At 70.5% G+C, this 48,498-nt stretch carries 47 protein-coding genes and 1 pseudogene; 24 read left to right on the forward strand and 24 right to left on the reverse strand.

What is annotated here, in order from left to right:
• Positions 1–116: 116 nt before the first annotated feature.
• Complete coding sequence (locus AB0O76_RS41900; RefSeq protein ID WP_365502631.1) at positions 117–1,391, reverse strand: ABC transporter substrate-binding protein; 1,275 nt, start codon at positions 1,389–1,391, stop codon at positions 117–119.
• A 117-nt stretch (positions 1,392–1,508) separates the two neighbouring features.
• Between AB0O76_RS41900 and AB0O76_RS41905 the strand changes: the two genes are divergently transcribed.
• Together AB0O76_RS41905 and purU are read left to right on the forward strand one after the other, a co-directional pair.
• Positions 1,509–2,012, forward strand: coding sequence for a hypothetical protein (locus AB0O76_RS41905; RefSeq protein ID WP_365502633.1), 504 nt, complete (start codon positions 1,509–1,511; stop codon positions 2,010–2,012).
• 140 nt (positions 2,013–2,152) lie between these two features.
• The gene (purU, locus tag AB0O76_RS41910; RefSeq protein WP_365502635.1) at positions 2,153–3,025 is read left to right on the forward strand and encodes a formyltetrahydrofolate deformylase; all 873 of its coding nucleotides are present in this window, start codon (positions 2,153–2,155) and stop codon (positions 3,023–3,025) included.
• 38 nt (positions 3,026–3,063) lie between these two features.
• Here the strand turns inward: purU and AB0O76_RS41915 are convergent, their stop codons facing one another.
• Both AB0O76_RS41915 and AB0O76_RS41920 read right to left on the reverse strand, forming a co-directional pair.
• On the reverse strand, positions 3,064–4,422 hold the full coding sequence (locus AB0O76_RS41915; protein ID WP_365502717.1) for a zf-HC2 domain-containing protein: 1,359 nt from the start codon (positions 4,420–4,422) through the stop codon (positions 3,064–3,066).
• A gap of 329 nt (positions 4,423–4,751) precedes the next feature.
• Positions 4,752–5,354 carry a sigma-70 family RNA polymerase sigma factor gene (locus AB0O76_RS41920; RefSeq protein ID WP_365502637.1) on the reverse strand — a complete coding sequence of 201 codons (603 nt, stop codon included), beginning with the start codon at positions 5,352–5,354 and terminating at the stop codon, positions 4,752–4,754.
• A 278-nt stretch (positions 5,355–5,632) separates the two neighbouring features.
• Between AB0O76_RS41920 and AB0O76_RS41925 the strand changes: the two genes are divergently transcribed.
• On the forward strand, positions 5,633–6,007 hold the full coding sequence (locus AB0O76_RS41925) for an STAS domain-containing protein (RefSeq protein ID WP_365502719.1): 375 nt from the start codon (positions 5,633–5,635) through the stop codon (positions 6,005–6,007).
• Positions 6,008–6,166: 159 nt separating this feature from the next.
• Here AB0O76_RS41925 and AB0O76_RS41930 read toward each other — a convergent pair whose 3' ends face one another.
• Entirely contained in the window at positions 6,167–6,505 is a 339-nt protein-coding gene (locus tag AB0O76_RS41930; protein ID WP_365502639.1) for a hypothetical protein, read from the reverse strand.
• Positions 6,506–6,745: 240 nt separating this feature from the next.
• On the opposite strand from AB0O76_RS41930, the gene AB0O76_RS41935 reads away from it, so the two are divergent.
• Positions 6,746–7,258 carry an EF-hand domain-containing protein gene (locus tag AB0O76_RS41935; protein ID WP_365502641.1) on the forward strand — a complete coding sequence of 171 codons (513 nt, stop codon included), beginning with the start codon at positions 6,746–6,748 and terminating at the stop codon, positions 7,256–7,258.
• A 1-nt stretch (position 7,259) separates the two neighbouring features.
• Here AB0O76_RS41935 and AB0O76_RS41940 read toward each other — a convergent pair whose 3' ends face one another.
• On the reverse strand, positions 7,260–8,891 hold the full coding sequence (locus AB0O76_RS41940; protein WP_365502643.1) for an AMP-binding protein: 1,632 nt from the start codon (positions 8,889–8,891) through the stop codon (positions 7,260–7,262).
• Positions 8,892–9,080: 189 nt separating this feature from the next.
• On the opposite strand from AB0O76_RS41940, the gene AB0O76_RS41945 reads away from it, so the two are divergent.
• The 4 genes from AB0O76_RS41945 (at position 9,081) to AB0O76_RS41960 (ending at position 13,359) form a co-directional block, all read left to right on the forward strand.
• The gene (locus tag AB0O76_RS41945; protein WP_365502645.1) at positions 9,081–10,274 is read left to right on the forward strand and encodes an amidohydrolase family protein; all 1,194 of its coding nucleotides are present in this window, start codon (positions 9,081–9,083) and stop codon (positions 10,272–10,274) included.
• An 11-nt stretch (positions 10,275–10,285) separates the two neighbouring features.
• The gene (locus AB0O76_RS41950; protein ID WP_365502647.1) at positions 10,286–11,449 is read left to right on the forward strand and encodes an acyl-CoA dehydrogenase family protein; all 1,164 of its coding nucleotides are present in this window, start codon (positions 10,286–10,288) and stop codon (positions 11,447–11,449) included.
• Between the two features lie 8 nt (positions 11,450–11,457).
• The gene (locus AB0O76_RS41955; protein WP_365502649.1) at positions 11,458–12,369 is read left to right on the forward strand and encodes an acyl-CoA dehydrogenase family protein; all 912 of its coding nucleotides are present in this window, start codon (positions 11,458–11,460) and stop codon (positions 12,367–12,369) included.
• Positions 12,370–12,867: 498 nt separating this feature from the next.
• A complete protein-coding gene (locus AB0O76_RS41960; RefSeq protein ID WP_365502651.1) occupies positions 12,868–13,359 on the forward strand; it encodes an ATP-binding protein in 492 nt (163 codons plus the stop codon).
• A 455-nt stretch (positions 13,360–13,814) separates the two neighbouring features.
• Here AB0O76_RS41960 and AB0O76_RS41965 read toward each other — a convergent pair whose 3' ends face one another.
• Positions 13,815–14,741: a cyclase family protein gene (locus AB0O76_RS41965; protein ID WP_365502653.1), complete on the reverse strand. Its 927-nt coding sequence runs from the start codon at positions 14,739–14,741 to the stop codon at positions 13,815–13,817.
• A gap of 84 nt (positions 14,742–14,825) precedes the next feature.
• Here AB0O76_RS41965 and AB0O76_RS41970 point away from each other — a divergent pair, with 84 nt between their 5' ends.
• The 4 genes from AB0O76_RS41970 to AB0O76_RS41985 all read left to right on the forward strand — a co-directional run bounded on the left by AB0O76_RS41970 (position 14,826) and on the right by AB0O76_RS41985 (position 18,634).
• Positions 14,826–15,785: an SDR family oxidoreductase gene (locus AB0O76_RS41970; RefSeq protein WP_365502655.1), complete on the forward strand. Its 960-nt coding sequence runs from the start codon at positions 14,826–14,828 to the stop codon at positions 15,783–15,785.
• A gap of 13 nt (positions 15,786–15,798) precedes the next feature.
• On the forward strand, positions 15,799–17,013 hold the full coding sequence (locus AB0O76_RS41975; protein WP_365502657.1) for an acyl-CoA dehydrogenase family protein: 1,215 nt from the start codon (positions 15,799–15,801) through the stop codon (positions 17,011–17,013).
• Positions 17,010–18,059: a Zn-dependent alcohol dehydrogenase gene (locus AB0O76_RS41980; protein ID WP_365502659.1), complete on the forward strand. Its 1,050-nt coding sequence runs from the start codon at positions 17,010–17,012 to the stop codon at positions 18,057–18,059. Before AB0O76_RS41975 ends, AB0O76_RS41980 begins: the two co-directional genes overlap by 4 nt.
• A gap of 296 nt (positions 18,060–18,355) precedes the next feature.
• On the forward strand, positions 18,356–18,634 hold the full coding sequence (locus tag AB0O76_RS41985; protein WP_365502661.1) for a hypothetical protein: 279 nt from the start codon (positions 18,356–18,358) through the stop codon (positions 18,632–18,634).
• Here the strand turns inward: AB0O76_RS41985 and AB0O76_RS41990 are convergent.
• On the reverse strand, positions 18,536–19,570 hold the full coding sequence (locus AB0O76_RS41990; RefSeq protein WP_365502663.1) for a helix-turn-helix domain-containing protein: 1,035 nt from the start codon (positions 19,568–19,570) through the stop codon (positions 18,536–18,538). The genes AB0O76_RS41985 and AB0O76_RS41990 overlap by 99 nt on opposite strands.
• Positions 19,571–19,749: 179 nt before the next feature.
• On the opposite strand from AB0O76_RS41990, the gene AB0O76_RS41995 reads away from it, so the two are divergent.
• The gene (locus tag AB0O76_RS41995) at positions 19,750–21,000 is read left to right on the forward strand and encodes an MFS transporter (protein WP_365502721.1); all 1,251 of its coding nucleotides are present in this window, start codon (positions 19,750–19,752) and stop codon (positions 20,998–21,000) included.
• Positions 21,001–21,054: 54 nt separating this feature from the next.
• On the opposite strand, the gene AB0O76_RS42000 is transcribed toward AB0O76_RS41995, so the two are convergent.
• Positions 21,055–21,654, reverse strand: coding sequence for a flavin reductase family protein (locus tag AB0O76_RS42000; RefSeq protein WP_365502665.1), 600 nt, complete (start codon positions 21,652–21,654; stop codon positions 21,055–21,057).
• Between the two features lie 128 nt (positions 21,655–21,782).
• Between AB0O76_RS42000 and AB0O76_RS42005 the strand changes: the two genes are divergently transcribed.
• Positions 21,783–22,727 (forward strand): hypothetical protein, encoded by a 945-nt coding sequence (locus AB0O76_RS42005; RefSeq protein WP_365502667.1) that lies wholly within the window; start codon positions 21,783–21,785, stop codon positions 22,725–22,727.
• 363 nt (positions 22,728–23,090) lie between these two features.
• Here the strand turns inward: AB0O76_RS42005 and AB0O76_RS42010 are convergent, their stop codons facing one another.
• The 3 genes from AB0O76_RS42010 to AB0O76_RS42020 all read right to left on the reverse strand — a co-directional run bounded on the left by AB0O76_RS42010 (position 23,091) and on the right by AB0O76_RS42020 (position 27,723).
• Positions 23,091–23,903 carry an enoyl-CoA hydratase-related protein gene (locus AB0O76_RS42010; protein WP_365502669.1) on the reverse strand — a complete coding sequence of 271 codons (813 nt, stop codon included), beginning with the start codon at positions 23,901–23,903 and terminating at the stop codon, positions 23,091–23,093.
• Between the two features lie 73 nt (positions 23,904–23,976).
• A complete protein-coding gene (locus tag AB0O76_RS42015) occupies positions 23,977–26,202 on the reverse strand; it encodes an acetate--CoA ligase family protein (protein WP_365502671.1) in 2,226 nt (741 codons plus the stop codon).
• A gap of 342 nt (positions 26,203–26,544) precedes the next feature.
• Positions 26,545–27,723 carry an NAD(P)/FAD-dependent oxidoreductase gene (locus AB0O76_RS42020; RefSeq protein WP_365502673.1) on the reverse strand — a complete coding sequence of 393 codons (1,179 nt, stop codon included), beginning with the start codon at positions 27,721–27,723 and terminating at the stop codon, positions 26,545–26,547.
• A 211-nt stretch (positions 27,724–27,934) separates the two neighbouring features.
• Between AB0O76_RS42020 and AB0O76_RS42025 the strand changes: the two genes are divergently transcribed.
• Together AB0O76_RS42025 and AB0O76_RS42030 are read left to right on the forward strand one after the other, a co-directional pair.
• On the forward strand, positions 27,935–28,387 hold the full coding sequence (locus AB0O76_RS42025; protein ID WP_365502675.1) for a DoxX family protein: 453 nt from the start codon (positions 27,935–27,937) through the stop codon (positions 28,385–28,387).
• Positions 28,384–28,845 carry a Zn-ribbon domain-containing OB-fold protein gene (locus AB0O76_RS42030; protein ID WP_365502677.1) on the forward strand — a complete coding sequence of 154 codons (462 nt, stop codon included), beginning with the start codon at positions 28,384–28,386 and terminating at the stop codon, positions 28,843–28,845. The genes AB0O76_RS42025 and AB0O76_RS42030 overlap by 4 nt, the downstream gene beginning before the upstream one ends.
• A gap of 162 nt (positions 28,846–29,007) precedes the next feature.
• Here the strand turns inward: AB0O76_RS42030 and AB0O76_RS42035 are convergent, their stop codons facing one another.
• The 4 genes and pseudogenes from AB0O76_RS42035 to AB0O76_RS42050 all read right to left on the reverse strand — a co-directional run bounded on the left by AB0O76_RS42035 (position 29,008) and on the right by AB0O76_RS42050 (position 32,114).
• A complete protein-coding gene (locus AB0O76_RS42035; protein ID WP_365502679.1) occupies positions 29,008–30,354 on the reverse strand; it encodes a cytochrome P450 in 1,347 nt (448 codons plus the stop codon).
• A gap of 190 nt (positions 30,355–30,544) precedes the next feature.
• Positions 30,545–30,908: pseudogene (locus AB0O76_RS42040) on the reverse strand (hypothetical protein).
• An 82-nt stretch (positions 30,909–30,990) separates the two neighbouring features.
• Positions 30,991–31,683: a pyridoxal 5'-phosphate synthase gene (locus AB0O76_RS42045; protein WP_365502681.1), complete on the reverse strand. Its 693-nt coding sequence runs from the start codon at positions 31,681–31,683 to the stop codon at positions 30,991–30,993.
• A complete protein-coding gene (locus tag AB0O76_RS42050; protein WP_365502683.1) occupies positions 31,680–32,114 on the reverse strand; it encodes a hypothetical protein in 435 nt (144 codons plus the stop codon). Before AB0O76_RS42050 ends, AB0O76_RS42045 begins: the two co-directional genes overlap by 4 nt.
• Positions 32,115–32,189: 75 nt before the next feature.
• Here AB0O76_RS42050 and AB0O76_RS42055 point away from each other — a divergent pair, with 75 nt between their 5' ends.
• Both AB0O76_RS42055 and AB0O76_RS42060 read left to right on the forward strand, forming a co-directional pair.
• The gene (locus AB0O76_RS42055; protein ID WP_365502685.1) at positions 32,190–33,041 is read left to right on the forward strand and encodes a helix-turn-helix transcriptional regulator; all 852 of its coding nucleotides are present in this window, start codon (positions 32,190–32,192) and stop codon (positions 33,039–33,041) included.
• Positions 33,038–33,271: a DUF397 domain-containing protein gene (locus tag AB0O76_RS42060; protein WP_365502686.1), complete on the forward strand. Its 234-nt coding sequence runs from the start codon at positions 33,038–33,040 to the stop codon at positions 33,269–33,271. Before AB0O76_RS42055 ends, AB0O76_RS42060 begins: the two co-directional genes overlap by 4 nt.
• Before the next feature lie 9 nt (positions 33,272–33,280).
• Here AB0O76_RS42060 and AB0O76_RS42065 read toward each other — a convergent pair whose 3' ends face one another.
• The gene (locus tag AB0O76_RS42065; protein WP_365502688.1) at positions 33,281–34,486 is read right to left on the reverse strand and encodes an acetyl-CoA acetyltransferase; all 1,206 of its coding nucleotides are present in this window, start codon (positions 34,484–34,486) and stop codon (positions 33,281–33,283) included.
• 153 nt (positions 34,487–34,639) lie between these two features.
• Between AB0O76_RS42065 and AB0O76_RS42070 the strand changes: the two genes are divergently transcribed.
• Entirely contained in the window at positions 34,640–35,869 is a 1,230-nt protein-coding gene (locus AB0O76_RS42070) for an acyl-CoA dehydrogenase family protein (protein WP_365502690.1), read from the forward strand.
• Positions 35,869–36,345, forward strand: a complete 477-nt coding sequence (locus AB0O76_RS42075) for a nitroreductase family deazaflavin-dependent oxidoreductase (RefSeq protein ID WP_365502692.1) — start codon at positions 35,869–35,871, stop codon at positions 36,343–36,345. Before AB0O76_RS42070 ends, AB0O76_RS42075 begins: the two co-directional genes overlap by 1 nt.
• 150 nt (positions 36,346–36,495) lie before the next feature.
• Here AB0O76_RS42075 and AB0O76_RS42080 read toward each other — a convergent pair whose 3' ends face one another.
• Positions 36,496–37,143: a TetR family transcriptional regulator gene (locus AB0O76_RS42080; protein WP_135335578.1), complete on the reverse strand. Its 648-nt coding sequence runs from the start codon at positions 37,141–37,143 to the stop codon at positions 36,496–36,498.
• A gap of 363 nt (positions 37,144–37,506) precedes the next feature.
• Here AB0O76_RS42080 and AB0O76_RS42085 point away from each other — a divergent pair, with 363 nt between their 5' ends.
• Complete coding sequence (locus AB0O76_RS42085; protein WP_365502695.1) at positions 37,507–39,870, forward strand: serine/threonine-protein kinase; 2,364 nt, start codon at positions 37,507–37,509, stop codon at positions 39,868–39,870.
• Between the two features lie 176 nt (positions 39,871–40,046).
• Here AB0O76_RS42085 and AB0O76_RS42090 read toward each other — a convergent pair whose 3' ends face one another.
• From AB0O76_RS42090 to AB0O76_RS42100, 3 genes are all read right to left on the reverse strand, one after another.
• Positions 40,047–40,826, reverse strand: coding sequence for an enoyl-CoA hydratase/isomerase family protein (locus tag AB0O76_RS42090; protein WP_365502697.1), 780 nt, complete (start codon positions 40,824–40,826; stop codon positions 40,047–40,049).
• Complete coding sequence (locus tag AB0O76_RS42095; protein ID WP_365502699.1) at positions 40,823–41,284, reverse strand: OB-fold domain-containing protein; 462 nt, start codon at positions 41,282–41,284, stop codon at positions 40,823–40,825. The genes AB0O76_RS42090 and AB0O76_RS42095 overlap by 4 nt, the downstream gene beginning before the upstream one ends.
• Positions 41,285–41,354: 70 nt before the next feature.
• Positions 41,355–42,506: a lipid-transfer protein gene (locus AB0O76_RS42100; RefSeq protein ID WP_365502701.1), complete on the reverse strand. Its 1,152-nt coding sequence runs from the start codon at positions 42,504–42,506 to the stop codon at positions 41,355–41,357.
• A gap of 127 nt (positions 42,507–42,633) precedes the next feature.
• On the opposite strand from AB0O76_RS42100, the gene AB0O76_RS42105 reads away from it, so the two are divergent.
• Positions 42,634–44,238, forward strand: a complete 1,605-nt coding sequence (locus tag AB0O76_RS42105; protein ID WP_365502703.1) for a FadD3 family acyl-CoA ligase — start codon at positions 42,634–42,636, stop codon at positions 44,236–44,238.
• Here the strand turns inward: AB0O76_RS42105 and AB0O76_RS42110 are convergent.
• On the reverse strand, positions 44,235–44,615 hold the full coding sequence (locus AB0O76_RS42110; protein ID WP_365502705.1) for a VOC family protein: 381 nt from the start codon (positions 44,613–44,615) through the stop codon (positions 44,235–44,237). The two genes, AB0O76_RS42105 and AB0O76_RS42110, sit on opposite strands and share 4 nt — an antisense overlap.
• A gap of 158 nt (positions 44,616–44,773) precedes the next feature.
• Here AB0O76_RS42110 and AB0O76_RS42115 point away from each other — a divergent pair, with 158 nt between their 5' ends.
• Positions 44,774–45,766 carry an alpha/beta hydrolase gene (locus AB0O76_RS42115; RefSeq protein WP_365502707.1) on the forward strand — a complete coding sequence of 331 codons (993 nt, stop codon included), beginning with the start codon at positions 44,774–44,776 and terminating at the stop codon, positions 45,764–45,766.
• Between the two features lies 1 nt (position 45,767).
• On the opposite strand, the gene AB0O76_RS42120 is transcribed toward AB0O76_RS42115, so the two are convergent.
• The 3 genes from AB0O76_RS42120 to AB0O76_RS42130 all read right to left on the reverse strand — a co-directional run bounded on the left by AB0O76_RS42120 (position 45,768) and on the right by AB0O76_RS42130 (position 47,357).
• Positions 45,768–46,400 carry a hypothetical protein gene (locus AB0O76_RS42120; RefSeq protein ID WP_365502709.1) on the reverse strand — a complete coding sequence of 211 codons (633 nt, stop codon included), beginning with the start codon at positions 46,398–46,400 and terminating at the stop codon, positions 45,768–45,770.
• Positions 46,401–46,441: 41 nt separating this feature from the next.
• Positions 46,442–47,062 (reverse strand): DJ-1/PfpI family protein, encoded by a 621-nt coding sequence (locus AB0O76_RS42125; protein ID WP_365502711.1) that lies wholly within the window; start codon positions 47,060–47,062, stop codon positions 46,442–46,444.
• 139 nt (positions 47,063–47,201) lie between these two features.
• A complete protein-coding gene (locus tag AB0O76_RS42130; protein WP_365502713.1) occupies positions 47,202–47,357 on the reverse strand; it encodes a hypothetical protein in 156 nt (51 codons plus the stop codon).
• On the opposite strand from AB0O76_RS42130, the gene AB0O76_RS42135 reads away from it, so the two are divergent.
• Positions 47,356–47,976, forward strand: coding sequence for a Uma2 family endonuclease (locus AB0O76_RS42135; RefSeq protein WP_365502715.1), 621 nt, complete (start codon positions 47,356–47,358; stop codon positions 47,974–47,976). The genes AB0O76_RS42130 and AB0O76_RS42135 overlap by 2 nt on opposite strands.
• Positions 47,977–48,498 lie beyond the last annotated feature (522 nt).

The following is a 48,498-nucleotide window of genomic DNA, read 5'->3' on the forward strand; positions in this document are numbered from 1 at the left end:
GGAGGGGGTACCTCCCTGCTCGAGCGAAGCCGAGAGCTTGGGGGAGTGCGTGCCAGGGGTCGCGACCCCGGCAGGACCCATCGGACAGGCCCTAGGCGCGCGGGACGGCCACCGGCCTACTGGACCCCCTCCAGGGTCCTGGAGACGTTCACGAAGCCCTTGCGCGCCGGGACCAGACGGCCGTCCCGTACGAGCTGGAACGTGATGTCGGCGTTGACCAGGCGCGGGAAGTCGCTCGCCGCGAGCATGTCCTTGAAGCGCCAGCTCAGGGTGGGCGTCAGACCGCCGGTCTCGACCTTGAGCCCCTTGTCGAGCGCCCGCCGCAGGCTGCGCGACGAGACCTCGCCGCCGTCGAGCGACTCGACGACCTGCTTCAGGACGGTGTAGGCGATCCACGTGGTCTGCACGCCCGCGTCCGCCGGGTCGACCCGGTTGTCGCCGAAGGCCTGCTGCCGGATGACCTCGCGCATCTCGTCCCAGCGCGGGTCGCCGGCCGCCGGGTACCAGCCGGTGACGTAGGCGCCTTCGTACGGTCCTTCAGCGCCGCCCGTACGGTCGATGAGGGACTGGTCGACGCTGCCGAGCACGGAGGAGATCTTCGCGGTCGGGTACGCGTCCTCGGTGCGCCGGTAGGAGTCGTAGAACGTGTCCGTGCGGGCGCCGAGCGCCGCCGTCACACAGCCGCCGGTGCCCGCACGGGTCAGCGCCTGCTCGGCCTGCGAGGTGAAGTCGGTGCCGTCCTCGGGGGCCCGGATGTCCGCTGCGGGCTTGCGGCGGCCCTCGGCGAGGCCCGCGTCGAGGAGCTTGGGGAGGTCGTCGCCGGCGATCGTGTCGGGGCGTACGAGGGAGACGCGCTCGCAGCGGGCGGCGAGCTGCCGGCCGTTGCCCGCCATCAGGGCCGGTTCGCCGCCGTTGACCGGGTACGACAGCGGGCTGCTGAACTCCTCGTCGGTGACGCCGTAGCCGCCTATGTAGGGGATGCCGGCGACTTCGAGGGGGGAGAGGAAGGACTGGCCGTGCTGGCTGTAGGAGCCGACGACGGCGGCCACCTTCTTGCTGACCGCCTCGCGGGCGCAGTCCGCGGCGCCGACCGGGTCGTTGTCGTCGTTGCAGGTGATGACCTTGAGCGTGCGGCCGTCGAGGCCGCCGTGCGCATTGACCCAGCGGGCGTAGGCCTTGGCCATGGCGGGGATGCCGGGCTTGTTGGTCGCCTTGGTGTTCTCGGGGGCCCAGGTCATGACGGTGACGGGTTCGTCCCCGGATCCCCCCGTGGATCCGGGGATGACCCCGCAGCCGGTTGTCAGGGACGCACACGCCACCACCAGGGCGGCCGCGGTGAGCGCTGTGGACTTGGAGGGGCGGGGGAGCAAGGTGCGTCGCGAGACGGGCATGTGCAATCACGATTCCGCCGCTTCGCCAACCAAGGAGTGACGTCTCCCCAACGCATGGTGACAAGAAGGTGAATGACAGGGGCCGATTCGGCCGCCCGAAGGGGGAACGTACGATCGATGACCGTGCAAGGTTCGGAGAAGTCTTCCCGTCGCGGCGGTCGCTCAAGCACCATGGGCGGCATGCCAACGAACGACATGCCGTGGTGGCGCTGGCGCAGCAACGTGCGCTCGGCGCTGCACATGCTCTCCGACCCGGAGTTCCAGCGTGAGTGCTGGCTCGCGGGTCGCGAGGAGTACGGGGACGTGACCGATGCCGTGTACCGGCTGGTCGAGGACACGTGGCTGGACAACTGGTCCGCCGACAAATACGTGGGGACGATCTTCCGGGATGCGGAGGAAGCCGCGTTGGTCGACGCGGCCGTTCTCAGGGTGCTGCGGATCATGCATGAGGTGGGGCCGGATGCGTTGGTCTCCGCCTATCTTGATCACCCCGGGTGGCCGGAGGCCGTACGCGCTGCGCGCGAGGCTCATGTGCGGCTTGCTGTGAGCGACGGGGAGAGCCCTGATGAGGTTCCCCGGACTCTTGAGGTTCTGCGGATCTTGACTCGGTCGGCGGGCTAGTCGGTTTTCTGCGGGTGCGTCTTGGTTGCTCGCGCCCACGCGGCGGAGCCGCACATGTCACGGTCCCGCGCCCCTTCGGGGCGCTCCCCCTCGTGAGACGGCGGGACAGGACGGGTGCCGTTTGTGGGAACCTTGGGCGCATGAACGAGAAGGCCCCCGCCACCGCTGAGCAGTACGTCCTCAATATCTCCTGCCCCGACAAGCAGGGGATCGTGCACGCCGTGTCGAGCTACCTCTTCATGACCGGGTGCAATATCGAGGACAGTCAGCAGTTCGGCGATCACGACACCGGGCTCTTCTTCATGCGCGTCCACTTCTCGGCGGAGGCGCCGGTGACCGTGGAGAAGCTACGGGCCAGCTTCGCCGCGATCGGTGACTCCTTCCAGATGGACTGGCAGCTGAACCGCGCCGACGAGAAGATGCGCGTCGTACTGCTGGTCTCCAAGTTCGGGCACTGCCTGAACGACCTGCTGTTCCGCTCCCGGATCGGCGCGCTGCCCGTGGAGATCGTGGCGGTCGTCTCGAACCACACGGACTTCGCCGAGCTGGTCGCCTCGTACGACATCCCCTTCCACCACATCCCGGTGACGAGGGACAACAAGCCGCAGGCCGAGGCGCAGCTCCTGGAGCTCGTGCGGTCGGAGAACATCGAGCTCGTCGTCCTCGCCCGCTATATGCAGGTGCTCTCGGACGACCTCTGCAAGCAGCTCAGCGGCCGGATCATCAACATCCACCACTCGTTCCTGCCGAGCTTCAAGGGCGCGAAGCCGTACCACCAGGCGCACGCGCGCGGTGTGAAGCTGATCGGTGCCACGGCGCACTATGTGACGGCGGATCTCGACGAGGGCCCGATCATCGAGCAGGAGGTCGAGCGCGTCGGGCACGGCGTGACTCCCGACCAGCTCGTGGCAATCGGCCGTGACGTGGAGTGCCAGGCGCTTGCGCGGGCCGTGAAGTGGCACGCCGAGCGGCGGATTCTGCTCAACGGCCGCCGGACGGTCGTCTTCGCCTGAGGGCTGACGCCTGACGCCTGTTGTTTGTCCCTGATTACTTACATCCGGCTCATCGACGCCGCCGCGAACAGTACGTCCCTGATCGCCTGGCGGTCGCCGTTCTGTCCCGCGGCCGCTTCCTCCGGTGAGACATGGCCCGCTGCCAGGCGGCAGAACTCGACGCCGTCCAGGGCGACGTGGGCCACCTCGTGGTCCGCCGAGGCATCGGCGGCGGGGGAGTCGAGCGGGATGAACCACTCACCGCCGCCCATTCCCTCGACCTCTAGGCGCAGGCTGCGGCCGGGTGCGCCGGCGGCCACCAGACCGCGGGGCGGCGGTGCGAGGCCGGAGCGGCGGCGGTCGGCGAGGGTGCCGGGGAGCAGCCGGGCGGCGAGGTCGATCATGCGGTGCAGATGGCGTGGGGACGGCGGTTCGTAGGGGTAGTCCACCGCGTCCGCGATGTCGCCCGCGTGGATCCAGCACTCGAAGGCGCGGTCCAGCATCGAGTCGCGCAGCGGCAGCTGGGGGTGGCGGCCCGTGGCGTCCGGGGCGCCGTACGCGACGGCGAGGCCGCCCGAGCCGTGCCGCGATCCTGGGCTCCGGGAGGGCCCGGTGGTGAAGGACACCGTGCGGATCAGTTCATGGGTCTGGTCGCGCCAGGGGCCGCGCACCGCGCGCGTGGGCGGGAAATACGAAGCGCGCCAGTACGCCTCCGTGCGCTGGGCCGGGCTTGCCGGTACCGGTGCGCCCGCGCTCAGCGGGTCGTCGAGGCCGAGGGCGGTGGCGACCAGGCCGTCCACGGCGAGGAGGTGCGCGATCACCCCGGCCACCGTCGTCTTGCGGCTGACGGGACTGTCCTCGTCGAACCATCGCAGGCGCACTGGTGCGTGCCACTCCGAGTCGCCGATGTCCCGCAGGAGCGCGTCGAGGCGGGCCGTTTCCGCGTCGTACGGAATGGCCCACTCCGGCACCGGGATGCGCGGCGGGCGCCGGCCGAGGCAGCTTTCGATGACGCGGTTGCGCAGGCCGGGGTCGAGGTCGAGGCTCTCCTCCTGGTGCAGCAGGCCGACCGCGTCGCGCAGCCGCAGCGCCTCCTCGGCGCAGGGGCCGCAGTCACCCAGGTGCTCCTCGACGGCTATCGCTTCCTCGGGGGAGCAGGCGGCGAGCGCCCATGCGCCGAGGAGGGACTTCAGGACGCGGTGGTCGAGGGCGAGGGGAGGGTCGGGCAAGGGGTGCCCGGTGTCCTCTATGGAGGTGCGGGGCAGCGGTATGCGCGGCGGATTTGCGGGCCGCCGGTGACTGCCGCCGTCGCTCCTGCCATCTCCGGGGCCACCGCCGGAGCCTGCGCCGCGGCCGCGGCCGAACCGATCTCCGGACCCGCTTCCGGCCCCGGTGCCTGAGCCGCTTCCGGCTCCGATGCCTGAGCCGCTTCCTGCCCCGATGCCTGAGCCCCGCCCGGACCCGGTGCCTGAGCCACCGCCCGCGCCGATGCCCGCGCCGATGCCGTGTCCGGTCTCGGTGCCTGGGCCCCTCCCGGTCTCGGTGCCTGGGCCCCTTCCGGACCCGGTGCCTGAGCCGCTTCCTGCCTCGGTGCCTGAGCTGCTTCCGGCTCCGATGCCTGGGCCGCTTCCGGCCCCGGTGCCTGGGCCGTCTCCTGCTCCGATGCCCGAGCCGCCGCCCGCGTCGGTGCCGTGTCCGGGCTTGGTGCCGTCCGGCTCCTCGTGCGGTTCCTGCCGGCCCGGCCCGTTCACAGCGCTCTCCCGTAACCGGGAGGCGCCCCTGGCGCGGGGTCCTTGTCGGCGGACTGGGCGCCCGCGTCGTTGGCGGTGGAGAGCAGTTGCAGGCCGAGGCGGAGGCGGCGGCGCGCCTCGTCCTCCGTCACGCCGAGGTCGGCGGCCGTCTGGCGGTAGTCGCGCCGCTGGAAGTAGGCCAGCTCCAGGGCGGCGCGCAGCGGGGCGGGCATGGCCGTGACGATGTAGTCGGCGCGGGCGGCCGCGGAGGCGCGGCGCACCTTGCGCTCCAGGTCCTCCGTGGTGCCCTCGCCGCCGCGGGCGAGGGCGGCGGACTCGGTCTGGCGAAGGCGCCGGACGGCCCGCTGGTGGGTGAGCGTGGCGACCCAGGAGCGCAGGGGGCCCTGCTTGGGGTCGTACGCGTCGGGGTTCTCCCAGATGTGGGCGAAGACCTCGCGGGTGATCCGGTCGGCGGCCTGCTCGTCGCCGAGCACGCGGTGGGCGAGGCCGTGCACGAGCGAGGCGAAGTGGTCGTACAGCTCCCCGAGCGCGGCGGCTTCCCCGTGCGCCAGTCGCTGCTGCATGCGGCGGTCCCAGCGACGCGGCGCGTCCTTCGCCATGCGGCCCCCTCTTGCGCTTGCCTTCCTCTGCCCTCGGCTCGCCGGATTCGTCCCCGTCGAAACCTTCCATCGAATGTAGTCGCCGTCACCGACAACGGGCTCCCCTTTACGGCAAAGTACGCGCCCGCCCGGCCTCGGATGATAGGGACCGGAGTCCCTGGTGTTTCATGGAGGAGAGGTGGGGCAGCCGCGACGTAGGAAGCGTAGGGACAGCTTCCGGATCTTCGGGCGAGCGACGACGAGCAAAGCGCGATCGACGAGCAGCGAGAGGCGTGCGTGTGACGCTGAAGGTGGCCGTGGACGAGCAGGGCGGCTGGGCCGTGTTGCGGGTGTCCGGCGAGATGGACCTGGTGACGTCGCCCGTGCTGCGCCAGCGCGTGCACGACGCGGTCGCCGACGGCCGCCGCAGCCTGGTCCTCGATCTCTCCGAGGTCCTCTTCTGCGACTCCAGCGGCGTCGGCGTACTCATCGCGTCGCGCCGCCTGTTCCGCTCCTGCCAGGGCAGGCTGCGCCTGATACTGCCCGCGCAGGGCGCGGAGGACGGCTCGCACGTGAACCGGGTCCTCGCGGCCCTCGGCGTACGCCGCCTCTTCGAGGTCTTCCCGGACGTGACAGCGGCCGTGGACGACGGAGCGGCGCCACTCTCGGCGTGATGCGGCCGGTCGGCAGCGCCCCGAAGGGGCGCGGGGCTGTGACATGTGCGGCTCCGCCGCGAAGGGGGTCCCCCCTGTTCGAGCGAAGCCGAGAACTTGGGGGAGCGACCAGCCACGACGGACCCGCGGACGAGCACCGCCTGACCCGCGGAGCGCGTCTCAGCAGTCGCCGAGGTCCCCGTCGATCTTGTTGTAGTAGCGAGTGCCGCCGTAGTAGATCTTCAGGCCGCAGACGCCGTGCCACTTGCCGCCGGTGAACTTGTGGCTCTTGTCGCGGGCGATCGGGTAGTAGCCGGAGTCGCTGCCGGCCTGGTGGACGTTGACGCTGATGTTGCCGCTACAGCGGTTGTACACCCTGAGGATCTTGTCGCTGCCACTGATGGTGATCGTGTGCTTGGCGCACCCCAGACGGGTGTCGGCCGCGCCCGCCGAGGGGGCGCTCGCGAGCGTCATCGCCATTCCGGCGGTCAGAGCCCCGACAATCAGTTTCGTACGCATTGCTCTCCATTGGTCGGTGCCGGGCGCCCCGGAGTGTCGGGGCGGCCGTGGGTTCGGTCAATCCCACGGGTCCCAGCGGGAGTTGAGATCACCTTCACAGGGCCGCCCAACATTTCCCCAACGCACCTTCGGCTTCCTGACGCCGGGGGGTTGCCGAAGACGTAGGCTCGCTGCCAGAGACACCCAGGGAACCCCCTGTGCACACGCACCCAACCGCAGAAGTGAGGCGGCCCGAACACCATGGACAGTGCCGAGTACGAGCGTAAGATCGCGGCCCGTTTCGCCACCTTCGACCAGGACGGCAACGGCTACATCTCCCGTGAGGACTTCAGCACGGCGGCCGTCGCCCTGCTCGCCGAGTTCGGCGCGACGGCGCGCTCCGAGAAGGGCCAGGCCCTCTACAACGGGGCCGAGGCCTTCTGGCAGGGCATGGCAGGCATCGCCGACCGTGACGGTGACCAGCGGATCACCAAGCACGAGTTCGTGGGCGGCGCGGTGAAGCGCCTGCGCGACAACCCCGCCCGGTTCGCCGAGATCGCACGGCCGTTCCTCGACGCCATGATCGCCGTGGCGGACGCCGACGCCGACGGCGCGGTCACCCCGCAGGAGGTCGGTCGCGCCCTGAAGGCACTCGGCGTCCAGGTGGACATCGCAGCGGCCGCGGGCACCGCGCTCGACGCGGACGCGGACGGCAAGGTCTCGGAGGCGGAGATCGTGGCGGCGTTCGCGGCGTACTTCACGGTGCCGGAGTAACTCACCCCTCCGCGAACCGCTCGCGCAGCTTGTACTTGAGCACCTTTCGAAGGGTCTCGTTGCGGGGCAGGGCCTCCACCACCTCGAGCTGCTCCGGCAGTTTGTAGGTGGAGAGGCCCTCCCCGCGGAGATACGTGGTCACGGCGCTCAGGGTCAACTCCTCAGAAGCGCCGCGCTGCTCGATCACCGCGCACACCCGCTCGCCCCGTTCTGCGTCCGGAAGGCCGATGACGGCCGCGTCGCTCACGGCCGGATGCCGGTGCAGGAGATCCTCGATCTCCTTGGCGGAGATGTTCTCGCCCTTGCGGATGATGATGTCCTTGGCGCGGCCCGTCAGGACGAGGTGCCCCGTCGGCTTCACATGCCCCAGGTCCCCGGTGATCAGGAAGCCGTCCGCGTCGAAGACCTCCGCGCTCTGCCGCCGGGGGTCTGGGGGGCCACCCCCAGTGGAACGAGTCAAGTAGCCCTGGCAGACGGCCTCCCCGCGCAGCCGCACCTCGCCGTCGACCCCGGCGGGCACCTCCTTGCCCTCGGCGTCCGTGACCCGGATCTGCATCCCCCCCGGGGGGAGTCCCTCCGTCGTGGCGAGGTTCTCCGGAGTGTCGTCAGGAGCGCCCATCGTGATCATCGGTACTTCGGTCATGCCGTAGCCGTGGGTGAGCTGGCACCCCATCTCTCGTACGACCGCGTGGTAGATCTCCGGCGGCTTCGGCGCCCCGCCGCCCGCGAGGAGACGCAGGGTGGGGATGACCTTCTCGCCCGCCGGGAGCTTGCGCTGCTCGGCGAGGAACATCGAGTAGAACGCGGTCGACCCGCCCGCCACCGTCACGCCGTGCCGCCGGTAGCCGTCGAGCGCGTCCGGCAGCGCGAACTGCTCGAACATGACCGCCGGGAAGCCGTACAGCAGGAGCATCACCGTGTAGTCGGGCCCGGCGATGTGCGCGAAGGGGAACGCCATCGAGCCGATGTCCGACACCTTCAGACGCAGGGCGTGGGCCAGGCACGAGCCGCCCGCGATCAGTGAACGGTCGGTGTGCAGCACGCCCTTGGGGTCGGACGTGGTGCCCGATGTCCAGTAGATCCAGCGCACCGATGTGCCGTCGGCGGGCGGGGGCGGCAGTACGGAAGGGTCGGCGTCGGGCAGATCGTCGTACGCGTACGCCTCGAAGACGCCCCGTGCGCCGAGCCGCCCCGCCATCTCCGTGTGGTCGAAGCCCCGCCACACCCCGGGCACGGCGAAGAACTCGGCCTTCGACTCGCGCAGTGCGAAGCCGACCTCGCGGTCGCGGTAGAAGGGGATGACCGGCGACTGCACGGCGCCGATGCGGGCCAGTGCGAAGGACAGCAGGGCGGTCTCGATGCGGGTCGGCAGCTGCCAGGCGACCACGGTGCCGGGGCGTACGCCCATCTCGTACAGGCCTGCGGCCACGCGCTCGCAGCGGGCGTGCAGTTGGCCGAAGGTGAGCGTGCGGTCGTCGGCGGGATCGGCGGCGGCCTGGATGAGGACCGGGGCGTCGGGGGTGAGCGCGGCGCGGCGTTCGATGAGCTCCCAGAGGGTGCGGGATGCGCCGAGCGCGTGGGCGGTCTCGTTCTCTGAAGTGCTCGAGGTGCTCGAGGTGCTCGAAGTACTCATGCGATGCGATCCCCTCGTGGCCGGAACCGAAGCTGCGCCGAACTGACGGGTAGTCAGATCGTGCCGAGAGCGTAAGGCTCACCGCCTTGTCGGTCCAGGGGTGCGGGGCTAGCCTGCTATCTGACGGGTCATCAGATCACCCGGAGTGGCCGGAGAGATGACCGGAGGCGCCTTGAAAGGCAGGACACCATGACCGAGCTTCCCCGGATCGTCAGCGTCGACGACCACGTGATCGAACCCGCGCATCTCTTCGAGACCTGGCTGCCCGCCAAATACCGTGACCGTGGCCCCAAGCCCCTCACCGCGGGCATCGGTGAACTCGCCTACGTGGCGGGCAAGTACCAGATCACGATGGATCCGGACGGGCCGCCCACCGACTGGTGGATCTACGAAGACCTCAAGTTCCCGTACAAGCGGAACATCGCGGCCGTCGGCTTCGACCGCGACGACATGACCCTTGAGGGGATCACGCGGGCCGAGATGCGGCGCGGCTGCTGGGACCCGGCCGAACGCCTCAAGGACATGGACCTCAACCACGTCGAGGCGTCCCTCTGCTTTCCCACCTTCCCGCGGTTCTGCGGCCAGACCTTCGCCGAGGCGCACGACAAGGAAGTCGCCCTGGCCTGCGTGCGCGCGTACAACGACTGGATGGTCGATGAGTGGTGCGGCGACAGCGGCGGCCGCCTCATCCCGCTCTGCATCATCCCCCTCTGGGACATCGACCTCGCCGTCGCCGAGATCAAGCGGAACGCGGCGCGGGGGGTGCGGGCGGTCACCTTCTCCGAGATCCCGACCTATCTGGGCCTGCCCTCCATCCACTCCGGTTACTGGGACCCGTTCTTCGCGATCTGCCAGGAGACCGGCACGGTCGTCAACATGCACATCGGGTCCAGCTCCCAGATGCCCGCCGCGTCGCCCGACGCCCCGCCCGCCGTGCAGGCCGCGCTGTCCTTCAACAACGCGATGGCCTCGATGATGGACTTCCTCTTCAGCGGCGTCCTCGTGAAGTTCCCGCAGCTCAAACTGGCGTACAGCGAGGGCCAGATGGGCTGGATTCCGTACGCCCTCGAACGCGCCGACGACGTATGGGAGGAGCACCGCGCCTGGGGCGGCGTCCGCGACCTGATCCCCGAGCCCCCGTCGACGTACTACTACCGGCAGATGTTCTGCTGCTTCTTCCGCGACAAGCACGGCGTCGCATCGCTCGACGTGGTCGGCCGGGACAACGCGACCTTCGAGACCGACTACCCGCACGTCGACTCGACCTTCCCCAACACCAAGGAAGTCGCCCTCGACCACGTCAAGGGGCTCGACGACGAGACGATCCACAAGCTGATGCGGGGCAACGCGATCCGCATGCTGGGCCTGGACCTGGACAAGTAGGCGGTGTCGGCGTGGATCTCACGTACACGGAGGAAGAGGAGGACTTCCGGGCGCGGCTGCGCGCGTGGCTCATCCGGACGCTCCCCGGACTGCCGCCGCGCCCCGACCCGCTGGACTGGCCGGGGCGGCGCGCGTACGACATGGGGTGGCAGCGCAGGCTGTACGACGCCGGGTACGCCGGGCTGCACTGGCCCGTCGACGCGGGTGGGCAGGGTGCGACCCCGACACAGCATCTGATCTTCCTGGAGGAGACGGAGAAGGCGGGCGCGCCCTACGTAGGCGCGAATTTCGTCGGGCTGCTGCACGCGGGGCCGACGATCGCCTCCGAGGGGACCCCGGAACAGCGGGCGCGGTGGCTGCCACCGGTCCTGCGCGGCGACGAGGTGTGGTGCCAGGGGTTCAGCGAGCCGGACGCCGGATCGGACCTCGCGTCACTGCGCACGCGCGCGTGGCGGGACGGCGATGACTACGTAGTGAGCGGGTCCAAAATCTGGACCTCCCATGCGGAGGTCGCCGACTGGTGCGAGCTCCTTGTGCGTACGACACCGGTGAGCGAGGCCGTACCGAAGCACCGCGGCATCTCGTGGCTCGCGATGCCGATGGACGCCCCCGGGATCACGGTCCGCCCGCTGCGCACGCTCACGGGCTCCACGGAGTTCGCCGAGATGTTCCTCGACGAGGTGCGGGTGCCGGTCGCCAACCGGGTCGGCGCGGAGAACGACGGCTGGCGCGTGACGATGGTGACGCTGTCCTACGAGCGGGGGACGGCCTTCGTGGGGGAGGTCGTCGCCTGCCGCCGTGTCCTGGCCGAGCTGGCCCGCGAGGCCCGCAAGAACGGGCGCTGGGACGACGTGGTGCTTCGGCGCAGGCTGGGGCGGCTGAGCGCCGAGTTCGGGGCGCTGTGGCGGCTGACCCAGTGGAACGTGAGCGAGTCGCAGCGGTCGGGGGGTGTGCCGGGGGTGGGGGGTTCGGTTTTCAAACTGCGGTACTCGCATGCGCGGCAGGAGCTTTACGAGGCGGCGGGGGAAGTGCTGGGGGCGGGTGCCTTGGACCTGGATCACGAGTGGACCCTGGACCGGCTCTCGTCCCTGTCGTACACGATCGCCGCCGGGACCTCGCAGATCCAGCAGAACATCGTGGCCGAGCGGATACTCGGCCTCCCCAAGGGGCGGTGAGAGAGCGTATGGATTTCCAACTCACTGAGGATCAGAGGGCGTTGCGGGGTGGGGTGCGGGAGCTGCTTGAGGGGCGGTTCGATGTGCGGGCCGCCTTGGACGCGGGCTCTTCTCTGGACCGGGGGCTGTGGAAGGAGCTGGGGGATGCCGGGTTCTTCTCGCTGATGCTGCCGGAGGCGGAGGGCGGGGTCGGACTGGGGCTTCCTGAGGCGGTGTTGGCCTTTGAGGAGGCGGGGCGGGTGTTGCTGCCGGGGCCTCTGGTGGGGACGTTTCTCGCTGCGGGGGCCTTGCAGGGGGCTGCGTCGGGGGAGGCGGTGGTCACTTGCCCCTTTGGAGCGCTGGTCCCGTGGCTGGACGAAGCGGATGCTGTCCTGGGCGGCGGCATGGAAGGTGCTGTTCCGTTTCGGTCGCTGGATCCCCTTACGCCGCTTCATCGGTTGCCCGGCGGTGGGGGTCTTGCCCACCTGTCCCGCCCTGCGGGACGCCTGCCCAAGACGGGGGCGGGGCCGGTCGATGGGGATTTGGCGGATTTGCTCGTCGCCGCCGAGCAGCTCGGGTCCGCTGGGAAGACGCTGGAGATGGCTGTCCAGTACGCCCGGGAACGTACGCAATTCGGGCAGGCCATCGGGGGGTTCCAGGCCGTGAAGCACCTGTGTGCGCAGATGCTCGTCCGGGTCGAGGTCGCGCGCGGTGCCGTGTACGCCGCGGCCGTCACCGGTGACGTACTGGAGATCGCTGGGGCCAAGCTGCTCGCCGACGAGGCCGCGGTGCACAACGCGCGGGACTGTCTGCAGGTGCACGGCGGGATGGGGTTCACCTGGGAGGCGGACGTGCATCTGCATCTCAAGCGGGCCTGGGTGCGGGCAGGCCTCGGCCGGTCGGCGGCTCAGGCGGAGGAGGAGCTGGCCGCGGCGCTGTGACGGGGCGGGCTCCTCCTGCCCAATGTGACGCTGTGCGTTCGATGTGACGCCACGTGTGAACTGTGAACTATGGTGCCGCCGTGCGGAGGGTGATCGACTTGTGAAGCCTGTGAAGCGGGAGGAAGCTACAGAGCGTCGATATCGGGTTGTGTCCTAGGCGTGACTCGTCACGGCACGGAGTCGGGCTTCCGCTCCGGTACCTTGTGTGGGATGCGAATGGTTCTGAGGCCGAGCCATGCCGGTGTTGCCCTTGAGGCGGCTCCGGGCCCGGCGTTGCGCGCCGCTCGCAGCGCAGGAAGGCGCATCGCGCCCGCCTGTTCGACCCCCGACAGCACGCGTCGCACAGTATGCCGCACGCGTACTCCTTCGCGCTGGAATATGCCCGAAGCGCTTGTTGGGGTGACTGAACGTCAACCATGCTGTCTCTCAAGGGGATCACGTTCCGTGACCCTGTGGAGTCGCGAGGCGATGTGTCCGCCGGTTCGGATGGTGTGAGCGGTGCAGGTGCTTCAAGTTCAGCTGGAGGTCAGGCCCGACCCCGCGGAGGTGGGGCGGGCCCGCAGGTGGGCGCGTTCGCGGCTCGCCGGTTCCGGCATAGGAGTCGATGAGCCGCTGGCCGAGACGCTGATCCTGCTGATCTCTGAGCTCGTCACCAACGCCGTTGTGCACACGGGCTGTCCGGCCGTGCTGCGCATGGTGCTCCCCGACACCCCGGACGTCGCCGAAGAGGCCGCGGGGCAGGGTGCGGGGACCGTCAGGGTCGAGGTCGCCGACGCCAGCGCCCGCCCGCCGCGGCCGCGCCACGCGGACGGCGAGGAGACCAACGGCCGGGGCCTGGAACTCGTCGACGGTCTCGCGGACCGCTGGGGCTGGCAGCCCGAAGGCGCCGGCAAGAGCATCTGGTGCGAGGTGGACCGGTGTGAGCAGGGAGTCGACGCGGTGACGTTCGACGGCACGACCTATGACGACGTGGCGTACGAGGCCGTCTGAGCCGTTGCGTACGCGGCAGTCCGAGCCGTTGTGTACGCGGCCGTCCGAGCTTCCGGCGGGCGCCCCTGGCCCCGCGCCGGCCCCCGCATGCGCCGTCGCGTGCCACGATGCGCGGCCGTGCGCGGTCGGTACAAAAGCGGCATAATTCATTAATCACCGGACGGGTGTTGACGTACCGTGTCCGATTGATCACGCTTATGTGCAGCGATTCGCCGCGAGGGGACGCCGAGGGACGGTGGTGTGTGTGGCCCGGACCTTGGCGAGACGCGGGTCGCCATTCGGCGTCAGTCCCTTCGGGGCCGAAAGTGACAGGGCTTGTTCGCCGGAGCCGGATGGCGGCGCGTGCGGCAACGCGCTCGGGGCGGGAGCCGGGGCGCCGCCATCCGAAGGCTTACCGCAGGGCTCGCGGCGCGGCCGCCCCCGCGGACCTCACGGCGCGGCCGCCCCCATGGACCTCACAACACTGCCACCGGCGCCACCGGCGACCCCGTACCGCCGATGAACGGCTCGGGCATCGCGGAGAGCAGGAAGCTGTAGCGGGAAACTTCTGCACAGGCTGTGGACAACTTTTCGAGGTTCCAGTTCTGGCCCTGGAGCATCCCCATCTCGACGAGGTCGAGCGCGTGCACCGGCAGCCACAGATTCTCGATCTCGGGCGGGAAGATCTCGAAGGTGAGGGTGTCGTTGGCGACCGCCGCGACATCGCGCGCGTGGAACCACTCCGGGGTGCGGACCGAGAGCCCCGGCGACGGATAGCCGTACGCGTGCTTGTCGCCCGCCAGGTAGACCTGGATCTGCCCCGTGCGGACGAGGACGATGTCGCCGGCGCGGACCGTGACGCCCCCGAACTCCTCGGCCGCGTCCAGGTCTTCGGGTGTGACCGCGTGGTCTCCCGGCAGCCGGTCGACCCCCTTGGCGCGTGCGACGTCGAGCAGTACACCGCGCGAGACGAGGTGCGGCATCTTGTCGATGCCGCTGAACTGGGCGCGGGTGTGCGGGGTGATGGTGTCGGCGGGGCGGCCGTTGTAGATCTTTCCCGAGTGCGACACGTGGGTGAGGGCGTCCCAGTGGGTGGCCGTCTGCAGGCTCATCGTGACGACGTCGTCGCTGGTGGCGACCGTGCCGGGGCCGAAGAGCTCCTGGTTGATCTGCGTCATGGAGTGGAGGGGGTTGACCCGCCCGGGGATCAGTCCCGACTGCACGCCGTCCTCTTTGAGGGGCAGCGCGAGCGGGACGCGGTGGCCGGTGCGGACGGTGGCTGCGGCATCGCGTACGACCTCGTCGGTGATCAGGTTCAGGGTGCCCATCTCGTCGTCGGAGCCCCAACGGCCCCAGTTGTTCACGCGCTTGGCTATGTCGTGGAACTCGGGTGGCAGCGACATGAGTCCTCCCCGGGGCTTGTCTTTCGGTATCTGACGGGTCATAGAATCTAACGGTCCGTCAGAAACCGCGGGAAGGGGCCGGACGTGGGGAACTTCTTGGCAGGCAAGGTGGTGGCCGTCACCGGCGCCGGACGCGGCATCGGCAGGGCCGTCGCGCTCGCCGCGGCGGCCGAGGGGGCGAGGGTCGTCGTGAACGACTACGGCGTCTCGATGGAGGGCGGCGAGCCGACCAGCGAGATAGCCGACGCGGTGGTCAAGGAGATCCAGGCCGCGGGCGGTGCGGCGATCGCCGTCGCCGACGACATCTCCACGATGGCGGGCGGTCAGCGGATCGTCGACGTCGCGCTCGCGGAGTACGGGCGCATCGACGGTGTCGTGTGCGTGGCCGGGATCCTGCGCGAGCGGATGCTGTTCAACATGTCCGAGGAGGAGTGGGACCCGGTGGTCGCCACCCACCTGAAGGGCACCTTCACCGTCTTCAGGGCCGCGTCGGCGGTCATGCGCAAGCAGGGCATGGGCACGCTGATCGGCTTCACCAGCGGCAACCACCAGGGGTCCGTCGCGCAGGCCAACTACAGCGCGGCGAAAGGGGGGATCATCTCGCTGGTGCGCAGTGCCGCCCTGGGTCTGAACAAGTACGGGGTGACCGCCAACGCCGTTGCCCCTGTTGCCCGTACGCGGATGTCGGCGAACGTGCCGATGGAGCTGAAGGAGATCGGGGAGCCGGAGGACGTGGCCGCCCTTGTCACCTATCTGCTGAGCGACCGGGCGCGGGAGGAGAAGATCACCGGGCAGGTCTATACGGTCGCGGGGCCGAAGATCGCGGTCTGGGCGCAGCCGCGGGAGTTGCGGGCCGGGTATGTGGAGGGCGGCTGGACGCCCGAGAAGATCGCCGACTTCCTGCCGGGGACGGTGGGCGTCGACCCCATGCCGATGCTGGCGCAGCTGGAAGCCATGGCGAAGGCGGCGGCGGCCAAGGACCGGCCCAACGCCGGGCCTGGTGCGGCGCCCGGTGCGGCGCCCGGTGCGCGGCCGGGCGCGTAGGCGGGCCGGGGGCGTGGACTTCGGGTTCGGCGTCGAGGACGAGGAGTTCCGGGCCGAGGCGCGGGCATGGCTCGCCGAGCGTCTCGTCGGCGACTTCGCCGGTGCGGTGGGGCGTGGCGGGCCGGGGAGTGAGCACGAGGGGAGTGCCGAACGCCGGGCCTGGGAGCGGGAGTTGGGGCGTGGCGGCTGGATCGGACTCGGGTGGGATTCGGGCTCGGACTCGGTTGCGTACGGGAATCGGCGGGCGACGCTGACCCAGCAGGTCGTCTGGGCCGAGGAGTACGCGCGCGTGCGGGCACCCGGACGGTACGGGCACATCGGCGAGAACCTGCTCGCGCCGACGCTCCTCGCCTACGGCACGCAGGAGCAGCGGGACGCATTCCTGCCGGGCATCGCGCGCGGGGAGGTCCTGTGGTGCCAGGGGTACAGCGAGCCCGGTGCGGGGTCGGATCTGGCAGGGGTGCGGACTTCCGCGGTGCTGGATGCCGGGCGGGAGGTGTACCGCGTCAGTGGGCAGAAGATCTGGACCTCGCTCGCGCATGAGGCCGACTGGTGTTTTGTGCTTGCTCGGACCGAGGACGGGGCTCGGGGGCATGCGGGGCTCTCGTTCCTGCTGGTGCCGATGGATCAGCCCGGGCGGATCGAGGTCCGGCCCATCCGGCAGCTGACCGGGACCAGTGAGTTCAATGAGGTGTTCTTCGACGGGGCGGTTGCCAGTGCCTCGCATGTGGTGGGCGGTGCCGGGAATGGGTGGCGGGTGGCGATGGGGCTGCTCGGGTTCGAGCGGGGTGTCTCGACGCTGGTCCAACAGATCGGCTTCGCGGAGGAGTTGGCGGGGGTCGTGCGGTGCGCGCTCGACTCGGGGGTCGCCGTATCCGATCCCGTGCTGCGGGATCGGCTGGTGCGGCAGTGGGCCGAGCTGCGGGTCATGCGGTGGAACGCGCTGCGTACGTTGGGGAGTTCGGGTGGCGACGTGGGCTCGCCCAGTGTCGCCAAGTTGCTGTGGGGCGGGTGGCATCAGCGGCTCGGGGAGCTGGCCATGGGGGTGCGGGGGGCTGTCGCGGCTGCCGGTCCTGTGGACTGGAGCCCGGACGCACCGTACGAACTCGACGCCCTGCAGCGGCTCTTCCTCTTCACGCGGGCCGACACGATCTACGGCGGCTCGGACGAGATTCAGCGGAACATCATCGCCGAGCGGGTGCTCGGTCTGCCGAGGGAGGCTCGATGAGGGGTGTCGTTTTCGACGGGCGGAAGGTCGACGTCGTCGATGATCTGGAGATACGCGATCCGGGGCCGGGGGAGGTGCTGGTCGCCGTCGCGGCGGCGGGTCTCTGCCACAGCGATCTGTCGGTGATCGACGGGACGATTCCGTTCCCGGTGCCGGTGGTGCTCGGGCACGAGGGCGCGGGTGTGGTGGAGGCCGTGGGCGCCGGGGTGACGCATGTCGCCGCCGGAGATCATGTCGCGCTCTCGACCATCGCGAGCTGTGGGGCCTGCGCCGAGTGCAATCGGGGGCGGCCGACCATGTGCCGCAAGGCGATCGGGATGCCGGACCGGCCGTTCTCGCGGGGCGGTGAGCCGCTGTACCAGTTCGCGGCGAACTCCGCGTTCGCGGAACGGACGCTCGTCAAAGCCGTGCAGGCGGTGAAGATCCCGGAGGACATTCCGCTGACGTCCGCCGCGTTGATCGGGTGCGGGGTGGTGACCGGGGTCGGCGCCGCCTTGAACCGGGCGAAGGTCGACCGCGGGGACAGCGTGGTCGTCATCGGGACGGGCGGCATCGGGCTCAACGTGCTCCAGGGGGCGCGGATCGCGGGGGCCACGAAGATCGTCGCGGTGGACTCGAACCCGGGGAAGGAGGCGGTGGCCCGGCAGTTCGGGGCGACGCACTTCCTGGAGTCGGTGGAGGGGGTGAAGTCGATCCTGCCGAACGGGGCGGATCACGCCTTTGAGTGCGTGGGGCGGGTGGAGCTGATCCGGGCTGCCATTGATCTGTTGGACCGGCATGGGCAGGCGGTGCTGCTCGGCGTACCGGCGGCCACGGCGGAGGCGTCGTTCACCGTCTCCTCCCTGTTCCTGGACAAGTCGATCCTGGGGTGCCGCTATGGCTCGGCGCGCCCGCAGCGGGACTTCGCGCTGTACGCGGAGCTGTACGGGGAGGGGCGACTGCTGCTGGATGAACTGGTGACGGCGACATACCCCGTGGAGGACTTCGCGAAGGCGGCGGGGGATGCGGAGGCGGGGAGGGTGGCGAGGGGCGTCTTGACGTTCTGAGGGGTCTGGCCGGGGGCCTGGGTTGGATCTTTCCCGCCACCCGCCCGATTACCCTGCGGGGCAATTGGGCGGGCGGGTAACGCTTGTTCGTGTGGTGCGGCTTCTTCTGTCCCGCCGCTTCGCGGCGGATCTTCCCCGCCCACCCGCCCGATCACCCGGGGTAAACGGGTGGGTGGGCGGGAAAGGCTTGTGCGTGGGAATGCGCTGCGGGGAGGAGCAAAGGCTCTGCCTGCAGCCCCCCCCGCCGCCGGGTAATTCAGGGGCGGCTCACCCCGGCGGGAGCCTAACTTCGGGGGATGAGTTATCGCGATGTGGCGACGCGGCCCGTAGCTGCGGCCGTCGGCGCCGGTTACGCGGCCAGCGGCTCCCTCGCGGGCGGCCTCCTCACCGTCGTCGCCCCGTCGACCGCCATCCTCGCCGGGGTCGGCCTCACCCTCGTACTGACGGTGGTGGGCGTGCTCGGCGAGGTCAAGCCGTCATCGTCGGGCGAGGTCAAGCCCTCGCCGTCCGGCGACGTGGACGTCCCGGAACGTGCGCCGGTACGCGGTGGGGGTGACGCCGAGAGCCGCCTGTAGGTGCTGCCGCATCGACTGCGCGGTGCCGAAGCCGGCGTCCCGCGCCACCTGGTCGACCGACAGATCGCTCGACTCCAGCAGGTGCCGCGCCCGCTCCACGCGCTGCTGGGCCAGCCACTGGCCGGGGCTGACGCCGACCTCCTCACGGAAGCGGCGCGTGAAGGTGCGTACGGACATGGACTCCTGGTCGGCCATGTCGCGCAGCTGGATCGGTTCGTGCAGGTGGCCGAGCGCCCAGCCGCGTGCCGTGGTGGTGGACGCCAACTGCGGCTCGGGGACGGGGCGTTGAATGTACTGCGCCTGACCGCCGTCCCGGTGCGGCGGCACCACCGTGCGGCGCGCCACCTCGTTGGCGACCGCCGAGCCGTGGTCGCCGCGTACGACATGGAGGCAGAGGTCGACGCCCGCCGCCACACCCGCCGATGTGAGCACGTCGCCGTCGTCGATGAAGAGCACGTCGGCATCGACGGTGATCTTGGGGAAGAGCCCCTGGAAGTGCTCGGCCGACGCCCAGTGCGTGGTGGCCCTGCGGCCGTCGAGGCAGCCCGCCGCCGCCAGGACGTAGCCGCCCGTGCAGATGGCGACCAGGCGGGTGCCGGGCCTGATGTGGGCGAGGGCGGAGGCGAGTTCGTCGGTCAGGCGGCCCTCCTCGTAGACAGGACCCAGCTCGTACGACGCCGGGACCACGACCGTGTCGGCGGTGGCAAGCGCCTCGGGGCCGTTCTCGACGAGGATGGCGAAGTCCGCGTCGGTGCGGACCGGGCCCGGCGGGCGGATCGACGCGGTGATCACCTCGTACAGACGCGTGCCCTCGCTGTCTCTCGTACGCCCGAAGATCCGTTGCGGAATGCCGAGTTCGAAGGGGATCACGCCGTCCAGGGCCAGGACGACGACGCGGTGCCGAGGGGTGCTGGGTGCGCTGGTCGCTGAGGCCATGGCCCGATTCTAGCGAAGGCTGTCCTTCGGGCCACTCGATCGTGATCGGCGGCGGCCCGATGCTGATGGGCGTGACACAGAGAGACCTGACAGACCTGACAGACCTGACAGCCCGGAATGAGCCGACCGAGCCGACCGAGCCGCCCTCGAAAGCGTCGCGGCCCCGCCGCACCCGCCGCATCCACCGCGCCTGGTTCGTCGCCGCCGTCACCTTCGTGACGATCATCGGCGCCGCGGCCTTCCGGTCGCTTCCGGGGCTGCTCATCGGCCCGCTGCACGAGGAGTTCCACTGGTCGCGCGGCACGATCGGGCTCGCGGTCTCCATCAATCTCGCGCTGTACGGGCTCACCGCGCCGTTCGCCGCCGCGCTGATGGACCGGTTCGGCATCCGCAAGGTCGTCGCCGTCGCGCTCGTCGTGATCGCGCTCGGCTCAGGACTGACGGTGTGGATGGACTCCGCCTGGCAGCTGTTGCTGTGCTGGGGGCTGCTCGTCGGCCTCGGGTCCGGCTCGATGGCGCTCGCCTTCGCCGCGACTGTCACCAACCGGTGGTTCACCACGCGCAAAGGCCTGGTCACCGGCATCCTCACGGCCGCATCCGCATCCGGCCAGCTGATCTTTCTGCCGCTGCTCTCCTGGATCGTCGACCGGCACGACTGGCGTCCTGCCGCGGTGACGGTGTCGCTCGCCGCCTTCGCCGTGGTCCCCTTCGTCTGGCTGCTCCTGCGCGACCACCCGGCCGACGTGGGCCTGAAGCCCTATGGCTCCGAGGAGTTCGTGGAGAAGCCGCCACCGGTCACCGGGGCCGCGCGGCGCGCGGTCACGGTGCTCTTCAAGGCGGCCCGCACCGGCCCCTTCTGGCTGCTCGCCGGCACCTTCGCGATCTGTGGCGCCTCGACCAACGGCCTGGTCCAGACGCACTTCGTGCCCGCGGCGCACGACCACGGCATGCCCGTCACGGCCGCCGCGTCGCTGCTCGCCGTCATCGGGGTCTTCGACGTGATCGGGACGATCGCCTCCGGCTGGTTCACCGACCGGTTCGACGCACGCCGGCTGCTCGCCGTGTACTACGCGCTGCGCGGTATCTCGCTGCTCTTCCTGCCGATGCTGCTCGCGCCGTCCGTGCAGCCCCCGATGGTCTTCTTCATCGTCTTCTACGGCCTCGACTGGGTGGCGACCGTGCCGCCGACCCTGGCGCTCTGCCGCGAGCAGTACGGCGACGACAGCGCGATCGTCTTCGGGTGGGTGCTCGCGTCGCACCAGGTGGGCGCCGCTGTGGTGGCCTTCGCCGGCGGTGTCGCGCGGGACGCCTTCGGGTCGTACGACGTCGTCTGGTACGCCTCGGGCGCGCTGTGCGCGGCGGCCGCGCTGATGGCCCTGGTGATCCGGCGGAGGGGCGAGGGAGCGGGGGTGCGGCCCGCCCTCACGTAGGGCGTGATGATGTGGCCTGCTCTCACGTAGGAGTGACGATCCGGCCGCTCGCTCTCACATGGCGAAGCGGCCGAACCTGCCCCGGTGGAAGAGCAGCGGCTCCCCCTCGTCGGTGGCCCCGAGCGCCTCCACCCGGCCGACCACGATCAGGTGGTCGCCGCCGGTGTGCACGGCCTGGATCGTGCAGTCGATCCAGGCCGGTACGCCGGTCAGGCGGGGCGAGCCGGTGACCGGCGCCGCCTCGTGCTCCACTCCCGCGAACTTGTCGGCGCCGCTGACCGCGAAGCCACGGCACAACTCGCCCTGGTCGGCGCCCAGGACGTTCACGCAGAAGACGCCCGCGTGCGCGATCCGGGGCCACGTCGTCGACGTACGCGCGACCATGAACGAGACGAGTGGAGGGTCGAGGGAGAGGGAGGAGAAGGACTGGCAGGCGAATCCGGCGGGGCCCGGTTCGCCTTCCGATGCCGGTGCCGTGACAACGGTCACGCCGGTGGCGAAGTTCCCGAGCACGCGCCGGAATTCGCCCGGATCGAGCGGCGCCCGCTCGTCGTCGCCCACGGCCCGCAGCTGCGGGCGCGGCAGGGCCTCGACCGGCCCGGTGGTGGTCGATGCCCCGACCGACCTGAGGTATCGGACGGCGGTGGCCGCCATCCCAGCGTGTCCCATCACATCAGCCATTAAAGCTGACGGGTCGTCAGATGGGAAGGGTGCGGAGGCACCGGATAACGAGGGCGGATGCGCCGCTTCGGCTCCGTTCGGGGCCGCGTATCTTCAGCCGCATGACGTGGGGGAACGTGCGGGACGCCTGGGACAACGAGCATGTGACGGCCGCCGCCGCGGCGGGCGCCGCGCAGCTTCCGGTGGCCGCTGTGGTCGCCTTCGTGCTGTCCCTAGACGACGACTCCTACGGGACGGCGGGCTACGACGGGGCCTTCGGGCTCGCCTGCGTCGCCCTCCTCCTGCCGCTGCTCCTCCCGGTCCTCGGCCTGGTGCACGCGTGCGTGCAGACGGTTCCGGGCCTCGCGCTGGGCCGTGCGGCGGCCCGCAGGGCGCGACGCGGCCCGAAGTGGGCCTGGACCCTGGGCGGCCAGCTGGTGCCGGGCGCGGGGTGGGGGATCCTTTTCGCCGCCCTGGGCGGTCCGTTCGTCGGGGTCACGCTGTGGGCGGCGGCGAGCGGTGTGCTGCCCGCGCTGGCCGTCGCGTACTGGGCGAGGCGCCCGGGGCGCGGGCTTGAAAGGGCGCGGCGGCGCAGGATCTGGGTTCGCTCCGGTCTGGCCTCGGTGGGACTGTGTGTGGCGCTCCTGGTGGTTGCTTTCATGGCCACCGTCACGGGCGTCATCAAGGAGTACGAGCCGCCGCAGCTGAGCCCCGAGCAGGTCGCCGGGGTGTGGCGGCATGAGGACGGTGGCAAGGCGGTCCTGCGGCTGCGGGCGGACGGGCGCGTGGACCTCGCCCCGAATCCGTACGAGGACGCCACCATGGACGGCAGGGTCGACCCCGTGGACGCTCGCGAAGCCTCGCGCTGCGAGGTCACCGGCACCTGGACGATCGACGTCGACGACGTCGACGACACTGCGGACCGGCGGCCCGTGGTCACCGTCGAGACGGACGGCTGCGACGGCAGGAACACCTGGATGATCGGCGGCACGGAGGACGACCCGGAGCTGTTCGTGGATCTGGGCAGCATCGACGCGCCGGAAATCGAGATCCTGGTCAAGGACTGAGCTGTACCTCTTCGAGGATCCAGCGCTGCGTGTTCCGTCCGGTCCACTCGACCAGCAGGATCTCCGGTCCTCGTCGGCGTACTCGATGACCCACGGCGTCGGCAGGGGGTGCGAACCGAGCCGGGGCGGGAACAGCCGTGACGCGAGCTGCCCCACGTAGACGTCGCCGACCTTGCTCTTGATCGTGTACTGGTCGTCGCCCGGCTCGTTCCAGTCGTCGCCCTCGAAGGCGGCGATCTCCCACTGCTGGCTTGCCAGCTTGCTGGCGATGGCGCCGACGACCGGCACGTTCGGGCCGAGGTCGGCGTCGACGAGCTCCATGTACAGACCGCTGGCGTCGTTCCTGGAGGCTGCTCGCGGGCGTCAACGCCCTTCGTACGAAGGGGAGCGCCGTTCCACGAAACTGGCCACGCCCTCGTTCGCGTCCGCCGTCGTCATGTTGATCTCCTGCGCGGTGGCCTCCGCGGCGAAGGCGGTCGCACGGTCCGATTCGAGGGAGGCGTTGACCAGTTGCTTGGTCATCGCGATGGCCCGCGTCGGCCCTGTGGCCAGGCGTTCCGCCCAGGCGCGGGCCGTCTTCTCCAGTTCGTCGGCGGGGACGACGCGATTGACGAGGCCGAGCCGTTCGGCGTCGGCGGCGGGCAGCGAGTCCCCGAAGAACATCAGCTCCTTCGCCCGCTGCGGCCCGACGAGCCGCGGCAGCAGATAGGCGCCGCCGCCGTCCGGCACGAGTCCGCGCCGCACGAACACCTCGATGAACTTGGCCGGTTCGGCGGCGATGACCAGGTCGCAGGCGAACGCGAGATGCGCGCCGATCCCCGCCGCGGTGCCGTTGACCGCGGCGATCACCGGCTTCTCGCAGTCGAGGACGGCCGCGATGAGCCGCTGGGCGCCGAGCCTGATGGTGCGGGCCACGTCGCCGGGAACCCGCTCGCCGCCGCTCGGCGTGCCCCGCAGATCGGCGCCGGCGCAGAAGCCCTTGCCGGTGGCGGTGATCACGACGGCGCGGACGGCGGGGTCGGCGGAGGCGTCGGCGAGCAGCGAGATGACGCGTTCGCGCTGGTCCCAGGTGACGGCGTTCATGGCTTCGGGCCGGTTGAGGGTGATCCACGAGACGCCGTTGTCAGTGGCGTGGAGTACCAATGAGTCGAGGGAGATTTCGGGGGAGGAAGTCATGGGGGAACGGCTCCGGGTAATCGGGTGGGTGGGCGGGAAAGAGTCGCCGCGAAGCGGCGGCTCGAAAAGCAACTCACCGACAGACGGCAAGCGCGTCAAGGGCAACGGCCCCCTGCCCCCGGGGCAGCACCATCAGCGGATTGATGTCCAACTCCGCAAGATCACCGCCCAGTTCGAGCGCCATCCTCTGCACCCGCAGGACCACCTCGACGAGCGCGTCGACATCGGCGGGCGGCGCCCCCCGCACTCCGTCCAGCAAAGCCCGCCCCCGCAACTCGGACAGCATCGCCGCAGCCTGGGACTCCCCGAACGGCGGGACCCGCACGGCCACATCGCGCAGGACCTCGACGAGTACGCCGCCAAGACCCACGGTCACAGTCGGCCCGAACAGCTCGTCCTGCGTGACGCCGACCACCATCTCGACGCCCCGCTCCACCATCTGGCAGACCAGTACGCCGTCAAGGGCGATCCCCTCGTAGCGCGCGATGTCGGTCAGCTCCCGATAGGCGTCCCGCACCTGGCTGGCCGAGGTCAATCCGACCTTCACCAGGCCGAGTTCACTCTTGTGGGCGAGCCGCGCGCCGGACGCCTTCATCACGACCGGGTAACCGACGAGCCCCGCCGCCCGCACGGCCGCTGCCGCGCTGGTCACCAACTGCTCACGCGGTACGCGAATCCCGTACGCGCGCAGCAGCTGCTTCGCCGCGTGCTCGCTCAGCTGTTGGCCCGGCCGCATCAGGGCCTGGGCCTTGCGGAAGGACGGCGACGCGCTGCGGGGCGCGTCGGCGAAGGGGGAGCGGTAGCCGACCGTGAAGCGGTGGTGGTCGAGATAGGCGCGCACCGCCGTGATGCAGTTGGCGAAGGTGCGGAAGGTGGCGACGCGCGAGGAGCCGAGCAGCGTCGTGCGGTAGGCCTCCTCGGTGCCGACGGGCGAGCCCCACACCACGCACACCAGCTTGTCCGTCTGTTCCGCCGCGTCCACCAGGTCCTGGGCGAGCTTGTCGCTCATGGGCGGAAAGGGGCCGGTGATGGGGCAGATGAGCACCCCCACCTCCGGGTCGTCCAGGATCGCGTCGATGATCTTCCGGCCGCGCCAGTCGCCGACCGGATGCCCGCCGTTGTCGACGGGGTTGGCGACGTTCAGATAGTCCGGTATCCACTGGTGCAGCTCCGCCTGCTTGGCGCCGGAGAGGGTGGGGAGCCGCAGCCCCGCCTCGGTCGCCAGGTCCGAGAAGTGCGCGCCCGTGCCGCCCGAGATCGAATAGACGACGACGCCGTCCGCCTGCGGAGCCCGAGCGCGGGCCAACAGGGCGGAGGTGTCCTGGAGTTCGTCGAGTCCGTCCACGCGGATCACGCCGTACTGCCGCATCGCCGCGTCGACGACCGCGTCGGCGCCGGTGAGCTTGCCGGTGTGTGAGGCGGCCATCTTGGCGCCGGTCTCGGTGCGGCCGACCTTGACGGCGACGACGGGCACGCCGTGTTGGGCGGCCCGGTCGGCGGCGAGCAGGAAGGAGCGGCCGTCCTTGAGGCCCTCGACGTAGCAGGCGATGGCCCCGACCTCGGTCTTTTCGGCGAAGTAGGAGATGAAGTCGGCGGTCTCCAGGTCGGCTTCGTTGCCGGTGGGCGCCCAGTGGGAGAGGCGTATGCCGATCTCCTGCAGCGTGAAGACGGGGCGGCCCTGGTGGCCGGACTGGGTGATCAGGGCGATCGCGGGGCCGTCCAGATCGTCGCGGAACCGCTCGAAGGCGTTGAGGTTGGTGTTCGGCCCGAGCAGCCGAAGGCCCGAGCGCTCGACGGCGGCGGCGAGCCGGGCCTGGGCGGCCGCGCCCTCCTCGCCGGTCTCGGCGAACCCGGAGGCGAAGGCGACGGCGAACTTGACCTTGGACTCGGCGAGTTCCTCGATCACGGGCAGCGGATCGCTGACGAGGAGTACGGCCAGATCGACCTGTTCGGGCAGGTCGGCGACGGAAGGGAAGCAGCGTATGCCGAAGACGGACTGACGGGTGGGGTGCACCGGATGCAGCCGGGCGCCGCCGCGCTCGGCCCAGGCGATGAGCTGGCGTGTGATGCCGGTGTTGGGCCGGCCTTCGGCGTCCGACGCGCCGATGACGGCGACGGACTCGGGGCGGAAGAACCGGTCCAGGTCCGGTACGTCGGCGTGCAGAGGGCGTCCGCTGACGTCCAGTTCGTCCGCCGTGGCGGCCTGGCCGTGGACGCTGAGTGCCGGGGCTTCGCCGCAGGCCACAACATGCGCGCGGCGGGGGTCGGTGGTGAAGGTGCCGTAAGTCGATCCAAGCATCGGTCCGCCCGCTCCTGTGTGAAAGGAAGTCAACTGACGCACAGTCAGATTACTGAACTGACGCTGCGTCAGGAAGGAGTTGGGGCGTCCCTTTAGCAGTACCCGTTACTCGGGGGGTGCTATCCCTCGCCGGGGGCGGGGGTGCCGGGAGGGGGTGTTATCGGCCACCGGGGGGCATCCCCCGGTGGCCGGGGGATGCCCCCCGGTGGCCGATTGTGGGGCCGTTGTGGGCGGGTGTGCGTCGACTGTGCGCCGTTGTGGGCGGGGTGTGTGTCGACTCCTGCGCCGTCGTGGCTGGTCGCGCAGTTCCCCGCGCCCCTTCGGGGCTCGGGCGCGCTTTAGCTACCTGCGCCCCGCGCCGTGCGTCCTCGCCACCGCCTTCGCGATCTTCTCCGCGTCCAGGGCTAGTTCGCGCAGCATCCCGCTGATCGGGTTCGTGAAGCCGGTGAAGTAGAGGCTCGGCGCCGTCCGTGGCGTCCGTGCCCCGTGGACGAGCGGTGCGCCCCGCTCGTCGAGTACGCCGAGGTCGCCGACGAGGGGTTCGAGCGCGCGCCGGTAGCCCGTCGCCGCGATGACGACCTCGGGGCCGATGCGGGTGCCGTCCGCGAGGACGATCTTGCCGTCCTCGAAGGACTCGACGGCCGCGACCGGTTCGACCCGCCCCTTGCGCACGGCGTCGATCAGACCCACGTCCTGCACGGGGATCGCCCCCTCGGCGACCCGCGAGTACAGGCCCGTGTCCGGGCGCGGAAGCCCCTGCTCGGCCAGGTCGGGAACGCTCACCTTGGCGAGCGGGCGCGCAATGCGGTCCACCAGGGGCACCGGCAGCCTGCGGCACAGGATTCCGGAGAGCTGCGCGGGCCAGCCGGCCGTGGAGCGGCGCACGATGTGCGGCGCGGTGCGCACCGCGAGCCGTACACGGGACGCGCCGCCGTCGGCGAGGTCGACGGCGATCTCGGCGCCGGTGTTGCCGACGCCGACGACCAGGACGTCCTTGCCTTCGTAAGGGCTCGCGTTGCGGTAGGCGCTCGCGTGCAGGAGTTCGCCCGCGTACGCGTCGCGGCCGGGCCAGTCCGGCAGGTGGGGCGTGTGGTTGTAGCCGGTGGCGATCACCACGGCGCTGCCGGTCAGCTGCCGGCCGCCGGTGGCGTGCAGCAGCCAGCCGTTGCCGTCGGGGGCCGGTTCGACGCGGGACACCTCGACGCCGGTGACGGTCTCCAACTGGTGGAATTCGGCGTACTTCTCCAGGTAGCGGAGGACGTTGTCACGTGACACCCAGCGTCCGAAGGCGCGCGGTATCGGGAGCCCCGGCAGTGCGGAGAGGCGTCGTGTCGTGTGCAGACGGAGGCGGTCGTAGTGCCCGCGCCAGGAGGCGCCGACGCGGTCGGACCGCTCTAGCACGACCGCGCGTACGCCACGTGCGCGCAGGGCGGCAGCCGCCGAGAGCCCGCCGGGTCCGCCGCCGATGACGTACACGGGGCGGTCTTGCTGTGGCGCTTGTGGGGGAGTGGTGTCGGCCATGCACCTGAGCGTAATCACGTGGTCACTTGATGGGGGACGGTCAAGCCCCAAACCGGTTGCGAATTGATCACACACGTGTACGCGGTGTGCCCGACGCCTCGGGTGGCCGCTGCCCCGCGTACGCCCCTTGCGCGCTCGCCGCCCATGCGCTGAACTGACGTACCGTCAGAAACGCGTACCCGAAAGCCGAGTAAGCGGGAGAGGCCACGGCATGGACACGATCTGGCTCACCGGCGCCGAATGGCTCGCCGTGCTCCGCATAGGCCTCGGCCTGTGGTGGCTTGAGAGCTGGCGGCACAAGGACAAGAAGGGCTGGTTCGAGCGCGGCACGGGCATCGCCTGGGCGTCCGACGTGGCCGCCAAGCACAAGTGGAACGCGGTCCGCAGCGGCTTCGACACGGTGGTCGCGCCGCGCCCCAAGACCATGGCGTACGTCGTCGTCTACGCCGAACTCGCCCTGGGGCTCGGCCTGATCGCCGGATTCCTCACCCCCATCGCCCTGATCGGCGGCCTGCTGCTCAACCTCCTCTACCTCGTCCTCATGATCCACGACTGGGCCGAGCAGGGGCAGAACGCGATGATGGCGCTGATCTCGCTCGTCGCCCTCTTCGCCATGTCCTGGCAGTCGTGGTCGCTCGACAACGCGATGGGACTGTTCCTGTGAGCGCTGCTTCCGCGGACGCGGCGAAAGCGGCAAACGCCGCGAGCCCCGCGGCTCCGCGCTTCGACCTCCCCGAGCCCGATGCCTTCACCCAGCCCTACTGGGACGCGGCAGCCGAAGGCCGGCTCCTGATCCGCCGCTGCGGCGGGTGCGGCACGGCGCACCACTATCCGCGCGAGTTCTGCCCCCGCTGCTGGAGCGAGGACGTCACCTGGGAGCGGGCGAGCGGCCGCGCGACGCTCTACACCTGGTCGGTCGTCCACCGGAACGACCTGCCGCCCTTCGGCGGCCGTGTCCCGTACATCGCCGCCGTCGTCGACCTCGCCGAGGGCCCGCGCATGATGACGGAGATCGTGGGCTGCGGGGACGGTGGTGAGCTGCGGATCGGGATGGTGCTGGAGGTCGCGTTCCGCGAGGTGGGGGAGGGGGTGGTGGTTCCGGTTTTCCGTCCGCGAGGCTGAACGGTCGCGCGGAATGGCCCCATGCGGTTCGTCTCCCGGTGGGAATTCCAGAATGACCCGGACTCCGTCCGCCCCGGTCCGGGCAGAGCCTGGAAGGTGAGGGCCTGCACGGTGAGGGCCCGGAAGGCGAGGACCGCAGCGCCTGCGCTGTCCTATGTTCCGTCACCGGACGGTCCTAACAGCGCGATCGTGAAGAGTGGCGCGCAGTGGTGCGGTCGGCAGGAGTTGCAGGCCGGCCGTGAGAGTGATCGTCCCCGGGTCGATGTCCACATGAAAGCGCTGGGCGAGCGTCGCTAGCACTAGGGCTGTCTCGACCAGGGCGAAGCGCGCGCCAAGGCAAGCCCGGGGGCCGCCGCCGAACGGGAACCAAGCCTTCTCGGACACTGTGTCCTGTCTGTCCACGTCCCAGCGTTCGGGGCGGAAGGCGTCCGGGTCGTGGAACCAGCGCGGATCCCGGTGCGTGGACCATGGGCTGCACCAGATTGTTGTCCCGGCCGGGATCGGCATCCCTCCCAGGGAGGCGCCGTCCTGGGCCGTCCTGGGAGGGATCATCCACCCGGGCGGGTAGAGCCGCAGGGCTTCCTTGACGATCTGTCTGGTCCAGCTCAGCCGGTCGTAGTCGTCGAAGGCCGGCGGCCGCCCGGCGAGGACGCGGTCGAGCTCCGCGGTGAGCCGGGCCCGCACGTGCGGGGAGGTTGACAGCAGATACCAGCACCAGGTCAGCGCGGTGGCGGTGGTCTCGTGGCCTGCGACCCAGAGTGTCACCGCCTCGTCGCGCACCTGCCGCACGGTCAGCCGGCGGCCCTCCTCATCCCGGGCCGCGAGCAGACTGTCCAGCACGTCACCCCTGTCATCGGCCTTGTGCTCCGACGCCCAGCGGGCGCGGAGGAACTGATCGATCTCGGAATCGACCGTCTCGACCGCGGCAAGCAGGCGCCTCCGCGCCGGGGTACGGACCCAGGACGGCATGAGAAGCCCAAGGCCGCGCAGTTCGGCGCCGATCTCTTGCCCGGCCGCCGCCATCGCGTCGGCGAGCCTGGGGGCCTGGTCCCCGAGATCGTTGCCGAAGAGAGTGCGGACCACGATCCGCTGGGTGAGCAGGCTCATCTCCCGCTGCACATCGATCCGCCGCCCACCGCGCCAATCCTGCGCTGTGGCCACGGCACAGTCGACCATCGTCGTGGCGTGTCCGCGCACCTGGCGAGGACGGACGGCCGGCTGGACAAGGCTCCGCTTGTGACGCCAGTCGGCGCCGTGGCTACGGATGACGCTGTCCCCGACGAGTTGCTTGAACGACCAGCAGGCGTCGACGGGCGCGTATCGGTGCTCGGCGCTGCTGAGCAATTCTGCGATGTGCTCAGGATGCGAGAGCAGGACGATCCGCATCGGACCGAGCGACCAGGTCACGACGTCCCCGAAGTCGTCGCGCAGTCGCACGAGAAACGCCAACGGGTCACGGCTGAATGCGGGAAGATTGCCGACCAGCGGTAGCCCGCGCGGCCCAGCCACGGGAACGAACGGAAGAGCGGACACACCTCAGCCAACGAGCCGGCACCCGAACGGTTCCTGGACAGCCGTGTCTCCGGGGCGCGCCTGCGGGCCGTGTGTCCCGTCTCAACGGAGTTTGACCGGTCTCACCGAAGTTTGATCGCGGCTTGGGTCCAGGCGCGGATCGCCATCGAGTCCTCGGCAAGGTCGGCTACGGGCCCGCGGGGCCGGTGTCCCCGGCTCGTGCGGCGGCCGCCGCCTCCAGCAGGGGCCAGCCGTCGACCTCCACCGCCCCCCCGCGCCTCCGGCTGCCATCCGCGGGCCGAAGCCGCGTCGAGCAGTGCCCGGACGGCGCCCGGTTCGTGCAGGTTCAGGGAGCCGCCCCGGACGTACCCCACGTCCCCGGAGCCCATGGTGAACCCGCCCACGTACCGGCCCGGGCTCTGGGCGAAGACGATGCGCAGCGGGCCGCCGGTCCCGGCCGGCTGCGGGTACAGCGTGAGGGTCTCGCGGCAGTCCGCGAACCGGCCGCTGTCCAGCACACGGTGACTGTGGCGGAGCGTCCACAGGTACACGCACCCGTCGGCCACCAGTCGGCGGGGCTTGTTCGTACGTCGGGGCACGGAGCCGAGCGTACGCGGCCTGATCCGCGATTCCTCACGGCCACAGCAACTCCCTGACCCAATCGCCCCCTTCGCCCTCCCTCCAGTACCGCACCCGCACATGCCGCCGCCGCTCCTCCCCCTGGAAGAACTCGACCTCCTCGGGGTCCACGACGTACAGCGTCCACGTCGGCGCGTCCGCGTCCGGCTCGGCCCGCGCCCGCTCCCAGGCGGCCGCCGAAGCCTGCTCCAACTCCCCGTACGCGTCGAGGATCTCGCTCTGCCGCCCGACCAGCGCGGCGGCCAGCGCACCCGTCGAGCGGGCGTGCAGGTCGGCCAGACTCTCGGCGTGCGGGGCCGTGGTGACCCGGCCCCGGACCCGGATCTGCCGCCCCTGCGCCGCCCAGTAGAAGTGCAGGGCCGCCCGTGGGTGGGCGGCGAGCTGCTGCCCCTTGGCGCTGCTCGCGTGCGAGGCGAAGTGCCAGCCGTGCTCGTCGGCGTCGTGCAGCATCACGGTCCGTACGTCGGGGAGACCGTCCTCGTCCACGGTCGCAAGGCCCATGGTGTGCGGCTCGGGCTGCCCGGCGGCGACCGCCTGCGCGAACCACTCGTGGAAGAGGGCGAGGGGCGTGGCCGGGGTCTTGGCCGGGTCGAAGGCGGGCAGGTCGATGTCCCAGACCCGCTGGGCCCTGAGCAGCCTGCGGAACTCGGACTGTGCTGCGGCGTGCGGCGTTTCGGGTGCGTTCATGGGTCGATTGTGGCGCCCTCGCGAACACACTGTGCGTCCATGAGCTGGGCCGTGACCACGCCGTGCAGCAACTCCGCGTCGACGAAGACCCCTTGCTCCGGCGCCCCGCACCGCCAGCTCAGGGGGTACGTGTTGCCCTGCGCAGCCGGGATCCCGATGTACTGGTCCCTGGCCGCGGGACCGAAACATGTGGCTCCGGGCGGCCAGTCGTACGCGCGGCTCTCGCCGGGCGCCAGCAGGAAGTACGTCCAGCGCCCGCCGGACACCTCGCGTACGACGGGTCCGGGGCTGCCGTCCGTGAGGTCGGCGAGGTGGTGCAGGACCGCCTCGCCGCGTACGCCTCTGACGCGGATGGCGTCGAAGTGGACTCCCGCGAGACGGAGTTGATGGCCGGATCGCGGTACCCAGTCTGGGGTGATTTCTCTCGTCATGCCTACGAGAGTCGGGGTGACTGCGTAGCGTGACCAGGGGAACACGGTGTACATCGGCGGGGCGTGGAGAGGGTGGTGGCCGTTGTGGTGATGAATGGAAAGGTGACGAGCGAGAAGGCGGGTGCCGTCCCGTCCCCGGCGCGGCGGCACGTGGGTGACCTGCTCAGGAACTTCCGCGAGCGTTCGGGGATGACCCGCAAGGACGTGGCCGGACGGCTCCTCGTATCGGAGTCCCTCGCGGGCGCGTACGAGCGCGCCGAACGCATCCCCACGTCGAATTTCCTGGACGACGCGGACGGCGTCCTGGATGCGCGGGGTGCGCTGAAGTCGTGCATTCCGCTGATGGAGGAGGAGAAGTATCCGCCTACGTTTGTGGGGTGGGTGCGGCTGGAGAAGACAGCGGCGAGCATCAGCGCGTACGAGAGCATGGTGTTCCCAGGGTTGCTGCAGACCGAGGACTACATGCGCGCGCTGTATGAGGAGCGGGTGCCGCAGCTGACCGAGGACCGGATTGAGAAGGACGTGATGGGGCGCTTGGAGCGGCAGGCGTTGCTGAGCCGCACTCCGCCGCCGATGGCTGGCTACGTGGTCGAGGAGTCGGTCCTCAGGCGCCTTATCGGTGGCCGGGAGGTACTGCGGAAGCAGCTCCTGCATGTGCTGGAGTGCACGCGCACCATGCATCACCTAAAGGTGCAGGTGATGCCGACGGAGACACGTGAGCATGCGGGGATGCAGGGCGCGATGCAGTTGCTGAGTACCCAGGAGGGCCGTAACTTCGCCTACGAAGCGGGGCAGATCAGCGGTAGGTTGATCTCGAAGCCGCAGGAGGTCAACCAGCTCATCGACCGCTTCGGCACCCTGCGGGCCCAGGCGCTCACACCTCGGGCGTCCGCGGAACTGATCGAGACGATTGCGGGGCAGCTATGAACGCCGAACTGGCGTGGTTCAAGAGCAGCTACAGCGGCAATGAGGGCGACGCGTGCCTCGAAGTCGCCTACACCTGGCGGAAGTCGAGCTACAGCGGCAATGAGGGCGGCACCTGCGTAGAGGTCGCCACCTGCCCCCACTCCGTCCACATCCGCGACTCCAAGAACCCTGAAGGCCCCACCTTCCAGGTCACCTCCACGGCTTGGTCCGCGTTCGTCGCCGCCCGGTAACAGGGGCTTTCACCGCCCCAGCACCACCGTCCCCGACGAACAGAACCACCCACCCGTCCCCGAAGCCACCGCGAGCTCCGGCAGACGGCCCCCCGCCTTGCGCACCTGACGCCCCTCACCCGCGTCGCCGCGCAGTTGCCGCACGGCCTCGACGAGCAGGAACAGGCCGCGCATGCCCGGGTGTTGGGCGGACAGGCCACCCCCATCGGTGTTCGTGGGCAGCTCCCCGTCTCGTAGCAGCCGCCCCTTCTCCACGAACGCGCCGCCCTCGCCCTTCGCGCAGAACCCCAGGTCCTCCAGGGTCACCAGCGTCATGTACGTAAACGCGTCATAGATCTCGGCCACGTCGATCTCGTCCGGCCGCACCCCTGCCCGCTCGAAGGCGAGCCGCCCGCTTACCGCCGCCGGGGAGACGGTGAAGTCGTCCCACTCGGACATGGTGGTGTGCGAGACATGTTCCCCAGCGCCCAGTACCCATACGGGAGTTGACGCGCAGTCGGCCACGTACTCCTCGGCGGCGAGCAGCACCGCGCACCCGCCGTCGGAACGAATGCAGCAGTGCAGTTTGGTGAACGGGTCCGCGATCATCGGGCCGCTCAGCACCTCGTCCACCGTGATCGGCTCGCGGAACATCGCATCCGGGTTCGTCGCCGCGTTCGCCCGCGCCTGGACCGCCACCGACGCGAGCTGTTCCAGCGTCGTGCCGTACTCGTGCATGTGGCGGCGCGCGGCCATCGCGTACTTGGCGATCAGCGAGTGCCCGTACGGGACTTCGAACTGCAGCGGCCCCCGCGCGCCGAACGACAGGTTCGACGTACGCCGTTTCGCCTTGATGTCCGCGCGCGCCGTCGATCCGTAGACCAGCAGGACGGCGTTCGCCCGTCCCGCCGCTATCGCGTCCACCGCGTGCGCGGCCATCACCTCCCAGGTGGCGCCGCCGACCGAAGTCGAGTCCACCCAGCGGGGTTTGAGGCCCAGGTACTCGGCGACCTCGACCGGGGCGAGCGTGCCGAGGCCCGCCGATGCGACGCCGTCGATGACGTCGCGGCCGAGCCCGGAGTCGGCGAGTGCGCGGCGGGCGGCCTGGGCGTGCAGGGCATAGGGGGTGGCCTCGTCGACCCGGCCGCAGTCCGAGAGGGCGACACCTACGACGGCGACCTTGCGGGAGGGAGAGGGGGAACGCCTAGCGGAAGCGGAAGCGGTAGCAGCAGCCATGAATCTGACGGTACATCAGATGCAAGGTCCGGGCCGATAGCCGGGATCGCATCACGTCACGTCAGCGCTCTGTGCATATCGCCCCCACCGTCCTAGCATGACGGCCCGTCAGATCTGGGTCCGAGTCGCCGGGCCCTGGGGAGGAGCCTGCCGATGGACGCCGCCTTCAGTGCGGAGCAGGACGAGATCCGCCGCACCCTTCGCGAAGTGATCACCAAACGCTGCGGCCCCGACGACGTCAAGGCCGCGGTACGCACCCCGGCCGGCCACGACTCCGCCCTGTGGTCGGCCCTCGCCGAACAGCTCGGTCTGCCCGGCCTCGCCCTCCCGGAGACGTACGGAGGAGTCGGCTGCACCACCGCCGAACTGGCCCTTGGCTGCGAGGAGTTGGGTCGCGCACTCGCCCCTACCCCCCTCTTCGCCACCGCGGTCCTCGCCGCCCCGCTGATCCTCTCCCTCGGCACCGAGGAGCAGCGCGCCGAGCTGCTGCCCCGCATCGCCGCGGGCGAGCTGACCGCCGCGCTCGCCGTCCCCGGCACCGGACTCGCCACGGCCCTCGGTCTCGTCGGCGACAACTCCGGCGACTGGTCGGGCGGCGGCCGCGCGGGCGGCGTACAGGCGAGGCTCTCCGACGGGGTGTGGCGGCTGTACGGGCAGGCGGAGCAGGTGCTCGACGGGCACAGCGCGGGCCTCCTTGTCGTGGCCGCGCACGCGGGAGGCTTCGCCCGCTCCCGTACGCTCCTCTTCCTCGTACGCGATGGGGCGCCCGGCATGGTGCGCACCCGGCAGACCGCGCTCGACGAGACCCGCACCCAGGCCCGCGTCGAACTGCGCGATGTGGAAGCGGAGTTGCTGGGCACGGACGAGTCGGATGTGCCGGGCGCGCTCGCCGCCGTCGGTGACGTCGCCGCCACCGTCGTCGCCGCGGAGGCCGTCGGCGCCGCGGACCGGGTGATGGAGCGGACCGTCGAATACGTGAAGGAGCGCGAGCAATTCGGCCGCCCGATCGGGTCCTTCCAGGCGGTCAAGCACCGCCTTGCCGACGTGTACGTGCAGGTCCAGGCCGCGCGCTCGGCCGCCTACTACGCGGCGTGGGCCGCCGGTGCCGAGGCCGCCGGGTTCGGCGGACAGGGCGCCGAACGGGCCGGCGGGCTCGCGCTCGCCCAGGGCCTCGACGCGCTGCGGACCGCCGCGTCCGAAGCCGTACAGCTGCACGGCGGCATCGGTTTCACCTGGGAGCACGAGGCGCACCTGTACTTCAAGCGGGCGTCGAGCGACGAGCTGCTCTTCGGCCCGGTGCACCGGCTGCGGGCGCGGGCGGCGGAACGGGCGGGTCTTTTCGAGGGCGGACCGGCCGCCGCCGCACTGGAAGAGGCCGTCTGATGCCGCCGGGTCTGCGCCTGATCCAGAAGGTGTCGTCGACGCGCACCTTCGCCAAGATCGCCCCGCACTTCATCCCGGCGATGGACCGCACGGTGCACCGGCTGACCCGCGGCAAGGTCCTGCTCAGCGCGAAGATGCTGCCCGGCGTCATCCTGACGGTGCGCGGCGCGAAGAGCGGACTGCCGAGGCGTACGCCGCTTGCGTGCATGCCGGAGAAGGGCACGGGGGGTTGGGTGCTGATCGGGTCCAACTTCGGGCGTCCGGGCCACCCCGCGTGGACGGCCAATCTCCTGGCCAACCCGGACGCGGACGTCAGCTGGCAGGGCAAGGACATCCCGGTGCGGGCAAGGCTGTTGGGCGGTGAGGAGAGGGAGGCCGCCTGGGCGGCGGTCCTGACCTTCTGGCCGCCGTACGCGACGTATCAAACCCGAGTGGAAAGGGAGATACGCCTGTTCCGCCTGGAGAGGCGGAGCTGATACCGCCCCAAAGGGGCGCGGGGAACTGCGCGACCAGCCACAGCGAACCCGCGGCTGAGAACGGCGAACCCCGCAGGGACCACAGCGGCGGACCACGCAAGTGATCCGCCGCAGTGGCTGACAGGACAAAAGACGGGAGCCCCGCAGGGGCTACTTGGTCGGCTTCTTCCCTGTCACTCCCAAGTGAACCAACAACGCCAGATTCGGCTTGAGTTCAGCCTGCTTGACGCCCCACGTCTGGAATCCCCGCTGGTGCGATGCGACCGCGGCGAGCATCGCGACCAGGGAGCCGGCCATGGCCGCCGGGCTGACGTCCTTGTCGACCTTGCCCTTGGCCTGGAGTTCCTTGACCGTGTCCGTAAGGGAGTTGTTGACCGAGTTGAGGATCTTCATGCGGATCTTGTAGAAGCGCTTGTCGCCCTCGGCGGCGCCCAGATCGACGACCCTGAGGATCGCGTCGTTCTTGCGCCAGAAGTCGAGGAAGCCGTCGACAAGCTCCTGAGCGGTCTGCCACCCCGCCTTGCCGACCCAGGACCGCCCGTCGAGGAGCTGGGTCAACTCGGCGCCCTCGGCGGCCATTTGCTCGGCAATCTCCAGGACGGCGCCTTCGACGTCCGGGAAGTACTGGTAGAAGGTCGCTGGTGAAGTCCCCGCCTTCCGGGCGACGTCGATGACTTTGACGTCCCGGTAGGGCGAGGAGCTGAGCATCTCGCTGAGGCAGTCGAGCAGCTTCTGACGCGTCGCCTGACCGCGCCGACCGGCCACGCGGCCGTCGACGGTACGTACCTGTCCTGTCATGCCGTCAGCTTACCGAGGGGTGATCGGAGCGCGATTCGGCCGAGTGCAAATGGGGTTGGGGGCGGTATTCGTCTCGGTCTTCGCCCGGTTCCGCACGAGGGGGCGGCTCGGGTCCCGGCGGCGGATTCCGGAGCCCTGCAAAATAGATCAGACATTCGAATCGAGCGTCTCTGATGTTTCTTCTTCCTCTTGCGCCCCTTCTTGCGTCTCCTTTGTCCCGAGACACCCCGATCCCGCCCCCGGTTCGCAACCGTCGCCCCGTACAGGAAGAATCAGGGTGCGTGCCGCCGTAGCGGCTCGGTGGTGAGACGCTGCACGGGGCCGCTCGATACGGTGCCCGCGTACGGGGAGGTGGCAGGGCAAGTGGTGGATCAGCTGACGCAGCACGATCCGAGGCGGATCGGCCCGTTCGAGGTGCTCGGCCGGCTCGGAGCCGGTGGCATGGGCCTTGTCTACCTCGCGCGCTCCGCGTCAGGGCGGCGCGTGGCGATCAAGACGGTCAGGACCGAGCTCGCCGAGGACCAGCTGTTCCGGGTCCGCTTCACGCGCGAGGTCGAGGCCGCACGGGCCGTGTCCGGTTTCTATACGGCAGCCGTCGTGGACGCCGACCCGCGCGCCGCGGTGCCGTGGCTCGCCACCGCGTACGTTCCCGCGCCCTCCCTCGAAGAAATAGTGAATGAGCACGGGCCGCTGCCCACCCAGGCCGTGCGCTGGCTCGCGGCGGGCGTCGCGGAGGCCCTGGAGTCCATCCACGGCGCGGGCCTCGTCCACCGCGACCTCAAGCCGTCGAACGTACTCGTCGTCGAGGACGGACCCCGCGTCATCGACTTCGGCATCGCGTCCGGCGTCTCCAACACCCGTCTGACCATGACGAACGTCGCCGTGGGCACGCCTGCGTACATGTCGCCCGAGCAGGCGAAGGACTCGCGCAGCGTCACCGGCGCGAGCGATGTCTTCTCGCTCGGCTCGATGCTCGTCTTCGCCGCGACCGGCCACGCGCCCTTCCACGGCGCGAACCCCGTCGAGACCGTCTTCATGCTCCTCCGGGAAGGCCCTGACCTGGAGGGACTCCCGGACGAGCTGCGTCCGCTCATCGAGACGTGCATGCAGATGGAGGCGGCGCTCCGGCCGAGCCCCGCCGACCTCCAGGCCCAGCTCGCGCCGCACCTCTTCGCCTCCGAGAGCGAGGACGGCGACAGCGGTACGGCGTCCGCGTGGCTGCCGGAGCGTGCCGTCGCCCTCATCGAGGCCCGCAGGGGCGGCCGCCCGCCCGCACGGGTCGCCGCTTCCTCCTCCGGCAGGAGCGGCGGACGAGGCGCGGCCCCCGCCTCCGCCGCCGCGCCCCAGCCCCCGCACGCGCCGCCCGCCCCGCCGTCCCAGCCGCCGCAGCTCGGTGGCGTGCCGGACGCGGGTCCTGTGCGTCTTGCCGGGGCGAAGGTGCCGATCGGGCCGGGACCCAAGGTGGCCGACGCCCGCGCCGCCGCCGTGGCCGCACCGCCCGCCGAGGCCGGCCTCGCCGCGTCCTGGTCGCGCTCCAAGGCCGCGGCGAACGGCGCCGACCCCGTGGTGCCCGCGCCCACCGCGGCGCCGGACGCGGGGGCGGCCTGGCGGCCGTGGCGTTTCCGTATGTCGAACGACGTATGGGGGACGCCCGCCGTCGCAGGGAACCTGGTCTACGTCACGTCCTTCGAGGTGCACGCCCTGGACGTGAGCACGGGCCGCCGCAGCTTCAAGACACGGGACGTCGCCTGGTCCATGGCGGTCGCCGACGGACGTATCCACGCCTCCGACGGCCCGACGCTGTACGCGCTCGACGGCGCCGACGGCTCGGACCTGTGGCGGCTGCCCACCGACGCCTGGGTGTACTCCCTGCACGCCGACCGGGGCACGGTCGTCACCGGCACGCGCGGCGGCGGCGTACAGGCCTGGGAGGCGGCGAACGGCGAGAAGCTCTGGGAGATCACCGGAGCCCAGACCGACTTCGAGACCCCCGAAGCGGGCCCCGTCATCCACGACGGCACGGTCTACGTCTGGCAGAACGCGCGCCTGCGCGCCCTGGAGGCACGCACGGGCGAGGAGCGCTGGTCGTATCCGATCGGCGACGCGGCCTCCTGCGGCGGCGTGCCCGTCCGCCTGACCCAGGCGGAGGACGGCTACGTCTACGTGTCCGCCGGGACGCGCGTCCTCGCGATCGACGTGGCGGGCGGCCATGTCCGCTGGCACTTCGAGGCGCCCGCCGTCTTCCTGTGCCCGCCGGCGTTCGCGCCGGGGCCCGCGGTGACGGGTGGTGGCGTGTATCTCGCCGATTACCTGGGCACTGTGTACGCCCTTGACGCCACCGACGGCCGCGACCGCTGGCGCATCGCCACGGAGTCCCGGGCGTCGATCGAGCCGGTGCTCGTCGCCGACGGCCACGTCCACGTGGGCAGCGGCAAGGGCCTGTACACGCTGGACGCGGTGACGGGCACGCCTAAGTGGCGCTTCCAGGCGGGCGGCGAGGTCGTCGGCACGCCGGTCGTCGCCGACCGGCGCATCCACTTCGGCTCGACCGATCACCTGCTGTACACGCTGAAGGCCGACGACGGCCGCCTGCGCTGGAAGCTGGCCACCGGGGGAGAGATCACCGGGGCGCCCGTGGTGCGGGACGGCGTCGTGTACGCATGCAGCAAGGACCGGTGCGTTTACGCGCTGGACGCGGAGCGGGGGACCGGGACGGCCCGGTCCTAGGGGCTCTGGCGCCCGGTCCTGGAGGCTCTGACGTCCGGTCCTAGAGGCTCTGGCGCCTGACTGGGACGGCCGTCGCACCAGGCTTGGAAGGGGCTAGACGGCGGCCGCCACTGCTGACGCTACGCCGACTGTGTGACCCACGCCACCCTCGGCCGCGGCTTCCGGTCATCTGGCGGTCATCTGGTCCGGAAGCCGGAGCCGCGGCCCGTGAACAGTCCCGCCTGCCGTTCCGGCGGCAGATTGCCGAGCGTGATCAGATGCGGCGCCTGCGCCAGGGCGTGCGCGCGGGCCGCCTCCCTGGACGACCAGAGTGCGCGCACCGTGCCCTGGACCGCCTCGGTCGGGTGAGATGCGATGACCTCGGCGGCCTTCGTGGCGGTGGTGAGGAGTTCTTCGGGCGCGGTGAGCTCGGAGACCAGGCCCGTCTCGTACGCACGGCGGGCCGAGACCCGTTCCGCCGAGCCCATCAGCGACATCCGCGCGATCTCCCCGTACGGCATCCGCTGCGCCATGTGGATCGACTCGTAGGCGCTGACCATGCCGTACGTGGTGTGCGGGTCGAAGAACGTGGCGTGCTCGGCGGCGATCACGAACTCCGCCTCGCCGATGAGATAGAAGGCGCCGCCGCACGCCATTCCATTGACCGCGGCGATGACCGGCTTCCAGAGGTCGTTGGCCTTGGGGCCGATGGAGAGGAGCGGATCGTCCATGGAGTAGGGAGAGTTGGGCTGCGGGACGTCGGTGTCGCGGTCGATGCCGGTGCAGAACGCCTTCTCGCCGGCGCCGGTGAGGATGATCGACCGTACGGTGTCGTCGAAGCGGAACTCCCGCCAGGTGGCGGTGAGTTCGGCGGCTGTTGTGGTGTCGATGGCGTTGTGGCGGGTGGGGCGGTCGAGGGTGACGATCGCGACGCCCGTCTCCTTGTCGGTCCTCACGCTCAGGGTCCCGGGGCTCACGGCCGCTCCAGGAGCCAGCGGGGCATCGCCATGCCGTCGACGTCGGTGAAGGCGATCTGGACCTTCGCGCCGATGCGGAGGCGTTCGGGGTCGACGGAGTTCAGCGGGGCGTCGGGGGCGGTGACGAGATTGCCGACCAGGCGGATGCGGGGGGCGTCGGCCAGTTCGACGATGATCGCGTTGTACGGGGCGTGTTCCGCGTACGCGGGGAGCAGGGGTGGGTGGGGGCGTACGTAGGACCAGATGCGGGCCCTGCCGCTCATGCGGCGCCACTCGCTTTCGAAGGACTGGCAGTGGGGGCAGCAAGCCCTGGGCGGGAACCGTAGCTCGCCGCAGGCGGGGTTGGCGCAGGCCTGTATGCGGAGTTCGCCTCGGGCGGCGTACTCCCAGAAGGGGGCGCCGTCACTGTCGATCGTGGGCGTCAGGAGGGGCTCGGTCTTTTGCGTCGCGTCTGCCATGTGGGTGTCCTTTTGCGGCTGCGGGTTGGTTGTGGTTGCTCGCGCAGTTCCCCGCGCCCCTTCAGGGCGCTTACGGGGCCCGCAGTAGGAGCGCTGACGTCGGAACGCCCTCTCCCGCCGTCACCAGGCAAGTGGCCGCAGCCGGGACCTGCGCCGTGCTCGTTCCCCGTAGTTGCTTCACGCCCTCGTTGATCAGGTTGAAGCCGTGGACGTACGCCTCGCTCAGGCCGCCGCCCCCGGTGTTGATCGGGAGGCGGCCGCCGCTCTCCAGTGCGCCGCCCTCCGTGAACGCGCCGCCCTCGCCTCGGCCGCAGAAGCCGTACCCTTCGAGCGACAGCGGGATCAGCGGTGTGAAGGCGTCGTAGATCTGCGCCACGTCCACATCCTCCGGCCCGAAGTCCGCCTGCTTCCACAGGTGTCGGGCCGCCGTCCAGGCGGGGCCCGTCAGTGGGTCGTCGTTCCAGTAGTTGACCATCCCGTGGTGCTGCGCGGGCAGCCCCTGGGCGACGGAGTGGACGTACACGGGCTTCTGGCGGCAGTCGCGGGCCCGCTCGGCGGAGACGACGACGCACGCCAACGCACCATCGGTCTCAAGACAGTTGTCGAAGAGACAGAGCGGCTCGCTGATCCAGCGTGACGTCATATACATGTCGCGGGTCAGCGGGCGTTCGTACATCATCGCGGCCGGGTTCTGGTTGGCGCGGTTGCGGCAGGCGAGGGCGACGTTGAAGAGGTGGTCGCGGGTCGCGCCGTACTCGTGCATGTAGCGGCGGGCGAGCATGCCGATTTCGTCGGCCGGGCGCAGCAGCCCGAAGGGGCGGGTCCACTGGGCGGGGGTGGGGAGTTGGACCGCCGTGTTCTTCCAGGGGCGCGGGCCGCTGCCCCGTTTCCGGGACCGCCACGCGATGCCGACGCTCGCCTGGCCGGTGGCGACGGCGGCAGCGAGGTGCGCGATGGTGGCGCAGGAGCCGCCGCCTCCGTAGCCGACCTTGCTGAAGTGGGTGACGTCCCCGGCGCCGATCGCCTTGGCGACCTCGACCTCGTCCGTCTCCTCCATCGTGTACGAGGCGAATGCGTCGACTTCGGACGGTGCGATGCCCGCGTCGTCGAGCGCGGCGACGATGGCGCGGCACGCCAACGTCTTCTCGTCCTCGGGCAGTTGTTTCGCGAACGCGGTCTGTCCGATCCCGACTATCGCTGTAGCGTCTTTGAGTGAAGCCATGGGCAACGGCACCTCCCCGGGTGGCTCGGCCCTGAGGGCTTCGCCATACGTCGTCCCGACTGCTGACAGCGCGTCAGGCTACAGCTAATCTGACGGATAGTCAGCTACTGCGGCGGAGGGGCTTGCCATGCGCGGCGACCTGGAGTGGGGCAGCATCCCGGGACTTGTCCGGGCGGCCGCCGAGCGGTACGGGGAGCGGGAGGCGGTCGTCGAGGGCCGCACCCGTATCTCGTACGAGGAGCTCGGCAGGCGCGTGGAGCGGGCGGCGGCCGCGTGCATGGCCTATGGCGTCAACTCCGGGGATCGGGTGGCGGTGTGGGCCCCCAACACCCTCGACTGGATCGTCTCCGCGCTGGGCGCCGTCTCGGCGGGCGCGGTCCTCGTCCCCCTGAACACCCGCTTCAAGGGGACGGAGGCCGCGTACGTCCTGGAACGCAGCCGGGCGAAACTGCTCTTCGTGACGGGCACCTTCCTCGGTACGTCGTACGTCGCATCGCTGCGACGCGCGACCGCCGAGGGAAGGGGAGACGGCCCGCTGCCGGGCCTTCCGCACCTGGAGCAGGTGGTCGTCCTGTCCGACGACGCCCCGGAGGACTTCCGTACGTGGAAGGACTTCGTCGCGAGTGGTGACGGGGTGCGTGCGCAGGACGTCCGGGCACGCGCGGACGGCATCGACGGCGCCGCGCCCTCGGACATCATCTACACATCGGGCACGACGGGCCGCCCCAAGGGCGCGGTCATCACCCACGCGCAGACCCTGCGCTGCTACGACGTCTGGAGCGAGCTCGCAGGCCTGCGCGAAGGCGACCGCTACCTGATCGTGAACCCCTTCTTCCACACCTTCGGCTACAAGGCGGGGATCATCGCCTGCCTGATGCGGGGCGCGACGATGATCCCGCAGCCGGTCTTCAACGTGGACACGGTGCTCGCGAACGTGGCGGCGGAGAGGATCTCCGTCCTCCCCGGCCCACCGACTCTTCACCAGTCGCTCCTGGACCACCCGTCCCGCGATCAGCACGACCTCTCCGCCCTGCGCCTGGTGGTGACGGGCGCGGCGGTGGTCCCCCTCCAGCTGGTGGAACGCCTGCGCAGCGAACTCCACATCGCCACGGTCCTCACGGCGTACGGCCTCTCGGAGGCGAGCGGCATCGTCACGATGTGCCGCCAGGGGGACGCGGCGCCGATCATCGCCGCCACCTCGGGCCGTGCCATCCCGGACACGGAGGTACGGGTGGTGTCCCCTGGCGGCGAGACGCTCTCACCCGGCCACCCTGGGGAGATCCTGGTCCGCGGACACAACGTCATGCAGGGCTACTTCGAGGACCCGGCGGAGACGAAGAAGACACTCACACCGGACGGCTGGCTGCGCACGGGCGACGTCGGAGTCCTCGACGGGGCGGGCAACCTCCGCATCACCGACCGCATCAAGGACATGTTCATCGTCGGCGGCTTCAACGCCTACCCCGCCGAGATAGAGCAACTCATCGGCGTGCACCCGCAGGTGGCGGACGTGGCGGTGATCGGCGTCCCGGATCCGCGCCTGGGGGAGGTGGGCAAGGCGTATGTGGTGCGCCGCCCGGGCGCGGTCCTCACCTCCGACGACCTGATCGCCTGGTCGCGCCGGGAGATGGCCAACTACAAGGTGCCGAGGCAGATCGAGTTCGTGACGGAGCTGCCGAGGAACGCGAGCGGCAAGGTCTTGAAGCAGGAACTGCGGGGTAGGAAAGGCTAGTTGGCGGCCTCGCGCTCGCCGGCACTGCGCTCGACGCAGAACTCGTTCCCCTCAAGGTCGAGGAGGGTGACCCAGCCCCGCCCGTCGGGCTTCCGGTGATCCTCAAAGACCTTGGCCCCCAGCGCGAGCAGCCGCTCGACTTCCTCGTCACGGGTGCGGTCCTGAGGCTGCAGATCGACGTGCACACGGTTCTTCACGGTCTTGCCGTCGGGCAGGGTGACGAAGAGAAGGGTCATCCCCTCGGCCTCGACCAGGGCTTCCGGGTCCCCCGGAAAGTCATCGTCGGCGAGTTTCCCGCCGAGCACTTCTGCCCAGAAGGTGCCCTGGCGGTAGGCGTCGGAACAGTCGAATGTGAGGTGGCGCACTAAAGAACTCATGTCGGGACTATCAGGGAGCGGCGGACGGGCTGTCCAACGAGTTTCGGGTGAGCGTTCGAGATCGTTCGTTTGCCGCCCTGGCAAAGTTCCTGGCGGGCGGTCGGTCCCGGAGCCCAGGATCGTGGTGTACGTACGTAACGCCTGATCCGGGAGGAAACATGCCGAGCCCGACGCACGGCCCGCAGCACCGACTGGTGGACGTCCCCGGCGGCGGCCGGATCCACTTGGTGGAGCAAGGGGAGGGCCCGTTGGTCCTCCTCGTCCACGGCTTCCCCGAGTCCTGGTACTCCTGGCGCCATCAGCTGCCGGTTCTCGCGGAGGCGGGCTTCCGGGCGGTCGCCGTCGACGTACGCGGATACGGGCGCTCGTCGAAGCCGGAGGGGGTGGCGGCGTACCGGATGCTGGCGCATGTGGCGGACAACGTGGGGGTGGTCCGAGGGTTGGGGGTGGAGACCGCGACGATCGTGGGCCACGACTGGGGCTCGACCATCGCGGCCCAGTCGGCGCTGCTGCGGCCGGAAGTCTTCACGGCGGTGGGCCTGCTGAGCGTCCCCTACGCGCCGCGGAACGGCTTCCGTCCGACGGACGCGTTCGCCCGGATCGGCGGCGACGAGGAGTTCTACGTCTCGTACTTCCAGGAGCCGGGAAGGGCGGAGGCGGAGATCGAGCCGGATGTGCGGGGCTGGCTTGCGGGCTTCTACGCGGGGCTCTCGGCGGACACGATGCGGCGGCCCTCCGTGGCGGGCGGCAGCCTCCACTTCATCGCGCCGGGCGGCAGGATGTCGGACCGTTTCGAGGCGGGCGGGTCGCTGCCTTCCTGGCTGACGGAGGCCGAACTCGACGTCTACGCAGCCGAGTTCGAACGGTCCGGCCTGACCGGAGCGCTGAACCGCTACCGGAATGTCGACCGCGACTGGGAGGACCTGGCGGCCTGGGACTCGGCCCCGATCCGCCAGCCCTCCCTCTTCATCGGCGGCGAACTCGACGCCTCGACGACATGGCTGTCCGACGCGATCAAGGCGTACCCCGAGACGCTCCCCGGCCTGGTGTCCTCGCACATCCTGGAGGGGTGCGGGCACTGGGTGCAGCAGGAGCGGGCGGACGAGGTGAACGGGTTGTTGCTGGAGTGGCTGCGGGGGCTGCTTCGCTGAGTCAGTGCCCGATGGGCGGTTCCATGCAGCCGGTCTCCGGGAAGGGCCCGTTGGTCTTCAATCCGTAATTGGTCGGCTGCACGAAGGCGGTGACGCAGGCGTGCTCGCCTACGTAGAGCCCGATCGAAGCCCCCTCGGGCGTGACGTACTCGTCGCTCTCGCTCTCGTAGCGAGAGCGCATCGCCTGCACGTCGAGTTCGCCACCGAGCAGTTTGCCCCGGCTGGTCGTCTTCCGGATCTCGTACCCGAGCTTGCCGGTGAGCGCGGCCTTCACGCTCTCCGGGTCCCACTTCTTCTCTCTGTGGAGCTGCTTGAGCACGGGCTCCATGCGGGCGGCCTCGGCCTGGGCGGCTTCCTCGTCGGCCGGGGTCATGTCGCCGGGGCGGCGGTAGGCGTTGTTGTCCCCGTTGTGGGGCGCACCGTCGACGACGCCGGGTTCTACGTAAGGGGAGGCGCCGGGGCTGGGGGAGTTGCTGGGGCCGGCGCTCGGGTGGCTGGGCGGCGGGGTGCCGGCGGCGCTGCCGTGCTGCTTCTCGCCGCAGCCGGCGGTGAGTGCTGCGAGGGCGGTGCCTATGAGGAGAGCGGACACCGCGCCGAGGCGCGGCCGCTGCGGTGACGTGACCATGCGGACCATGCCGGTGACTCTGCCACGTTCCCGTAAGGGAGCTGCCCCTTTCAGACGGCTCCCTGCCCCCGAACCATCTCCACCACCGAGGCCGGTGCCTTCTGCGGGGACCCTGCGTCGTACGGCGGCTGGGGGTCGTACTCAATGAGCAACTGCCGGGCCTGGGCGCACTCGTCGCCCGCGATCTTCCCGAGGAGGGTGAGCCCCATGTCGATCCCGGCGGAGACCCCCGCGGCGGTGACGTACTTGCCGTCGAAGACGACGCGCTGCCCGGTCGGCTCGACCCCGAACTGCTTGATCTGCTCAAGGGCAAGCCAATGGGAGGTAGCGCGCCGCCCGTTGAGCAGTCCGGCGGCGGCGAGGATGAGGGAGCCGGTGCAGACGGAGGTGGTCCAGGTGGTGGCAGAGTCCACGCTCCGGAGCCACCCGAGTACGGCTTCGTTGTCGAGGGCGGGGGCGGGCCCGCCGGGCACGACGACGATGTCGGGCCGAGTGACGTCGCGAAGCTCCTTGGTGGCGACGAAGGAGAGCGTCCGGGTGTCATCGAGGACGGGCCCGGCCTCCTCGGCGACGAAGACGACTTCGGAGTCGGGCAGGGCGGAGAGGGTCTGGAAGGGGCCGATGGCGTCCAGGGCGGTGAAGTTGTCGTAGAGCAGGATCGCGATCTGCACGGGGCTGCCTTTCGGGTGGGCGGGATCCATTGCCGGCCGGGCGTGCCACCGATTCTTCAACCGCCTACGGGTGTCCGCAATGACGAGTCCCCCACCTTTCCTGCCAAGGCCAGGCCAGGCCAGGCCAGGCCGGGTCGGGTCAGGGCTTGCGGGCGGCCCCCTCACCATCGGAGTGGGCGAGGCCGCGACGCGAGCGCAGGAACGTTGCCGCCTCACTCGCGCGGGTGGCGATACCGTCGTACGGGCAACGCACCACGCCAAGTCCCTCCACGATCTCCTCCATGGGAGCAGTCATGGCCGCAGAGGCACACAACAGCGACCAGCGGACGCAGGCCACCTCCGAGAACTGGATGTACCCGCCGGAGGAAGTCGGCTGGACGTACGACCAGGTTAAAGAGCTGGACGTCCCGTTCGACTGGGAACTCGTGGATGGGAACATCGTGGTGCGTGGGGCGACGAAGTGGTGGCACGACCAGGTGCGGGACGAGCTGTACTTTCACTTGCGGACAGCCAGGCGTGAGCCGTACGCCGCCAACGTCGAGCGATGGACCATGTTCGACGAACGCACCGTCCCCAAGCCCGACATCGTGGTCTTCGACAAGACCGGACTCGACGTCCGCACCCTGGAGTGCACGCCGGTCACGAGCGTCGTCCTGGCCGTAGAGGTAGTCTCGCCCGGTTCGCGCACCGACGACCGCTTCCGCAAGCCGGGGATGTACGCCGAGGCCGGGATCTCCTACTACTGGCGCGTGGAGCGGGGCGACGACGACATCCCGGTCGTGCACGAGTTCTGGCGACACCACGAGTCCGGCGTCTTCGTCCCGAGCCCCGACAGCCCCGTCCACACGGGCAAGCTCACGACTGAGGTGCCGTTCCCGGTCGACATCGACCTGGGGAGTCTGGTCGAGGTCTGATACGGGGTGCTGTCAGGGGGGGGGGCTTTGGTGGGCCGGTGGTGGTGTTCGTGCCGGGGCCGCCCGGTTGTCCTGAGGTTGGCGGTTCCGGGCCGGGTGTAAAGGGCGCTCCGCTGCGCTACGCGTCGGCTGCGCCGATTCCGCTGCGCTCCACCCTTGACACCCAACCCTCCACCGCGAGAAGCGTGATGACCGGGCGGCCCTGGAAGCGGGGCTCTCGGGGACTGCCGGTCGGGTCATCGGGCTTGAGCGCCGGGTGCGGACTTGTTCGTAGCAGCGCTGCCGGCTGGAGGGTGGGAGGGGTGCGCGGTCGGTCCGTGGGTCGGTGCCGGTTTCGTCAAGCGTCTGACGACCGGATCTTCCGGCCCCGGCCGGGAGGGAGGGGGGTGTGGGGGACCTACTTCGGCAAAGTTGCGTTTCGTAGGGGCGCGCGCCCCCCTTGTGTCAGAACACTACTTTTCCAAAGTAGGTCCCCCACCCCCCCTCCCAGCCTGTGATGCGTGACGGTCACCCCGGAAGATC

It is taken from the genome of Streptomyces sp. NPDC086554 (assembly GCF_040686095.1).
In the GTDB taxonomy this organism is placed as follows: Bacteria; Actinomycetota; Actinomycetes; order Streptomycetales; family Streptomycetaceae; genus Streptomyces.

What these genes read in the sequence shown, in the direction of transcription:
- AB0O76_RS41900 (WP_365502631.1), bottom strand. Translation starts at nt 1,391, where the DNA reads ATGCCCGTCTCGCGACGCACCTTGCTCCCCCGCCCCTCCAAGTCCACA.
- AB0O76_RS41930 (WP_365502639.1), bottom strand. Translation starts at nt 6,505, where the DNA reads ATGCGTACGAAACTGATTGTCGGGGCTCTGACCGCCGGAATGGCGATG.
- AB0O76_RS41990 (WP_365502663.1), bottom strand. Translation starts at nt 19,570, where the DNA reads ATGGCCTCAGCGACCAGCGCACCCAGCACCCCTCGGCACCGCGTCGTC.
- AB0O76_RS41945 (WP_365502645.1), top strand. Translation starts at nt 9,081, where the DNA reads ATGACCGAGCTTCCCCGGATCGTCAGCGTCGACGACCACGTGATCGAA.
- AB0O76_RS42135 (WP_365502715.1), top strand. Translation starts at nt 47,356, where the DNA reads ATGGCCGCAGAGGCACACAACAGCGACCAGCGGACGCAGGCCACCTCC.
- AB0O76_RS41985 (WP_365502661.1), top strand. Translation starts at nt 18,356, where the DNA reads ATGAGTTATCGCGATGTGGCGACGCGGCCCGTAGCTGCGGCCGTCGGC.
- AB0O76_RS42095 (WP_365502699.1), bottom strand. Translation starts at nt 41,284, where the DNA reads ATGGCAGACGCGACGCAAAAGACCGAGCCCCTCCTGACGCCCACGATC.
- AB0O76_RS41905 (WP_365502633.1), top strand. Translation starts at nt 1,509, where the DNA reads ATGACCGTGCAAGGTTCGGAGAAGTCTTCCCGTCGCGGCGGTCGCTCA.
- AB0O76_RS42105 (WP_365502703.1), top strand. Translation starts at nt 42,634, where the DNA reads ATGCGCGGCGACCTGGAGTGGGGCAGCATCCCGGGACTTGTCCGGGCG.
- AB0O76_RS42000 (WP_365502665.1), bottom strand. Translation starts at nt 21,654, where the DNA reads ATGGCGGCCACCGCCGTCCGATACCTCAGGTCGGTCGGGGCATCGACC.
- AB0O76_RS42020 (WP_365502673.1), bottom strand. Translation starts at nt 27,723, where the DNA reads ATGGCCGACACCACTCCCCCACAAGCGCCACAGCAAGACCGCCCCGTG.
- AB0O76_RS42060 (WP_365502686.1), top strand. Translation starts at nt 33,038, where the DNA reads ATGAACGCCGAACTGGCGTGGTTCAAGAGCAGCTACAGCGGCAATGAG.
- AB0O76_RS42080 (WP_135335578.1), bottom strand. Translation starts at nt 37,143, where the DNA reads ATGACAGGACAGGTACGTACCGTCGACGGCCGCGTGGCCGGTCGGCGC.
- AB0O76_RS42045 (WP_365502681.1), bottom strand. Translation starts at nt 31,683, where the DNA reads ATGAACGCACCCGAAACGCCGCACGCCGCAGCACAGTCCGAGTTCCGC.
- AB0O76_RS41980 (WP_365502659.1), top strand. Translation starts at nt 17,010, where the DNA reads ATGAGGGGTGTCGTTTTCGACGGGCGGAAGGTCGACGTCGTCGATGAT.
- AB0O76_RS41935 (WP_365502641.1), top strand. Translation starts at nt 6,746, where the DNA reads ATGGACAGTGCCGAGTACGAGCGTAAGATCGCGGCCCGTTTCGCCACC.
- purU (WP_365502635.1), top strand. Translation starts at nt 2,153, where the DNA reads ATGAACGAGAAGGCCCCCGCCACCGCTGAGCAGTACGTCCTCAATATC.
- AB0O76_RS41940 (WP_365502643.1), bottom strand. Translation starts at nt 8,891, where the DNA reads ATGAGTACTTCGAGCACCTCGAGCACCTCGAGCACTTCAGAGAACGAG.
- AB0O76_RS42120 (WP_365502709.1), bottom strand. Translation starts at nt 46,400, where the DNA reads ATGGTCCGCATGGTCACGTCACCGCAGCGGCCGCGCCTCGGCGCGGTG.
- AB0O76_RS42130 (WP_365502713.1), bottom strand. Translation starts at nt 47,357, where the DNA reads ATGACTGCTCCCATGGAGGAGATCGTGGAGGGACTTGGCGTGGTGCGT.
- AB0O76_RS42005 (WP_365502667.1), top strand. Translation starts at nt 21,783, where the DNA reads ATGACGTGGGGGAACGTGCGGGACGCCTGGGACAACGAGCATGTGACG.
- AB0O76_RS42100 (WP_365502701.1), bottom strand. Translation starts at nt 42,506, where the DNA reads ATGGCTTCACTCAAAGACGCTACAGCGATAGTCGGGATCGGACAGACC.
- AB0O76_RS41955 (WP_365502649.1), top strand. Translation starts at nt 11,458, where the DNA reads ATGGATTTCCAACTCACTGAGGATCAGAGGGCGTTGCGGGGTGGGGTG.
- AB0O76_RS41920 (WP_365502637.1), bottom strand. Translation starts at nt 5,354, where the DNA reads ATGGCGAAGGACGCGCCGCGTCGCTGGGACCGCCGCATGCAGCAGCGA.
- AB0O76_RS42025 (WP_365502675.1), top strand. Translation starts at nt 27,935, where the DNA reads ATGGACACGATCTGGCTCACCGGCGCCGAATGGCTCGCCGTGCTCCGC.
- AB0O76_RS42050 (WP_365502683.1), bottom strand. Translation starts at nt 32,114, where the DNA reads ATGACGAGAGAAATCACCCCAGACTGGGTACCGCGATCCGGCCATCAA.
- AB0O76_RS42075 (WP_365502692.1), top strand. Translation starts at nt 35,869, where the DNA reads ATGCCGCCGGGTCTGCGCCTGATCCAGAAGGTGTCGTCGACGCGCACC.
- AB0O76_RS42110 (WP_365502705.1), bottom strand. Translation starts at nt 44,615, where the DNA reads ATGAGTTCTTTAGTGCGCCACCTCACATTCGACTGTTCCGACGCCTAC.
- AB0O76_RS42070 (WP_365502690.1), top strand. Translation starts at nt 34,640, where the DNA reads ATGGACGCCGCCTTCAGTGCGGAGCAGGACGAGATCCGCCGCACCCTT.
- AB0O76_RS42065 (WP_365502688.1), bottom strand. Translation starts at nt 34,486, where the DNA reads ATGGCTGCTGCTACCGCTTCCGCTTCCGCTAGGCGTTCCCCCTCTCCC.
- AB0O76_RS41965 (WP_365502653.1), bottom strand. Translation starts at nt 14,741, where the DNA reads ATGTCGCTGCCACCCGAGTTCCACGACATAGCCAAGCGCGTGAACAAC.
- AB0O76_RS42115 (WP_365502707.1), top strand. Translation starts at nt 44,774, where the DNA reads ATGCCGAGCCCGACGCACGGCCCGCAGCACCGACTGGTGGACGTCCCC.
- AB0O76_RS42015 (WP_365502671.1), bottom strand. Translation starts at nt 26,202, where the DNA reads ATGCTTGGATCGACTTACGGCACCTTCACCACCGACCCCCGCCGCGCG.
- AB0O76_RS42010 (WP_365502669.1), bottom strand. Translation starts at nt 23,903, where the DNA reads ATGACTTCCTCCCCCGAAATCTCCCTCGACTCATTGGTACTCCACGCC.